The organism is Stenotrophomonas sp. B2 (genome assembly GCF_014947095.1).
Lineage (GTDB): Bacteria > Pseudomonadota > Gammaproteobacteria > Xanthomonadales > Xanthomonadaceae > Stenotrophomonas > Stenotrophomonas maltophilia_P.
Window position 1 is genome coordinate 56245 of sequence record NZ_JADCQA010000007.1, and the last position, 57671, is coordinate 113915.

50 protein-coding genes (2 of these 50 only partly in view) are annotated in these 57671 nt (G+C 65.4%); 33 read left to right on the top strand and 17 right to left on the bottom strand.

The window, feature by feature from the left end; translation table 11 throughout:
* On the bottom strand, window positions 1-274 hold the 5' portion of the coding sequence (locus IMX13_RS09920; RefSeq protein ID WP_193396349.1) for an IclR family transcriptional regulator C-terminal domain-containing protein. Its footprint begins 584 nt before the window's first position; 274 of the gene's 858 nt are visible here — the first part of the coding sequence; it begins with the start codon at window positions 272-274; the stop codon falls past the left edge of the window.
* Window positions 275-375: 101 nt separating this feature from the next.
* Entirely contained in the window at window positions 376-2799 is a 2424-nt protein-coding gene (locus IMX13_RS09925) for a membrane-bound PQQ-dependent dehydrogenase, glucose/quinate/shikimate family (protein ID WP_193396268.1), read from the bottom strand.
* 296 nt (window positions 2800-3095) lie between these two features.
* Here IMX13_RS09925 and IMX13_RS09930 point away from each other — a divergent pair, with 296 nt between their 5' ends.
* Complete coding sequence (locus IMX13_RS09930; RefSeq protein ID WP_193396269.1) at window positions 3096-3635, top strand: adenine phosphoribosyltransferase; 540 nt, start codon at window positions 3096-3098, stop codon at window positions 3633-3635.
* Between the two features lie 80 nt (window positions 3636-3715).
* On the opposite strand, the gene dbpA is transcribed toward IMX13_RS09930, so the two are convergent.
* Window positions 3716-5092, bottom strand: coding sequence for an ATP-dependent RNA helicase DbpA (dbpA, locus tag IMX13_RS09935; protein WP_053517757.1), 1377 nt, complete (start codon window positions 5090-5092; stop codon window positions 3716-3718).
* A 69-nt stretch (window positions 5093-5161) separates the two neighbouring features.
* Window positions 5162-6241, bottom strand: coding sequence for a YeiH family protein (locus IMX13_RS09940; protein ID WP_065175041.1), 1080 nt, complete (start codon window positions 6239-6241; stop codon window positions 5162-5164).
* Between the two features lie 101 nt (window positions 6242-6342).
* Between IMX13_RS09940 and IMX13_RS09945 the strand changes: the two genes are divergently transcribed.
* Window positions 6343-7218 carry a LysR family transcriptional regulator gene (locus IMX13_RS09945; RefSeq protein ID WP_065181327.1) on the top strand — a complete coding sequence of 292 codons (876 nt, stop codon included), beginning with the start codon at window positions 6343-6345 and terminating at the stop codon, window positions 7216-7218.
* Window positions 7219-7269: 51 nt separating this feature from the next.
* The gene (locus IMX13_RS09950) at window positions 7270-9150 is read left to right on the top strand and encodes an ATP-binding cassette domain-containing protein (protein ID WP_065175043.1); all 1881 of its coding nucleotides are present in this window, start codon (window positions 7270-7272) and stop codon (window positions 9148-9150) included.
* Window positions 9151-9279: 129 nt separating this feature from the next.
* Here the strand turns inward: IMX13_RS09950 and IMX13_RS09955 are convergent, their stop codons facing one another.
* Window positions 9280-9741, bottom strand: a complete 462-nt coding sequence (locus tag IMX13_RS09955) for a cytochrome c (RefSeq protein WP_053517751.1) — start codon at window positions 9739-9741, stop codon at window positions 9280-9282.
* A gap of 9 nt (window positions 9742-9750) precedes the next feature.
* On the bottom strand, window positions 9751-10143 hold the full coding sequence (locus IMX13_RS09960; RefSeq protein WP_053517750.1) for a c-type cytochrome: 393 nt from the start codon (window positions 10141-10143) through the stop codon (window positions 9751-9753).
* A 205-nt stretch (window positions 10144-10348) separates the two neighbouring features.
* Here IMX13_RS09960 and IMX13_RS09965 point away from each other — a divergent pair, with 205 nt between their 5' ends.
* The 3 genes from IMX13_RS09965 to IMX13_RS09975 are packed head-to-tail and all read left to right on the top strand — an operon-like array spanning window position 10349 to window position 18086.
* Complete coding sequence (locus tag IMX13_RS09965) at window positions 10349-11494, top strand: efflux RND transporter periplasmic adaptor subunit (protein ID WP_053517749.1); 1146 nt, start codon at window positions 10349-10351, stop codon at window positions 11492-11494.
* Window positions 11491-15012, top strand: coding sequence for an efflux RND transporter permease subunit (locus IMX13_RS09970; protein ID WP_193396270.1), 3522 nt, complete (start codon window positions 11491-11493; stop codon window positions 15010-15012). The genes IMX13_RS09965 and IMX13_RS09970 overlap by 4 nt, the downstream gene beginning before the upstream one ends.
* Window positions 15009-18086, top strand: coding sequence for an efflux RND transporter permease subunit (locus IMX13_RS09975; protein WP_065181330.1), 3078 nt, complete (start codon window positions 15009-15011; stop codon window positions 18084-18086). The genes IMX13_RS09970 and IMX13_RS09975 overlap by 4 nt, the downstream gene beginning before the upstream one ends.
* Before the next feature lie 157 nt (window positions 18087-18243).
* Here the strand turns inward: IMX13_RS09975 and IMX13_RS09980 are convergent, their stop codons facing one another.
* The 6 genes from IMX13_RS09980 to ykgO all read right to left on the bottom strand — a co-directional run bounded on the left by IMX13_RS09980 (window position 18244) and on the right by ykgO (window position 22743).
* The gene (locus tag IMX13_RS09980; protein WP_053517747.1) at window positions 18244-19464 is read right to left on the bottom strand and encodes a TraB/GumN family protein; all 1221 of its coding nucleotides are present in this window, start codon (window positions 19462-19464) and stop codon (window positions 18244-18246) included.
* Window positions 19465-19468: 4 nt separating this feature from the next.
* A complete protein-coding gene (locus tag IMX13_RS09985; RefSeq protein WP_065175046.1) occupies window positions 19469-19999 on the bottom strand; it encodes a GNAT family N-acetyltransferase in 531 nt (176 codons plus the stop codon).
* 13 nt (window positions 20000-20012) lie between these two features.
* A complete protein-coding gene (locus IMX13_RS09990) occupies window positions 20013-20900 on the bottom strand; it encodes a carbon-nitrogen hydrolase (RefSeq protein WP_053517744.1) in 888 nt (295 codons plus the stop codon).
* Window positions 20901-21064: 164 nt separating this feature from the next.
* Entirely contained in the window at window positions 21065-22102 is a 1038-nt protein-coding gene (locus IMX13_RS09995) for an agmatine deiminase family protein (protein WP_193396271.1), read from the bottom strand.
* A gap of 39 nt (window positions 22103-22141) precedes the next feature.
* On the bottom strand, window positions 22142-22471 hold the full coding sequence (locus IMX13_RS10000) for a hypothetical protein (protein WP_053517741.1): 330 nt from the start codon (window positions 22469-22471) through the stop codon (window positions 22142-22144).
* Between the two features lie 146 nt (window positions 22472-22617).
* Window positions 22618-22743, bottom strand: coding sequence for a type B 50S ribosomal protein L36 (ykgO, locus tag IMX13_RS10005; protein WP_005409283.1), 126 nt, complete (start codon window positions 22741-22743; stop codon window positions 22618-22620).
* Window positions 22744-22940: 197 nt separating this feature from the next.
* Between ykgO and cmk the strand changes: the two genes are divergently transcribed.
* The 8 genes from cmk (at window position 22941) to galU (ending at window position 31220) form a co-directional block, all read left to right on the top strand.
* A complete protein-coding gene (gene cmk, locus IMX13_RS10010; RefSeq protein WP_053517740.1) occupies window positions 22941-23618 on the top strand; it encodes a (d)CMP kinase in 678 nt (225 codons plus the stop codon).
* A gap of 199 nt (window positions 23619-23817) precedes the next feature.
* Window positions 23818-25497, top strand: coding sequence for a 30S ribosomal protein S1 (gene rpsA, locus IMX13_RS10015; RefSeq protein WP_053517739.1), 1680 nt, complete (start codon window positions 23818-23820; stop codon window positions 25495-25497).
* An 85-nt stretch (window positions 25498-25582) separates the two neighbouring features.
* Entirely contained in the window at window positions 25583-25888 is a 306-nt protein-coding gene (locus IMX13_RS10020) for an integration host factor subunit beta (protein ID WP_053517737.1), read from the top strand.
* Window positions 25889-25965: 77 nt separating this feature from the next.
* On the top strand, window positions 25966-26250 hold the full coding sequence (locus tag IMX13_RS10025; protein WP_053517736.1) for a lipopolysaccharide assembly protein LapA domain-containing protein: 285 nt from the start codon (window positions 25966-25968) through the stop codon (window positions 26248-26250).
* Between the two features lie 6 nt (window positions 26251-26256).
* On the top strand, window positions 26257-27435 hold the full coding sequence (gene lapB, locus IMX13_RS10030; RefSeq protein ID WP_053517734.1) for a lipopolysaccharide assembly protein LapB: 1179 nt from the start codon (window positions 26257-26259) through the stop codon (window positions 27433-27435).
* A gap of 3 nt (window positions 27436-27438) precedes the next feature.
* Window positions 27439-28428 carry a glycosyltransferase family 4 protein gene (locus IMX13_RS10035; RefSeq protein ID WP_065181335.1) on the top strand — a complete coding sequence of 330 codons (990 nt, stop codon included), beginning with the start codon at window positions 27439-27441 and terminating at the stop codon, window positions 28426-28428.
* Window positions 28429-28431: 3 nt separating this feature from the next.
* The gene (locus IMX13_RS10040) at window positions 28432-30342 is read left to right on the top strand and encodes a nucleoside-diphosphate sugar epimerase/dehydratase (RefSeq protein ID WP_193396272.1); all 1911 of its coding nucleotides are present in this window, start codon (window positions 28432-28434) and stop codon (window positions 30340-30342) included.
* Entirely contained in the window at window positions 30342-31220 is an 879-nt protein-coding gene (gene galU / locus IMX13_RS10045) for a UTP--glucose-1-phosphate uridylyltransferase GalU (protein WP_053517730.1), read from the top strand. Before IMX13_RS10040 ends, galU begins: the two co-directional genes overlap by 1 nt.
* A 464-nt stretch (window positions 31221-31684) precedes the next feature.
* Here the strand turns inward: galU and IMX13_RS10050 are convergent, their stop codons facing one another.
* From IMX13_RS10050 to IMX13_RS10060, 3 genes are all read right to left on the bottom strand, one after another.
* Window positions 31685-32893, bottom strand: coding sequence for an acetyl-CoA C-acyltransferase (locus IMX13_RS10050; protein ID WP_053520191.1), 1209 nt, complete (start codon window positions 32891-32893; stop codon window positions 31685-31687).
* A 92-nt stretch (window positions 32894-32985) separates the two neighbouring features.
* Window positions 32986-35358 carry a 3-hydroxyacyl-CoA dehydrogenase/enoyl-CoA hydratase family protein gene (locus IMX13_RS10055; protein ID WP_180877181.1) on the bottom strand — a complete coding sequence of 791 codons (2373 nt, stop codon included), beginning with the start codon at window positions 35356-35358 and terminating at the stop codon, window positions 32986-32988.
* A 40-nt stretch (window positions 35359-35398) separates the two neighbouring features.
* A complete protein-coding gene (locus IMX13_RS10060) occupies window positions 35399-36055 on the bottom strand; it encodes a TetR family transcriptional regulator (RefSeq protein WP_065175050.1) in 657 nt (218 codons plus the stop codon).
* A gap of 348 nt (window positions 36056-36403) precedes the next feature.
* Between IMX13_RS10060 and ndk the strand changes: the two genes are divergently transcribed.
* From ndk to IMX13_RS10155, 19 genes are all read left to right on the top strand, one after another.
* Window positions 36404-36829 carry a nucleoside-diphosphate kinase gene (ndk, locus tag IMX13_RS10065; RefSeq protein ID WP_005409295.1) on the top strand — a complete coding sequence of 142 codons (426 nt, stop codon included), beginning with the start codon at window positions 36404-36406 and terminating at the stop codon, window positions 36827-36829.
* A gap of 10 nt (window positions 36830-36839) precedes the next feature.
* Window positions 36840-38045 carry a 23S rRNA (adenine(2503)-C(2))-methyltransferase RlmN gene (gene rlmN, locus IMX13_RS10070; protein ID WP_053520188.1) on the top strand — a complete coding sequence of 402 codons (1206 nt, stop codon included), beginning with the start codon at window positions 36840-36842 and terminating at the stop codon, window positions 38043-38045.
* Window positions 38032-38817, top strand: a complete 786-nt coding sequence (pilW, locus tag IMX13_RS10075) for a type IV pilus biogenesis/stability protein PilW (protein WP_193396273.1) — start codon at window positions 38032-38034, stop codon at window positions 38815-38817. Before rlmN ends, pilW begins: the two co-directional genes overlap by 14 nt.
* A gap of 18 nt (window positions 38818-38835) precedes the next feature.
* Window positions 38836-39705: a RodZ domain-containing protein gene (locus IMX13_RS10080; protein WP_065175051.1), complete on the top strand. Its 870-nt coding sequence runs from the start codon at window positions 38836-38838 to the stop codon at window positions 39703-39705.
* Window positions 39706-39769: 64 nt separating this feature from the next.
* The gene (locus IMX13_RS10085; protein ID WP_053520185.1) at window positions 39770-40408 is read left to right on the top strand and encodes a tetratricopeptide repeat protein; all 639 of its coding nucleotides are present in this window, start codon (window positions 39770-39772) and stop codon (window positions 40406-40408) included.
* Window positions 40408-41616, top strand: coding sequence for an outer membrane protein assembly factor BamB (gene bamB / locus IMX13_RS10090; protein ID WP_053520184.1), 1209 nt, complete (start codon window positions 40408-40410; stop codon window positions 41614-41616). Before IMX13_RS10085 ends, bamB begins: the two co-directional genes overlap by 1 nt.
* Before the next feature lie 15 nt (window positions 41617-41631).
* A complete protein-coding gene (gene der, locus IMX13_RS10095; protein ID WP_053520183.1) occupies window positions 41632-43029 on the top strand; it encodes a ribosome biogenesis GTPase Der in 1398 nt (465 codons plus the stop codon).
* 126 nt (window positions 43030-43155) lie between these two features.
* A complete protein-coding gene (moeB, locus tag IMX13_RS10100) occupies window positions 43156-44292 on the top strand; it encodes a molybdopterin-synthase adenylyltransferase MoeB (RefSeq protein ID WP_227255383.1) in 1137 nt (378 codons plus the stop codon).
* A 217-nt stretch (window positions 44293-44509) separates the two neighbouring features.
* Window positions 44510-46342 carry a monovalent cation:proton antiporter-2 (CPA2) family protein gene (locus tag IMX13_RS10105; RefSeq protein ID WP_111186653.1) on the top strand — a complete coding sequence of 611 codons (1833 nt, stop codon included), beginning with the start codon at window positions 44510-44512 and terminating at the stop codon, window positions 46340-46342.
* Window positions 46343-46505: 163 nt separating this feature from the next.
* Window positions 46506-47732, top strand: a complete 1227-nt coding sequence (locus IMX13_RS10110) for a hypothetical protein (protein WP_193396274.1) — start codon at window positions 46506-46508, stop codon at window positions 47730-47732.
* A gap of 63 nt (window positions 47733-47795) precedes the next feature.
* Window positions 47796-48671, top strand: a complete 876-nt coding sequence (gene folD / locus IMX13_RS10115) for a bifunctional methylenetetrahydrofolate dehydrogenase/methenyltetrahydrofolate cyclohydrolase FolD (protein ID WP_053517606.1) — start codon at window positions 47796-47798, stop codon at window positions 48669-48671.
* 327 nt (window positions 48672-48998) lie between these two features.
* Window positions 48999-50456, top strand: a complete 1458-nt coding sequence (gene guaB / locus IMX13_RS10120) for an IMP dehydrogenase (RefSeq protein WP_053517615.1) — start codon at window positions 48999-49001, stop codon at window positions 50454-50456.
* Between the two features lie 107 nt (window positions 50457-50563).
* The gene (locus IMX13_RS10125) at window positions 50564-51043 is read left to right on the top strand and encodes a hypothetical protein (protein WP_049483145.1); all 480 of its coding nucleotides are present in this window, start codon (window positions 50564-50566) and stop codon (window positions 51041-51043) included.
* A complete protein-coding gene (guaA, locus tag IMX13_RS10130; RefSeq protein WP_193396275.1) occupies window positions 51040-52605 on the top strand; it encodes a glutamine-hydrolyzing GMP synthase in 1566 nt (521 codons plus the stop codon). The genes IMX13_RS10125 and guaA overlap by 4 nt, the downstream gene beginning before the upstream one ends.
* 343 nt (window positions 52606-52948) lie before the next feature.
* The gene (locus IMX13_RS10135) at window positions 52949-53410 is read left to right on the top strand and encodes a hypothetical protein (protein ID WP_193396276.1); all 462 of its coding nucleotides are present in this window, start codon (window positions 52949-52951) and stop codon (window positions 53408-53410) included.
* 65 nt (window positions 53411-53475) lie between these two features.
* Window positions 53476-54138, top strand: coding sequence for a DUF6610 family protein (locus IMX13_RS10140; RefSeq protein ID WP_193396277.1), 663 nt, complete (start codon window positions 53476-53478; stop codon window positions 54136-54138).
* Window positions 54135-54737, top strand: a complete 603-nt coding sequence (locus IMX13_RS10145; protein ID WP_193396278.1) for a hypothetical protein — start codon at window positions 54135-54137, stop codon at window positions 54735-54737. Before IMX13_RS10140 ends, IMX13_RS10145 begins: the two co-directional genes overlap by 4 nt.
* 299 nt (window positions 54738-55036) lie before the next feature.
* The gene (locus tag IMX13_RS10150; protein ID WP_193396279.1) at window positions 55037-55540 is read left to right on the top strand and encodes a hypothetical protein; all 504 of its coding nucleotides are present in this window, start codon (window positions 55037-55039) and stop codon (window positions 55538-55540) included.
* A 53-nt stretch (window positions 55541-55593) separates the two neighbouring features.
* A complete protein-coding gene (locus IMX13_RS10155) occupies window positions 55594-55803 on the top strand; it encodes a hypothetical protein (RefSeq protein ID WP_193396280.1) in 210 nt (69 codons plus the stop codon).
* Between the two features lie 608 nt (window positions 55804-56411).
* Here the strand turns inward: IMX13_RS10155 and IMX13_RS10160 are convergent.
* Window positions 56412-57614 carry a ThiF family adenylyltransferase gene (locus tag IMX13_RS10160; RefSeq protein WP_193396281.1) on the bottom strand — a complete coding sequence of 401 codons (1203 nt, stop codon included), beginning with the start codon at window positions 57612-57614 and terminating at the stop codon, window positions 56412-56414.
* Window positions 57589-57671 carry the final stretch of a multiubiquitin domain-containing protein gene (locus IMX13_RS10165; RefSeq protein ID WP_193396282.1) on the bottom strand. Its footprint extends 664 nt past the window's final position, so the window shows 83 of its 747 coding nt (coding positions 665-747); its start codon lies beyond the right edge, outside the window; it ends in the stop codon at window positions 57589-57591. The genes IMX13_RS10160 and IMX13_RS10165 overlap by 26 nt, the downstream gene beginning before the upstream one ends.

Below are 57671 nucleotides of genomic sequence, written 5' to 3' on the forward strand. Positions count from 1 at the left end.
CGCCGACATAGCCCAGCTTTTCCAGCGTATACAGCACGCGCCGCACCGCGGCACGCGAGATGCCGGTATCGGTGCTGATCTGTGACATGGTCACTTCGCGCGGGTGCTGCGAGAACACGCTCAGCACGGCCAGACCGCGACCGAGCGATGTCATGAAGTCCGGGTCGCCCTGGTTGTCCTGGATCTGCTGCATCAGCTCATGGGCCAGGCCACGGTCCTGCGGCGGAGCAGGTGCGCGCTTGGGGCGACGGCTGGGAGGATCGGCGGCAGGCATGGCAGCAGCTTTCATCGGGTTCGACCTTGCATGGTAAGCGCTCGCACCAGCAACCGGTACCCGGGTAGCGCCGCCCGGCAGGCGACGCTACGGGGCGGGGTTCACCTGCGCTCGGGCAGCGCGTAGGCAATCACGTAATCGCCGCGGTCCGGCGACTGGCGGGCGCCACCGGCGGAGATCACCACGTACTGACGGCCCGTCTTCGGCGAGACATAGGTCATCGGTGTGCCCTGGCTGCCCACCGGCATGCGTGCTTTCCACAGCTCATCGCCGGTACGGCTGTCGTAGGCACGCAGGTAGTAATCCTGCGTGCCCGCGAAGAACAGCAGGCCTGACTGGGTGGCCAGCGAACCGCCCAGGGTCGGCATGCCGATCGGGATCGACAGGCCCATCTTGATGCCCATCGGACCGGTGTCCTTCACCGTGCCCACCGGTACCTGCCAGACCAGTTTGCGGGTCGCCAGGTTGATCGCCGACATCGTGCCGAACGGGGGCTTCTGGCAGGGAATGCCAAGCTTGGACAGGAAGCGGTCGCGCAGCGAACCATAGGGCGTGCCGGTCTGCGAGGCCGCGCCCATTTCCACGCCGCCGTCGCCGCTGCTCATCTGCGCGCGCGGAATCAGCTTGGTCCACAGGCCCAGGCGCATGTCATTGACGAACAGATAGCCCGTGGTCGGGTCGACCGAGGCGCTGCCCCAGTTCATGCCGCCCAGCGAACCCGGCCATTGCAGCGCCAGGTCTTCGCCCGGCGGCGTGTACATGCCGTCGTAGCGGAACTGCTTGAACTGGATGCGGCACAGCATCTGGTCGATCGGGGTGGCTCCCCACATGTCCGACTCGGTCAGCGTTTCCGCGCCGATCTGCGGCAGGCCCACCGACAGCGGCTGGGTGGCGGCGTAGCGCTCGCCCTCGGCGTTGCCCTGCGGCGCCGGAATGTCGCGCACTTCGCTGATCGGTACGCCGGTCTGCCGGTTGAGCATGAAGATCTGCCCGGCCTTGGTGACCTGCAGCAGCGCCGGCAATGTGCCGCCCTTGCCGTCGGGTACATCGATCAGGGTCGGCTGCGCGGGCAGATCGTAGTCCCACAGATCGTGGTGTACGGTCTGGTACACCCAGCGTTCCTTGCCGGTGGCGACGTCGAGCGCGACCACGGCAGAGCTGTACTTGTCGTCCTGCGGCGTGCGTTCGCCGGCCCACTGATCCGGCGTGGTGTTGCCGGTGGGCAGGTAGACCAGGCCCAGTTGCGGGTCGTAGGCCATCGACGTCCACACATTCGGCGTCGCACGGGTGTAGTGGATCGACGGATCCAGCGGCACGTCCGGGGTCTCCTTTGAAAGATCCCAGATCCAGACCAGCGCACCGGTGCGCACGTTGTACGCACGCACCACGCCGGACGGTTCACCCACTTCGATGTTGTCGGCCACCCGGCCGCCGACCACGATCAGCTCGCCCGCCACCAGCGGCGCGGCGGTGAGGGTGTAGAAGCCGGGCTTGATCTCGCCCATGCCGACCTTCAGGTCGACCACCCCGTTGCTGCCAAAGTCCGGGCACAGGGCACCGGTGTTCGCATCCAGCGCGAACAGGCGGGCGTCGATGGAGGTCATCAGGATGCGCTTCGCGCACAGCGCCGGGCCGGTGCTCGCCACGTCAGTGGCCGGCACTGGTGCCGGTGCCGGTGCAGCCGTCGTCGCGGCGGCCGGTGCGGTAGTCGCATCGAAATAGCCCAGGCCCCGGCAACGCTGCCAGTTCGGTGCGGTGGCCTTGGGATCGAAGGCCCAGCGCTGCTTGCCCGAATCGGCATCAACGGCGATCACCTGGTTGTGCGGGGTGCACAGGTACAGGGTGTCGCCGATCTGCAGCGGGGTGTTCTGGTCTTCGGCGCCGAAGCCGTTGCTTTCCGGTACATCGCCGGTACGCGCGGTCCAGGCCACCTGCAGCTCTTTCACATTGGCCGGGGTGATCTGGTCCAGTGCGGCAAAGCGGGTACCGGCGGTGGTATTGCCCCAGTGCATCCAGTCGCGCTGTTCAGCGCCCTTGGCCACGGGCACTACGGGGGGTGTGGTGCCCTGCGCCGCCTGCACGGGACGCGGCTGGAACGCTGCGAAAGCAGTACCCAGCAGACCCACCAGCAGCACTGCAGCCACGCCATAGGCGCCGCGACCGGACACCTGGCCGCGGCTGCGGCGCAGCACCGGCCAGGCCAAGGCGACCAGCAGGGCGAGCACGGCGGGCATCACCAGGCGCGAAACCAGCGGCCAGAAATTCCAGCCGGCATCCACCAGCGCCCACAGCAGCGTGGCCACGAACGCCAGGCCGTACAGCAGCGCACCGTTCGGCCGGCGCATCACCAGCAGCACGCCGGCCACGGCAGACGCTACACCCATCAGCAGGAAGTACCAGCTGCCCCCCAGCTGCACCAGGCGTACGCCGCCGACCAGCAGAGCCATGCCGAACAGCGTCACCAGGATGCCGAGCAGGACCACCAGTACACGGCACACGGCCGGAACCTTCGTCGTCTCGTCCACGTTGCATGAACCTCATTGCAGGAACCCGCGCGAAGGCGGGGAAGCCCCGCGCGCGCCAGGCGTGGCGGGGGCCGACGGCATCCAGGGCGGCTGCGGGCCGTGACGGCGTGCAGGCGTCGATCTGCTTATGACGCAAGGCGGGTGAATGACCGATCACGGCGATTATCGCACGCGTGTGCGATTTTTTCGTGATGCTGTGGCGCCATTGATGGAACGCAGCGGCGCGAAGATGCCGGGAACGGGCAGCGTACGGACGAACCGGTTACCCTATGCCGCCATACAAGCTGGTAGCTGCAATGACCGACGCCACCGTGGCCGTCCCCGCGTGGGCCTCGCGCCTGCGCGACATCGCCGACTTCCCCAAGCCCGGCATCCTGTTCAAGGACATCATGCCGCTGCTCGCGCACGGCGAGGACTTCCGTGATGCCATCCACGCGATGGCCGACCGCTGGCGCGACCAGAAGCTGGACGCGGTGGTGGGTATCGAATCGCGTGGTTTCATCCTGGGTGCCGCGATGGCACTGGAACTGGGCGTCGGCTTCGTGCCGGTGCGCAAGCCGGGCAAGCTGCCCGGCCAGGTGCTGCGCGAGGAATACACACTGGAGTACCGCAGCGACTGCATCGAAGTGCATGCCGATGCGCTGGCGGCCGGCGCGCGCGTGGCGATCATCGATGACGTGCTGGCCACCGGCGGCACGCTGGTGGCCGCATTGTCGCTGGTGCGCCGGTTGGGCGTGGACGTGGTCGGTGCTGGCGTCCTGGTCGAGCTGGATGGCCTGGGTGGCCGCGCCCGTTGGCAGGCGGACCTGCCGCTGCACACCGAGCTGGTGTTCTGAGACTGCCGCCGGGCATGGCCAGGCGCTACCCGTTCTGAGACTGTCGCCGGGCATGGCCCGGCGCTACCTGTCGCTGGGCCTTACATCATCCGTACGCGGAAGCGGCGGCCCTTGATCTTGCCGGCCTCCAGTTTCGCCACGGCCTTGCTGGCCTGCTCGCGCGCGATCGCCACGTAGGAGCGGGTCGGGAAGATCGCGATCTTGCCGATGAACTTGCCCGACAGTCCTGCGTCGCCGGTCAAGGCGCCGAGGATGTCGCCCGGGCGCAGCTTGTCCGTCTTGCCACCGTCGATGCGCAGGGTGCGCATCGCTGCCTGCGGCAACTCGGCGGGGCGTGACGTCGCCAGCGGCGTTTTCTGCCAGTCCAGCGCGTGCCCCATCTGTGCTTCGATTGCTTCGGCGCGGGTCTTTTCGCGGCCCGCCACCAGGCTGATGGCCAGGCCGCTGGCGCCGGCACGGCCGGTACGTCCAACGCGGTGCTGGTAGCTTTCGACATCGGTCGGCAGCTCGTAGTTGATCACCGCCGCCAGCTCTTCCACGTCCAGACCGCGCGCGGCGACGTCGCTGGCGACCAGCACGTTGCAACTGCGGTTGGCCAGGAGCAGCAGCACTTCCTCACGGTCACGCTGCTCCATGTCACCGTGCAGGGCCAGCGCCGAGAAGCCGAACTGCTGCAGCGAATGGGCGACCTCATCCACGTCCTTGCGGGTATTGCAGAACACCACTGCCGATTCGGGCGTGTACTTGAGCAGCAGGCCGGCCAGCGCCTTCTGCCGATGGGCCGGCTCGACCTCGCAGAACAGGTGGCGGATGGCCGGCGCCTGGTCAGCGCCTTCCACCGTGACTTCAACGGCATCGCGCAGCAGATCACGTGCAATGGCACGGATGCTGTCGGGGAAGGTGGCCGAGAACAGCAGGCTCTGCCGGTCCTTGTGGGTGCGTCCGGCGATTTCGCGGATGGGCTCTTCAAAGCCCATGTCGAGCATGCGATCGGCTTCGTCCAGCACCAGCGTGCGCACCGCGCCAAGATTCAGCGCGCGCTTGCGTGCCAGCTCCTGCACGCGGCCAGGGGTGCCGACCACCACGTGCGGGTCGTGGCCTTCCAGCGAAGCCAGCTGCGGTCCCAGCGGCACGCCGCCGACCAGCAGCAGCAACTTCAGGTTGGGGATGCCGGTGGCCAGCTTGCGGATCTGCTTGCCGACCTGGTCGGCCAGTTCGCGGGTCGGGCACAGCACCAGCGCCTGCACGCGGATCAGGCTCGGATCGATCGCCTGCAGCAGCCCCAGGCCAAACGCAGCGGTCTTGCCGCTGCCGGTCGGAGCCTGCGCGATCACGTCGCGGCCATCGAGGATGGCGGGCAGGCTCTGGGCCTGCACAGGGGTCAGGGTGGTGTAGCCGAGGGCATCCAGGCCGGGCTGCAGGGCCGGGCTCAGCGGCAGGGTCGAGAAATCAGTCATGGCGCATTGTACCTGCGCGCGCGGCCGTCACCGTCTCCCGGGGCAGCGGCCGTATCGGCAGACCTGCGCTCAGTGCAGCATCGCCAGCACGCCCTGGTGGATCGCCAGGCCACCGAACAGCAGCCAGGCGAACAGGAGCAGCGCCAGCAGCAGCGGCTTCAGGCCCGCCTGGCGCAGCGCGGAGACATGGGTGGTCACGCCCAGCGCCGCCATCGCCATCGCCAGCAGCACCGTGTCCAGCTGCACCAGCGCTGCGTGAAGTCCGGCGGGCAGCAGCTGCAGCGAGTTCATGCCGGCCACGGCGACGAAACCGAACGCGAACCACGGCACAACGATGCGGGCCTTGCTGCCCTCGGACGTTGCCCTGCTGCCGCGTGCCAGCCAGAGCGACAGCACGACCAGGAAGGGCGCAAGCAGCATCACCCGGACCATCTTGGTGATGACGGCGGTATCGGCAGCCGCCTCACCCACGGCACGGCCGGCAGCCACCACCTGCGCCACTTCGTGCACGGTCGCCCCGGTGAACAGGCCGTACTGCCGCGCGTCCATCGCCAGCCAGCCGTGCGACTGCAGCAACGCATACAGCGCCGGATACAGGAACATGGCAAGCGTACCGAACACCACCACGGTCGATACCGCCACCGTTACCTGTGCCGCACGACCACGCACCACCGGCTCGGCCGCCATCACTGCCGCCGCGCCACAGATGGCACTGCCGGCGCCGATCAGCATCGCCGCCTCACGCTCCATCCTGAACACGCGCGTGCCCAGCCAACAGGCCAGGCCAAATGTGCTGGCGACCACCAGCACGTCCATCAGCACGCCGGCGATGCCGACATGGCCGATGTCCTGGAACGTCAGGCGCAGGCCATACAGCACAATGCCGGCACGCAGCAGCCAGTGCTTGGCGAAGCCGATGCCTGCCGCGCTGCGCGGCGCCAGCCGCGGGTACAGGGTATTGCCGACCGCGATACCGGCGACGATCGCCACGGTCAGCGCGCTCAGGCCATGCGCCTGCAGCCATGGCAGGTCCGCCAGATGAAGCGATGCCGCAGCGAGCAGGCCCGCCAGCAGCAGCCCGGGCAGGCGCGGCTGCCAGCGCTGCCGCAGAACGGGCAGGGACCAGGTGGAGGGGGCGGAGGTGCTCATGGCGGGACCGGTGTGGGTAACGATGAAAAGCGTGCGCCTGCGCCAATGACCTGTAAAACGAATAATATAAGTAGAATCTACCTGATTTATAGGTAAATTCCATGCGCCTGACTCTGCGCCAGCTCCAGGTCTTCGTCGCCATTGCCGACCACGGAAGTACCTCCGCGGCCGGCCAGGCCATCGCGCTCTCGCAGTCGGCCAGCAGTGCCGCCCTGCAGGAGCTGGAGGCGCACTTCGGCACGCCCCTGTTCGACCGTGTCGGTCGCCGCCTGGTGCTGAACGGCCATGGCCGCGCGCTGCTGGAACCGGCCCGCGCGCTGCTGGTCAATGCCGTTGATCTCGAGCGCCAGCTCGCTGCCGGCGGGGACCCCGCGCAGGGGGCACCGTTGCGGCTGGTGCTGGCGGCCAGCACCACCATCGGCAACTACCTGCTGCCGGCGCGCATCGCCGACCTGTTGCGGCAGGCGCCGCAGGCGGAAGTCGATCTGCGCATCGACAACAGCGCCGGCGTGGTCGCCGCCGTCCAGCGGCTGGATGTGGATGCCGGCCTGATCGAGGGACCATGCCACGAGCGGGGTTTGCAGGTGACCGCGTGGCAGCAGGATCCGCTGGTGATCGTTGCCGCCGCCGACGCGGCGGCGCGCTGGTCGCTGGAGGATCTGCGCGCGGCGCGCTGGCTGCTGCGCGAACCCGGGTCCGGCACCCGCGAGGCCGTGGAGCAGGCGCTTCTGCCGCATCTGCGCGGCTTCGCGCAGACCCTGCAGCTGGGCAATACCGAGGCGATCAAGCAAGCCGCGATCGCCGGCCTCGGCGTGGCCTGCCTGTCACGTCACGCATTGGAGGAGCCGCTGGCACTGGGTCGCCTGCGTGTGCTGGATACCCCGCTACCCGCGCTGCAGCGCACGCTGTGGCTGGTGCGCCACCCCGGCAAGCAATGGTTGCCGGGTCTGCAGGCGTTGCTGGGGGAGGTGGGCTGATCGATCTCCGGGAGCAGCCCGGCCGGCGCCCCCAACCCGTACAATATGCGGATGCCTCTGATTACTCTGCAGAACGTCGACTTCAGCGTCGGCGGCCCGTTGTTGCTGGAAAAAGCCGAACTGTCGATCGAGCCGGGTGAACGCATCGCCCTGATCGGCCGCAACGGCGCCGGCAAATCCACCCTGCTCAAGCTGCTGTCCGGCGACCACAAGCCCGATGATGGCGAAGTACGCGTCCAGCAGGGCGTCCGTGTGACCCGCCTGGAACAGGAAGTGCCGCACGGCGCGGCCGGCTCGGTGTTCGACGTGGTGGCCGATGGCCTGGGTGAGCTGGGCCAGTGGCTGGCCGAGTTCCACCACCTCAGCCATGCCGACGAGTTCGACGGCGATGCGCTCGGCCGGGTGCAGGCCAAGATCGACGCGGCCAATGGCTGGGGTCTGGACCAGCGCGTGGCCGAGACACTGACCAAGCTCGACCTGGATGGCGATGCGGAGTTCGCGCGCCTGTCCGGTGGCATGAAGCGCCGCGTCCTGTTGGGCCGCGCGCTGGTCTCCAGCCCGGACCTGCTGCTGCTGGACGAGCCGACCAACCACCTGGACATCGAAGCCATCGACTGGCTGGAAGCATTCCTGAAGGGCTGGAGCGGCAGCGTGGTGTTCGTCACCCATGACCGCCGCTTCCTGCGTGCGCTGGCCACCCGCATCGTCGAGATCGATCGCGGCCAGGTCACCAGCTGGCCCGGCGACTGGGCCAACTACGAACGCCGCCGCGAAGAGCGCCTCAACGCGCAGGCGCAGGAGAACGCGCGCTTCGACAAGCTGCTGGCACAGGAAGAAGTGTGGATCCGGCAGGGCATCAAGGCGCGCCGCACCCGCGATGAAGGTCGCGTGCGCCGGCTGAAAGCGATGCGCACCGAACGGTCGCAGCGACGCGAGCTGAGCGGCAATGTCCGGATGGAAGCGGCACAGGGCGTGAGCTCCGGCAAGAAGGTCATCGACGTCAAGGACATTTCGTTCGCGTTCGGCGACCGCACCATGGTCCGCGACTTCACCACCACCATCCTGCGCGGCGACCGGATCGGCCTGATCGGCCCCAACGGCAGCGGCAAGACCACCCTGTTGAAGCTGCTGCTGGGTGAACTGCAGCCGCAGAAGGGCGAGGTCAACGCCGGCACCAACCTGCAGGTGGCCTATTTCGACCAGTATCGTGCCGTGTTGCGCGAAGACTGGAGCGCCATCGAGAACGTGGCAGAAGGCCGTGATTTCCTCGAGTTCAACGGCAAGCGGAAGCACGTGCATGCCTATCTGCAGGACTTCATGTTCACGCCCGAGCGCGCGCGCGCGCCGATCACCCGGCTGTCCGGTGGGGAGCGCAACCGCCTGCTGCTGGCCAAGCTGTTCGCGCAGCCGTCCAACCTGCTGGTGATGGACGAACCCACCAACGACCTGGACGTGGAAACGCTTGAGCTGCTGGAAGAGCTGCTTGGCGAGTACACCGGCACGCTGCTGCTGGTCAGCCACGATCGTGATTTCATCGACAACGTGGTGACGTCCACGCTGGTGATGGAGGGCGACGGCGTGATCGGCGAGTACGTTGGAGGCTATACCGACTGGCAGCGCTACGCGGCCAGTACCGCAGCGGCAGCAGTGCCCGCCGCTGCCAGGCCGGCGGCAGCGGCTGCGCCTGTGGCTGCCGCGGAACCTGCCGCGGCCAAGCGCAAGCTCAGCTACAAGGAAGCGCGCGAACTGGAGCAGCTGCCGAAGACGATCGAGAAGCTGGAAGGTGACGTCGAAGGCCTCACCTCAGCGATGAATGATCCCTCGTTCTACACCCGCAGCAGCGCCGAGGTGACGGCACACACGCAGCAGCTGGCCAAGGTGCAGGCCGAACTGGACGCCGCGTACGCGCGCTGGGAAGAGCTGGAAGGCTGATCGTTGACCGACGCTGGCGGTGCGAGGGTAGCGCGGGGCCATGCCCCGCGGGCGCACAGCGCGGGCTTCTGGCGTTCCGCCGGGCATGGCCCGGCGCCAGGGATGCAAGGGCGCCACGGCGCCCTGATCCTATTTGACCCCGTGCAGATCCCGCAGCTGGCTTGGCCGGCTGCCGAAGTACGCCGCCAGGTCGGCGATGTCCTGATCGCTCAGGTCCGTCGCCTGCGGCGTCATCAACGCGTGCTGGCGGTCGCCGGAACGGTAGGCCTGCAGCGCATGCGCGAGGTAATCACCGTACTGCCCACCCAGTTTCGGGTAGGTCGGATCGATCGGGGCGTTGCCGTCGGCACCATGGCAATCGATGCAGCTCTGGTTGGTGGCCTTGCCCTTCACCTTGGCCCGGGCTTCACCGGCAGCCTCACGGCCGGTGGGCAGGCCTGCCGACGATGAAGAGCCGTGCTCGCCGCTGGCATGGCCCGGATCGGCGGCGGATTTCTCGCTGTTCTCCACCTGTGACTGCGAGCAGGCCGCCAGCAGCAGGGCGACGGACAGGGCGATGGCATGACGCAGTGGATGCGCGGCTTTCGACATGGGCGGGCCTTACTTGACGGTGGACAGGTAAACAGAGAGATCGGCGATCTCCTGTTCGCTGAAACTCATCGACTGGGCCTGCATCGTCGGATGCCGGCGCTTGCCCTGGCGGTACTCGGTCAGGGCCTGGGTCAGGTACTGCTGGGTCTGGCCACCGATCTTCGGTACCCGGTAACTCGGGTAGGCGTTCTTGTAACCGGTGATGCCATGGCACCCCTGGCAGGTGTAGGCCAGCACCCGGCCATTGTCGTAATTGCCGGCAGGTGCGGCGGCGGCAGCAGCGGCGGGTGCCGGGGCTGGGGCGGGTGCTGCGGTCGTGGTAGCTGGAGCGGGCTGTGCGGCGGCCCCGAGGGGCAGGAGGACGGCCAGAGCGAGACAAGCGGCGAGCGGCTGCGGGCGCATGATGTCGTTTCCGGGGATTCGGGTCTGGTCGTTCCGGCGTGGGGTACGGAACGACCCGAGTATAGCCTCAGGTTTCATCTAGCTGAAATGGGGGTGGGCCGACCAGCGGCGTGAAGACACCATGACCTTTGGGATATGGTGTTGCCGTGAAGTGGTGCATTACTTTGCTACCACACCTGCCCACGCATCCTCCAGGGACCTGACGATGTCGCACCCAATCTTCCTGCATGGCCGCCGCAGCGGACTCTGCGCCGCCGCCCTGCTGATCTCCACCACGCTGATGCTGGGCGGTTGCGCCGCGGGCCCCAACAGCGAGGCCAAGGCCGCCGAAACCAAGGATGAGAAAAAAGTCGAGTCCGTGCCGGTCGAGGTCGCGGTGGCCAGCCGCCGCGCTGTGGCGGCCAGCTACACCGGCACCGCCGCGCTGGAGCCGCGCGCCGAGTCGCAGGTGGTTGCCAAGACCTCTGGCGTGGCGCTGGCGGTGCTGGTCGAGGAAGGCCAGCGGGTCAGCGCAGGGCAGCCGCTGGTACGGCTCGATCCGGACCGCGCACGCCTGGCGGTTGCCCAGAGCGAGGCACAGATGCGCAAGCTCGAGAACAACTACCAGCGCGCACAGAAGCTGGTCGGCCAGCAGATGGTCAGTGCTGCCGACGTCGACCAGCTGCGCTTCGATCTGGAAAACGTGCGCGCGCAGTATCGCCTGGCCACGCTGGAGCTGTCGTACACCACGGTGGTCGCACCGATCTCCGGCGTGATCGCCTCGCGCTCGATCAAGACCGGCAACTTCGTGCAGATCAACACGCCGATCTTCCGCATCGTCGACAACTCGCGCCTGGAAGCCACCCTCAACGTTCCCGAACGCGAGCTGGCAACGCTGCGTGCCGGCCAGCCGGTGACCCTATCGGCGGATGCACTGCCGGGCCAGAGCTTCACCGGCATCGTTGATCGCATCGCACCGGTGGTGGATTCGGGCAGCGGCACGTTCCGTGTTGTCAGTGCCTTCGACGGCACTGCCCATTCCCTGCAGCCGGGCATGTTCGGCCGGATCCGCATCGATTACGACCAGCGTGCCGACGCCCTGGTCGTGCCGCGCCTGGCGCTGCTCGACGATGGTGAGCCGGCGGTGTTCCGGGTGCGCGACGGCAAGGTCGCACGCGTTCCGGTCAAGCTGGGTTACGCCGAGGGGCCATGGGTGGAGATCCGTGATGGCCTGGCGGCCGGAGACCAGGTGGTCACCGCAGGCAAGGTCGCGCTGCGCGACGGCACCGCCGTGCAGGTGATCGCTGATCCGAAGGCGAAGACGGCGACGGCCTCGGCCAAGCCGGCAGACAAGGCCGGGAGCCGGCAATGAGCCATCCTGACCACGACCACGGTGCTTCGCCCCACGGCGAAAGCGCCGCCGCCGGCATGCGCGGCGGCCTGGTGGAGTTCGCTACCCGCCGCCGCGTCACCATTGCCATGTGCACGGTCACCCTGCTGCTGTTCGGCCTGATTGCGCTGGGCAGCCTCAAGGTCAACCTGCTGCCGGACCTGAGCTACCCGACGCTGACGGTACGCACCGAATACACCGGTGCGGCACCGACCGAGATCGAAACCCTGATCACCCAGCCGGTGGAAGAAGCCGTGGGCGTGGTCAAGAACCTGCGCAAGCTGAAGTCGGTCTCGCGCACCGGCCAGAGCGATGTGGTGCTGGAGTTCGCCTGGGGCACCAACATGGACCAGGCCAGCCTGGAAGTGCGCGACAAGATGGAAGCGCTGAACCTGCCGCTGGAGGCGAAAGCCCCGGTGCTGCTGCGCTTCAATCCGTCCACCGAGCCGATCATGCGCCTGGTGCTGTCCAGCAAGGCGGCGCCGTCCAGCGATGCCGACGCCATCCGCGAGCTGACCATCCTGCGCCGCTACGCCGACGAGGATCTGAAGAAGAAGCTGGAACCGGTCACCGGCGTGGCGGCGGTCAAGGTCGGCGGCGGCCTGGAGGACGAGATCCAGGTCGACATCGACCAGCAGAAGCTCGCGCAGCTGAATCTGCCGATCGATACCGTCATCAAGCGCCTGAAGGACGAGAACATCAACATCTCCGGCGGTCGGCTGGAAGAGGGCTCGCAGCGCTTCCTGGTGCGTACCGTCAACCAGTTCGCCGACCTGGAGGAGATCCGCAACCTGCTGGTCACCACCCAGGCGTCCAATGGCAGTGCGGCGGACTCCGCGCTGCAGCAGATGTTCAACATTGCCGCCTCCACCGGTTCCGCTGCGGCCATCGCCGCAGCCTCGGCCGCACAGAGCGCATCGTCCGGCGGTGGCTCCAGCGTGGTCGCCAATGGCGTTCCTGTCCGGTTGAAGGACGTGGCCACCGTACGCCAGGGCTACAAGGAGCGTGAAGCGATCATCCGCCTGGGCGGCAAGGAATCGGTCGAGCTGGCGATCTACAAGGAAGGCGACGCCAACACCGTCGCCACCGCCGAAGCGCTGCGCAAGCGTCTGGAGCAGATCAAGGGCACGTTCCCCGGCGATGCCGAACTGACCACCATCGAGGACCAGTCGCGCTTCATCGAGCATGCGATCAGCGACGTCAAGAAGGATGCGGTGATCGGCGGCCTGCTGGCGATCCTGATCATCTTCCTGTTTCTCCGCGATGGCTGGAGCACGTTCGTCATCAGCCTGTCGCTGCCGGTGTCGATCATCGCCACGTTCTTCTTCATGGGCCAACTGGGTCTCAGCCTGAACGTCATGTCGCTGGGCGGCCTGGCGCTGGCGACGGGCCTGGTGGTGGACGATTCGATCGTGGTGCTGGAGAGCATCGCCAAGGCGCGCGAGCGGGGGCTGGGCATCCTGCAGGCCGCGATCGAAGGCACCCGCGAAGTGAGCATGGCGGTGGTCGCCTCCACCCTGACCACCATCGCAGTGTTCCTGCCACTGGTGTTCGTCGACGGTATCGCCGGCCAGCTGTTCCGCGACCAGGCGCTGACCGTGGCGATCGCCATCGCCATTTCGCTGCTGGTATCGATGACACTGATTCCGATGCTCAGCTCGCTGAAGGGGCGGCCGCCGCTGGCGTTCCCCGAAGAGCCCGCCAGCGAGGCGTGGCAGCCGGAGCGTCGCTGGCAGAAGCCCGTTGCAGCCGGCCGTCGTGGCTTCGTCGCTGCGGTGCGCTGGACCTTCTATGCGCTGGCCTGGCTGGTGGTGCGTGCCTGCCGCGGCGTTGCCGCCGTGATCGGTCCGGTCATGCGCAAGGCCAGCGATATCGCGATGAAGCCCTATGCGGGGGCCGAACGTGGCTACCTGCGGCTGTTGCCGAGCGCGCTGGCGCACCCCGGCAAGGTGCTGGGCCTGGCCGCGCTGGCGTTTGCAGCCACCCTGGCGCTGGTGCCGATGCTGGGCGCCGACCTCATCCCGCAGCTGGCCCAGGACCGCTTCGAGATGACCGTCAAGCTGCCGGCCGGCACGCCGTTGAAGCAGACCGATGCACTGGTCCGCGAACTGCAGCTGGCGCACGGCAAGGGCGAGGGCGTGGCCTCGCTGTACGGCGTCAGTGGCAGCGGTACCCGGCTGGACGCAAGCCCGACCGAGAGCGGTGAGAACATCGGCAAGCTGACCGTGGTGATGGAAGGCGGTGGGGATGCGCGCACCGAAGCGGCCATCACCGAGCGCCTGCGTGGCACCATGGCCGGGCACCCCGGCGCGCAGGTCGACTTCGCGCGGCCGGCACTGTTCAGTTTCTCCACGCCGCTGGAAATCGAACTGCGTGGTCAGGACATGGCCACGCTGGAGCAGGCCGGCCAGCGGCTGGCTGCCCTGCTGCGCGGCAATGCGCACTACGCCGACGTGAAGTCGACGGTGGAGGAGGGCTTCCCGGAGATCCAGATCCGCTTCGACCAGGAGCGCGCCGGTGCACTGGGCCTGACCACCCGCCAGATCGCCGACGTCGTGGTGAAGAAGGTGCGCGGCGATGTGGCCACCCGCTACAGCTTCCGCGACCGCAAGATCGACGTGCTGGTACGGGCACAGGAAGGCGACCGGGCCAGCGTGGAGAGCATCCGCCGCTTGATCGTCAACCCGGGCAGTACCCGTCCGGTCACCCTGGACGCCGTGGCCGACGTGGTGGCCACCACCGGTCCGAGCGAGATCCACCGTGCCGATCAGACCCGCGTCGCGGTGGTCTCGGCCAACCTGCGTGACATCGATCTGGGCGCGGCCATGCGCGAAGTGCAGCAGATGGTCGCCGAACAGCCGCTTGGTGCGGGCGTCGGCCTGCATATCGGTGGCCAGGGCGAGGAACTGGCGCAGGCGGCAACGTCGCTGATCTTCGCCTTCGGACTGGCGATCTTCCTGGTCTATCTGGTGATGGCGTCGCAGTTCGAATCGCTGCTGCATCCGTTCGTGATCCTGTTCACCATCCCGCTGGCGCTGGTCGGCGCGATCCTGGCGCTGATGCTGACCGGCAAGCCGATCTCGGTGGTGGTGTTCATCGGCCTGATCCTGCTGGTGGGACTGGTCACCAAGAACGCGATCATCCTGATCGACAAGGTCAATCAGCTGCGCGAGGCCGGCGTGGCCAAGCACGAGGCGCTGGTGGAAGGCGCGCGCTCGCGCCTGCGTCCGATCATCATGACCACCCTGTGCACGCTGTTCGGCTTCCTGCCACTGGCGGTGGCGATGGGCGAGGGCGCTGAAGTACGTGCGCCGATGGCGATCACCGTGATCGGCGGCCTGCTGGTCTCCACCCTGCTGACCCTGCTGGTGATCCCGGTGGTCTACGACCTGATGGATCGCCGCGGCGACGCCTACTACCGCGAACGCGGCCGCAAGCACGCCGGCGACGGACTGCGAATCGCAGAAGGTGGCCGCGTCGGCGGCGAGGAGCCGGCATGAGTGTCGCCGAGTTCTCCATCCGCCGTCCGGTCACCACCATCATGTGCTTCGTATCGCTGGTGGTGATCGGCCTGATCGCTTCATTCCGGCTGCCACTGGAGGCTCTGCCGGACATCTCCGCGCCGTTCCTGTTCGTGCAGATTCCGTACACGGGCTCGACACCGGAAGAAGTGGAGCGGACCATCATCCGGCCGGTGGAAGAGTCATTGGCAACGATGACCGGGATCAAGCGCATGCGCTCCTCGGCCACGTCCGAAGCGGCGCTGATCTTCATCGAGTTCAGCGACTGGGACCGTGACATCGCCATCGCCGCTTCCGACGCGCGCGAACGTATCGATGCGATCCGCAGCGACCTGCCTGACGACCTGCAGCGCTACAACGTGTTCAAGTGGTCCAGCAGCGACCAGCCGGTGCTGAAGGTGCGCCTGGCCAGCACCACCGACCTGACGACCGCCTATGACATGCTCGACCGCGAGTTCAAGCGGCGCATCGAGCGCATTCCTGGCGTTGCGCGCGTGGACATCACCGGTGCACCGCCGAATGAAGTCGAGATCGCGATCGATCCCAACCGGCTCAACGCGCACGGGCTGAGCATCAACGAGCTGAGCGAACGGTTGCGCACGCTGAACTTTTCGATCTCGGCCGGGCAGATCGATGACAACGGCCAGCGTGTGCGCGTGCAACCGGTCGGCGAGATCACCGACCTGCAGGAACTGCGCGACCTGGTGATCAACGCCAAGGGCCTGCGGCTGGGTGACATCGCCGATGTGCGGCTGAAGCCGGCGCGGATGAACTATGGCCGCCGCCTGGATGGCAACCCGGCAGTGGGCCTGGATATCTTCAAGGAGCGCAGCGCCAATCTGGTCGACGTCTCGCGCGCGGCGCTGGCCGAAGTCGAAGCGATCCGCGCACAGGCCTCGATGCGCGATGTGCAGATCAAGGTCATCGACAACCAGGGCAAGGCGGTGACCTCCTCGCTGCTGGAGCTGGCCGAAGCCGGTGCGGTGGGCCTGATCCTGTCGGTGACGGTGCTGTTCTTCTTCCTGCGCCACTGGCCGTCCACGCTGATGGTGACGCTGGCCATCCCGATCTGCTTCACCATCACCCTGGGCTTCATGTACTTCGTCGGGGTGACGCTGAACATCCTGACCATGATGGGCCTGCTGCTGGCGGTGGGCATGCTGGTGGACAACGCCGTGGTGGTGGTGGAGAGCATCTACCAGGAGCGCGAGCGCATGCCGGGACAGCCACGGCTGGCCTCGATCATCGGCACCCGCAACGTCGCCATCGCGCTCAGCGCCGGCACCCTGTGCCATTGCATCGTGTTCGTGCCGAACCTGTTCGGCGAGACCAACAACATCAGCATCTTCATGGCACAGATCGCGATCACCATTTCGGTATCGCTGCTGGCGTCTTGGCTGGTGGCGGTCAGCCTGATTCCGATGCTGTCCGCGCGCATGGCCACGCCCAAGCTCGTGCACTCGCAGACCGGCCTGATCGCGCGCCTGCAGCGGCGCTACGCGCAGGTGCTGGACTGGTCGCTGCACCATCGTGGCTGGAGCCTGCTGGGCATCGTGCTGGTGGTGGCCGTCAGCCTGGTGCCGATGAAACTGACCAAGGTGGACATGTTCGGTGGTGAAGGTGGCAAGGACATCTTCATCGGCTACATGTGGAAGGGTGCCTACACCTACCGGCAGATGTCCGAGGAAGTGGCTCGGGTGGAGAACTGGATCGACGAGAACCGTGAGCGCCTGCACGTCAAGCAGGTGTACTCCTGGTACAGCGAGCAGGAAGGCAGCTCGACGGTCGTCACCCTGGACGAGAAGTACGCCAAGGACATCAAGTCACTGCAGGAGGAGCTGCGCAAGGGCCTGCCGAAGTCCGCGCGTACCGACTACTTCGTCGGCAACCAGGGCGGTGATGGTGGTGGCGGCAACCAGGGCGTGCAGGTGCAGTTGATCGGCGATTCCAGCAGCATGCTGCAGGAAATCGGCCAGGAAGTGCTGCCCCTGCTGGCCCAGCGTGCGGAGCTGCGCGACGTGCGCATCGACAATGGCGAGAAGGGCGGTGAACTCAAGGTGCGCGTCGATCGCGAGCGTGCCGCCGCCTTCGGCTTCAACGCCGAGCAGGTGGCCAGCTTTGTCGGCCTGGCATTGCGCGGCGCACCGATGCGTGAGTTCCGGAGAGGCGACAACGAGGTTCCGGTCTGGGTGCGCTTCGCCGGGGCCGAGCAGAGCAGTCCGGAGGACCTGGCCGGCTTCAGCGTGCGTACCGGCGACGGCCGCAGCGTGCCGCTGCTGAGTCTGGTCAGCGTCGATGTCGGTTCGTCCGCCACCCAGATCGGCCGCACCAACCGGCAGACCACGCTGACGATCAAGGCCAACCTGGCCGAGAAGATCACCGCACCGGACGGACGCAAGGCGATCGAGGCCGTACTCAAGCCGATGAGCTTCCCGGCCGGCTATGGCTACACCTTCGATGGTGGCGACTATGGCAACGATGACGAGGCGATGCAGCAGATGGTGTTCAACCTGCTCATCGCGCTGGTGATGATCTACGTGGTGATGGCGGCGGTGTTCGAATCACTGCTGTTCCCGGCGGCGATCATGAGCGGCGTGCTGTTCTCGATCTTCGGCGTGTTCTGGCTGTTCTGGATCACCGGCACCTCGTTCGGAATCATGTCCTTCATCGGCATCCTGGTGCTGATGGGCGTGGTGGTGAACAACGGCATCGTGATGATCGAGCACATCAACAACCTCCGGCGCAGCGGCATGGGGCGTACCCAGGCCCTGGTGGAGGGCTCACGCGAGCGCCTGCGCCCGATCATGATGACCATGGGAACGGCGATCCTGGCGATGGTGCCGATTTCGCTGACCAACACGCAGATGTTCGGCGACGGCCCGGAGTACGCGCCGATGGCCCGTGCCATCGCCGGTGGACTGGCGTTCTCGACCGTGGTCAGCCTGCTGTTCCTGCCGACGATCTACGCGGTGCTGGACGACCTGCGCAATGCCGTGACGCGGCTGATCCGCCGCGCGCGCGGCCTGGAAAAGGTGGCGGCAACGGCCGCCTAGCGTCGAGCTTGCCCGACTACGGGGAACGACAACGTGTTGTGGTGTGGGGACGCCGGTCGTAGTGGGGCGGCCTCCCCCTTTTTTTTGCCGGGCATGGCCCGGCGCTACCATCACCGCCACACGGTATCGCCGGGCCATGCCCGGCGGGGCGTTGCAATCAACCTGCCACCTTGCCCCACACCTGGAAGCCGGTCAGCCACAGGCCGAGCATGCTGCCGAGATTGGTCAGCATGAACGTCAGTACCACGCGGGTGACTCGATTGCGGTACCAGCCCTTCAACGACTGTGCATCGTCGCGCAGCTGCAGGAAATCCTGGTACGCCGGCTTGCGCAGGCGTGCCTCGACCAGCGCCGAGAACGCGCCGGTGGGAATGCTGAGCCGGAACGGCTTGAACGGGGCGACCACGATCGCCGTGAGAATGCTCAGCGGGTGACTGCCGGCCAGCAGACAGCCGAGGCCGGCCAGGCCGCCGGTGTACATCGCCCAGGTGGCCAGCAGTTCGGTGCCCACGCCCAGGCCTCCGCGGTAGAAGCCGACGGCGATGCCGGTGATGACGATGGCAAGGATGCCCAGCGTGAACCACGGGATGTTGCGCTTCTTCGGCACGGCTTCGAGTTCGGCGCGCAACGGTGCCGGTGCATCGGTATCCGTTTCGAGGTATCGCGCCAGGCCCGCCAGATGGCCGGCGCCGACCACCGCCAGCACTTCGCGCTGCCGCGGGTCGTGTTCTTCGCGCAGGCGCGTGGCCATGTAGCGGTCGCGCTCGCCGATGATGGTTTCGTACAGCGCGGGATTCTCGGTCGCGAACTCGCCGAAGCTCGACTCCAGCATGTCGCCCTGCTTGAGCTTCTCGATTTCGTTCTCGCCCACCTCTTCCGATGAGAACAGGCCGGCGCCCAGGCCCGCAACCAGCTTCAGCTTGCCGAAGAAGCCCAGCCGCTGCGAGGCGCGGCGGAAGGTCAGGCCCACCTCGCGGTCGATCAGGTGGACGGGCAGGCCGCGCTCACGCCCCAGTTCGACGGCGCGCTTCAGTTCCGCACCCGGCTCGATGCCGAGCTGTTCGGCCAGACGACGCTGGTAGGCGGAAAGCGCCAGGTTGGCGGCGAACAGGGCAACGCGACCCTTGCGGATCACCTCGACCAGGTCCAGCTTGGCCAACGTGTCCGGATCGCTCAGGGCCTGCAGGCGCTGGGGGTCCAGTTCGACCGCGACGGCATCGAAGCGGCCGCTGTTGATTGCTTTCTCCACCGCCTCGACGCTGGCGTGGGAAACGTGGGCGGTGCCCAGCAGGGTGTAGCGCACGCCGTCGCGTTCAACGACGCGCACCGGCTGGCCGGCGAACAGATCGTCGCCGGTCTCGGGAAGGATTTCGGTCATGGAGTCATTCATTGGAAGGTGCGGTGTCGGCGCCGTCGCCGAGCGCGCGTTGCATCTGCACGGTGTCCAGCCAGCGGCCGTGCTTGCGGCCGAGGCCGCGGAACACGCCGACCAGCTCGAAGCCGAAACGCTCGTGCAGCCTGATCGAAGCGGTATTGGTCGGTTCGCCGATCACCGCCACCATCTGCCGGAAGCCACGTGCGACGCATGCGTCGATCAGCGCCTGCAACAGGCCGGTGCCGACGCCCTGGCCCTGGAACCGTGCATCGACATAGACCGAGTTCTCCACGGTCCACTGGTAGGCAATGCGCGTGCGGTAGGTGTTGGCGTAGGCGTAGCCGGCGACCTGGCCGTCGATCTCGGCGACCAGATAGGGAAAACCGCGGTCGATGATGTCGCGCATGCGGCGCAGCATCTCGGCCTGGTCCGGGATGTCGTACTCGTACGTGTTGACGAAGTCGGTCACTTCGACCGCGTAGATCGCGGTGATCGCGGCGATGTCGGCAGGGCCGGCATCACGGATGAGGACGGCCATGCGCGGCTCCGGTTCAGTCGATGTAGCGCTTGAGCAGATCGCCGTAGGCATCGATGCGGCGATCGCGCAGGAACGGCCAGATGCGGCGCACGTGCTCGCTGCGCTGCAGGTCGACGTCGCATACCAGCACAGCGGCATCGGTGCCGGCTTCGGCCAGGAACTCGCCCTGCGGGCCGAGCACGTGGCTGTTGCCCCAGAACTGGATGCCCGACGCGCCCAGCGGCGAGGCCTCATGGCCGACGCGGTTGCAGCTCAGCACCGGCAGGCCGTTGGCGACGGCATGGCCACGGTGGCTCAGTACCCAGGCATCGCGCTGGCGGGTCTTCTCGTCCTGCACGTCGTCCGGGTCCCAGCCGATCGCAGTCGGGTACAGCAGCAGTTCGGCGCCGGCCAGCGCCATCAGGCGCGCCGCCTCCGGATACCACTGGTCCCAGCACACCAGCACGCCCAGGCGGCCCACCGAGGTGTCGATCGGGGTGAAGCCGATGTCGCCCGGGGTGAAGTAGAACTTCTCGTAGAAACCCGGATCGTCCGGGATGTGCATCTTGCGGTACTTGCCGAGCAGGGTGCCGTCCTTCTCGAACACCACCGCGGTGTTGTGGTACAGGCCGGCGGCGCGGCGCTCGAACAGCGAACCGACCAGCACCACGCCATGCTTCTTCGCCAGCGCACCCAGGCGCTCGGTGCTCGGGCCCGGGATCGGTTCGGCCAGATCGAACTCGTCAACCGACTCGTGCTGGCAGAAGTAGGGGCCGTTGTGCAGTTCCTGCAGCAGCACCAGCTTGGCGCCCTGCGCTGCCGCTTCGGCCACGCGTGCCTCGATCACCGCCAGATTGGCGGCGGCATCGCCGTGGTTGCGCTCCTGGATCAGGGCGACGGTAAGCGGGCTGCGCGAGTTCATGCGGGTGTTCCTGCGGGGGAAAACCCGCATGTTAGCGCGTATGCGATGCCGCGGCGTGTCGGCCGCTGAACAGGTGCACGCAGCCGGTTTCGCCGGGCCATGCCCGGCGTACGAACCGAATGCCGCTGTGCTCGCCGGGCGTGGCCCGGCGCTACCGCATCGTGCTACGCCTTCAGCAGGCCTTCCGGCAGCTGCATGGTGATGCAGTGCAGGCTGCCGTTCTGCCAGATCAGCGAGCGGCACGGCACCTGCACGATCTCGCGGCCCGGATGGGCCTTGGCCAGCACGTCGCGGGCCAGATCGTCGGCCGGATCACCGTACGCCGGCATCAGCACCGCGCCGTTGACGATCAGGTAGTTGGCGTACGAGGCCGCCAGGCGGCGGCCTTCGTCGATCACCGGCTGTGCCCACGGCAGCGGGAACAGGCGGTATGGCTGACCGTCACGGGTGCGCAGCGCAGCCAGTTCCCTGCCCATCGCCTGCAGCTCGGCGTAGTGCGAGTCGTTCTCGTCGTCGCAGGCCTGGTAGACGATGCTGTCCGCCGAGGCGAAGCGGGCGAGGGTATCGATGTGGGCATCGGTATCGTCGCCTTCCAGGTAGCCGTGGTCGAGCCACAGCACGCGCTCCTGCTGCAGCCAGTCGGCGAGGTCGGCGCTCAGGCTGGCGCGGTCACGATCCGGGTGGCGTTCGTGCAGGCACTTCCAGGTGGTCAGCAGGGTACCTTCACCGTCGGTTTCGATGGCGCCGCCTTCCAGCGCGAACGGGATGCTGCGCACCGGCGCGTCGTTGAAAACGCCGGCCTGGTCGAGCGCGCCCACCAGCTGATCGTCGAGGGTGGCATCGAACTTGCCGCCCCAGCCGGTGAAGCGGAAGTCCAGCAGCTGGAAACCGCCGTCGGCACGTCGCAGGGTGATCGGGCCCGAGTCGCGCAGCCAGGTGTCGTCGTAGGCCGCCGTGGTGAAGTGCACCCTGTCCATGTCGATGCGGTTGGAGCGCAGCCGCATTTCGGCATAGGTCTCCACATCGTCATCGGCCACGCAGATCAGCACCGGCTGGAAGCGGGTGATCGCTGCAACCAGTGCGATATAGGTTTCCTCCACCTGTCCCAGGCGGTCGGCCCAGTCGGTATCGGCGGTGGGCCAGGCAATCAGGATGCCGCTCTGGGCTTCCCACTCGGCAGGAAAACGAAGGGTCTGGTTCATGGTCTCGCTACACAGGCCCGCCCGGGGCGGGTAAAGGGGTCAACGGATCGGCGGTTTCGGGCCGATTTCGTTCGGGTCCGCCTGGTTGGCCACCACGTCGATCACCTTCTGCTTCTCGAAGTAGACAGTGAACTGTGGGTACACCCAGCGGTTGATGGTCGGCCATTGCCGCTTCTGCCCGCCGCGCGGCTGCAGCTGCTCGCTGGGCGCACCGAACTGGCTCTGCACCTGCTGCATGGACTGGCCACGAAGGGGCAGGGCGCCGGCCGGCTTCTCGCGGGCGCGGTCGACAAGCAGAGTGTCGGCCAGGGCCGGCGTGGCGGCTGCCAGAGTGGCCAGCACGGCCAGGGTGGACAGGTAACGCTTCATCTCGATCTACTCCCCAGTGGTCAAGAAAGGCGATTACAGCAAAATCGGCAGGAAAAAGCCGCATAAACAAAAAACCGCCCGAAGGCGGCTTTTTGCATCGGGTCGGTCCCGCGCGGGACCAGCCGCAGCCACGAAGGCTGTTGGGCTCAGCGCTGACGCGCCTTGAAACGCGGGTTCGACTTGCAGATCACGAAGATCTTGCCACGGCGACGGACGACCTTGCAGTCACGGTGACGGGCCTTCGCCGACTTCAGGGAGGACAGGACTTTCATGGCATACCTCGGCGTAAACAGTAGTTGTTCGGGTGGAGCGTGGCCGCGATATGCGAAAGACAATCGGCAGTTGACGCTCGTTCAAGCCCGCCATTCTACCGGGCTTTTCCTCATGGTTTCAAGTGGTTGCACAAAAGATCCGTCGCGGGGTGTCTGGCAGGGGCTAGAATGCCCCCTTCACACGTACTGGGACCCCCATGAATCCACTCGCTCCCGTCCTGACCATCGACGGCCCATCAGGGGCCGGCAAGGGTACCATCAGCCGCATCGTGGCGCGCCGGATGGGCTGGCATTACCTGGATTCAGGCGCCCTGTACCGGGCGGTGGGCGTGGCCGCCAGCTGGGCCGACATCGATACCTCCGACGCCTCGGCACTGGTGCGGTGCACGTTCGATACCCATGTTCAGTTTGTTGAACAGGGTGACGCGATGCGGGTCCTGGTCAATGGCAGCGATGCCACCGACGAACTGCGGCTGGAGACCACCGGCGCGCTGGCGTCGGCCATCGCGGCCATTCCCGAAGTCCGGGCGGCCCTGAAGGAGCGGCAGCGCGCATTCAGGGAGCTGCCGGGCCTGGTCGCGGACGGTCGTGACATGGGTACGGTGATCTTCCCGGATGCCCCCTACAAGGTGTTCCTGACCGCCAGTGCCGAAGAGCGCGCCGAGCGCCGGCATAAGCAGTTGAAAGACAAGGGGGTTTCTGTTAACTTTGATGACCTCCTGCGCGAGATCATGGCCCGCGACGCCCGTGATGCTCAGCGTACCGTGGCGCCCCTGAAGCCGGCAGACGATGCCGTCCTCATCGACACCACAGGCATCGGCATCGCAGATGTCGTTGCCCGAGTGATGGATCTGCTTCCGGTTCCGGCTGCCTGATCCGTTCGCGCGGGAGCACTGCCAGCCGCATCGGTGGTGGTCGCGCAATAGCAGTGCTGTACAAGCTCCGTCGCGCAATGATGCGTGGCGGTTTTCCTACTTCACACACGACCTGCTTTTCCGGGGTCGACCAACAGGCGGGCGGTCGCCCATCCCCGAAGGGACGCCACCGACCCATGTGTCCAACAGAGTAAATCTAATGACCGAATCATTTGCCGAACTGTTTGAAGCCAGCCAGGCCAATCTGGCCAAGCTGAAGCCGGGCGCCATCGTCAGCGGTACCGTTGTTGAAGTCCGCGGCGACGTCGTGGTGATCAACGCTGGCCTGAAGTCCGAAGGCATCGTGCCGATCGAACAGTTCCGTAACGACGCTGGCGAGATCGATGTCGCCGAAGGCGATATCGTCAAGGTCGCCCTCGACTCCATCGAGAACGGCTTCGGCGAAACCGTCCTGTCGCGCGAGAAGGCCAAGCGCGCGATGGTGTGGGACGAGCTGGAAGAAGCGTTGGAAAAGAACGAAACCATCACCGGCCGCATCAGTGGCAAGGTCAAGGGTGGTTTCACCGTGGACATCAAGGATGTCCGCGCCTTCCTGCCGGGTTCCCTGGTCGATGTGCGCCCGGTGCGCGATCCGGCCTACCTGGAAGGCAAGGAGCTGGAATTCAAGCTCATCAAGCTGGACCGCAAGCGTAACAACGTCGTGGTCTCGCGCCGCGCTGTCGTCGAAAGCGAGCACTCGGAAGAGCGCGAGCAGCTGATGGACAAGCTGCAGGAAGGCGCGATCCTGAAGGGTGTCGTCAAGAACCTGACCGACTACGGCGCGTTCGTGGACCTGGGCGGTATCGACGGCCTGCTGCACATCACCGACATGGCATGGAAGCGCGTGCGCCATCCGTCCGAAGTCGTGAACGTCGGCGACGAGCTGGACGTGCGCGTGCTGAAGTTCGACCGCGAGCGCAACCGCGTTTCGCTGGGCCTGAAGCAGCTGGGCGAAGATCCGTGGGACAACATCGCCCGTCGTTACCCGGCCAACAGCCGCGTCTTCGGCAAGGTCTCCAACGTCACCGATTACGGCGCGTTCGTCGAGATCGAGCCGGGCGTCGAAGGCCTGGTGCACGTCTCCGAGATGGATTGGACCAACAAGAACGTCAACCCGTCCAAGGTCGTGCAGGTCGGTGACGAAGTCGAAGTGATGGTGCTGGACGTCGATGAAGAGCGTCGCCGCATCTCGCTGGGCATGAAGCAGGTTGCCGCCAATCCGTGGGAAACCTTCGCTGCCACCCACAAGAAGGGTGACAAGGTGTCCGGCCAGATCAAGTCGATCACCGACTTCGGCATCTTCATCGGCCTGGACGGTGGCATCGATGGTCTGGTCCACCTGTCCGACATCAGCTGGAACACCACCGGCGAAGACGTCGTTCGCAACTTCAAGAAGGGCGATACCCTGGACGCCGTCGTCCTGGCCGTCGACCCGGAGCGCGAGCGCATCTCCCTGGGCGTGAAGCAGCTGGAGCAGGATCCGTTCGGCCAGTACATGGCGGCCAATCCGAAGGGCTCCAAGGTCGAAGGCGTGGTGAAGGAAGTCGACGCCAAGGGCGCCGTGATCGAACTGGCCGACGGCATCGAAGGCTACGTTTCGGCTCGCGACATCGCCAACGAGCGCGTTGACGACGCCACCCAGCACCTGAAGGTCGGCGATAAGGTCGAAGCCAAGTTCGTGGGCATGGACCGCAAGGGCCGTACCCTGCAGCTGTCGATCAAGGCCAAGGACGACGCGGAAATGCGCGAAGTGCTGGAGGAATACCAGTCCGCTTCGGGTGGCACCACCCAGCTCGGCGCGCTGCTGCGTGCCCAGCTGAACGGTAGCAAGTCCGAGTAATCGGGCCCGTTGTTCGTTGTTTCCTGGACGGCCCGGGCACTGCCCGGGCCGTTTCAGGCTGAAATGCCCCTGATGTGAGCCGGTGATGACCAAATCCGAACTGATCGAAATCCTTGCGCGCCGTCAGGCGCACCTGAAGGCCGATGATGTCGATCTGGCGGTGAAGTCGTTGCTGGAAATGATGGGCGGTTCCCTCTCTGTCGGGGATCGCATCGAAATCCGCGGTTTTGGCAGCTTCTCGCTGCACTACCGCCCGCCGCGCCTGGGTCGCAACCCCAAGACCGGCGAATCGGTTGCCCTGCCGGGCAAGCACGTTCCCCATTTCAAGCCGGGCAAGGAACTGCGCGAGCGGGTCAGCAGCGTGCTGCCGCTGGACGCCGATCCCGCCTGAGCGTCCCGTCGCGCCACCGCGTGCGAATCCAGCCGCGAGTCGGATAAGCTACGGTCTCCCGCCCCTGGAGCTGTCGCATGAAGGTCTTTCGTCTGCTGGTCCTGCTGGCGGTGCTGATCCTTGGATTGATCATCGGTGCGGTCAACATGACCGCGATGTCGATCAACCTGCTGTTCACCGAGCTGCATACCTCCGTCGGCGTGGCATTGATCGCCGCCCTGCTGGTGGGCGTGGTGGTCGGCGCCGGCCTGGTGCTGGTGAGCGTGGTCGTTCCGCTCTACAGCCAGCTGCGCCGCGCCAACAAGTCCGCTGCCGCGACGCCGGCACCGGCCGCTTCCCCCCAATCTTTTGACGGACGTTGATCGAAGATGGATTTCGTCACCGAGTGGTTCTGGTTTTTCCTGTTCGTGCCGCTGGCCGCCCTGGCCGGCTGGGTGATCGGACGGCGTGGCGGTCAGCGCCACGGTGACAACCAGGTCAGCCGACTGTCCAGCACCTACTTCCGTGGCCTGAACTACCTGCTCAACGAGCAGCCGGACAAGGCCATCGAGCTGTTCCTGCACATCGCCGAGCTCGACAAGGAAACCTTCGAGACCCAGGTCGCGCTGGGCCATCTGTTCCGTCGCCGCGGCGAAGTGGACCGCGCCATCCGCCTGCACCAAGGCCTGGTCAACCGCAACGATCTGAGCGATGCGCAGCGCGTGCAGGCGCTGCTGGCGCTGGGCGAGGACTACATGAAGTCCGGCCTGCTGGACCGCGCCGAAACCGTGTTCACCGAGCTGGCCCAGCTGGACCAGCGTGCGCCGCAGGCGCTCAAGCACCTGATCGGGATCTACCAGGCCGAGCGCGACTGGGAGAAGGCGATCGACAACGCCACCCGCTTCGAGGATGTCACCGGCGAGCCGATGGGCAAGCTGATCGGGCAGTTCGAGTGCGAGCTGGCCGAACGCTTCCGTGGCGCCGGCAAGCTGGAAGAGGCGAGGGCGGCCATTGCCCGTGCCTACCAGGCCGATGCGATGTCGGTGCGCGCCGGCATCATCGAAGGACGCCTGGAGAGCGATGCCGGCAATCCCGAAGCGGCGGTGCGAGCCTTCGAGCGTGCTGCGCGCAATGACCCGGAGTATCTGCCGGAACTGCTGCCAGCGCTGATGCAGAACTACCGCAAGGTCGGCGACCTGGGCGGCGCCCGCGCCTTCCTTTCGGAAATGACCGAGCACTACCGCGGTATCGCGCCGGTGCTGGCGCTGACCCGGCTGATGGAGGAACAGGAAGGTGTCGCCCCTGCGCGCGCCTATCTGGGCCGCCAGCTCAAGGACCGCCCCTCGGTGCGCGGCGAATCGGCGTTGATCGACCTGACCCTCGCCGAAGGTGCCGATTCCACGGCCACCCTGCACGATCTCAAGCACATCACCGACCAGCTGCTGGTGCGCAATCCGGCCTACCGCTGCACGCGCTGCGGCTTCGGCGCGCGCACCCACCACTGGCAGTGCCCGAGCTGCAAGGAATGGGGTACGGTCAAGCCGCTGCTGAACTACGCGGTGCTCTGAATCATGCCCTGGCTCGTGATGGGCGCGCTGCTGGCGTTGGCCCTGCTGAGCGCCGCCCTGACCTGGGCGGCGCGCGGCTACGCGCTGCGCCGGCAGCTGATGGACCACCCCGGGGAACGCCGCAGCCATAGCGTCGCCACGCCACGCGGCGGCGGCATCGCCATTGTCATCAGCCTGCTGGCCACCGCAGCCGTGGCCATGTGGGCGTGGCCGCAGGCCATGCCGAGCCTGCTGGTCGCCGCTGCCGGCCTGCTGCTGGTCGCGGGCATCGGCTGGTGGGACGACCATCGCCCGCTGCCGGCCATGCGCAGGCTGCTTGTTCATTTCATTGCTGCCGGCCTGCTGGCCGGGCTGGTGAAGATCCACGGCGGCAGCTGGCTGCTGGCCCTGCTGGTGCTGTTCTTCACCGCCTCGTTGATCAACATCTGGAACTTCATGGATGGCATCAACGGCATTGCCAGCAGCCAGGCCATCGTGGTCGCGCTGGGGTTCGCTCCGGTGCTGCCCTGGCCGTGGTCATTGCTGGCCATCGCCCTCGGGCTGGCCTGCGTGGGTTTCCTGCCCTTCAACTTTCCGCGCGCACGCATCTTCCTCGGGGATGTCGGCAGCGGAGCGCTGGGCTACGCGGTGGCGGCCGTCGTGGCCGTGGCCAGCCTGCGCACGGACATCAACTGGATCCTCCTGCTGGTGCCGCTGTCACCGTTCCTCGTGGACGCGGGCTTCACACTGCTGGCGCGCATCATTTCCGGACAACGCTGGATGGAACCCCACACCCAGCACGTCTATCAGCGCGCTGTGCAGGCAGGAGCCAGCCACGCCCTGGTGACAGGGATGTACTTTGTTTTGGGCCTATTCAGCATTACAGTGTTCAATGTCAGTTCGAATCTGCAGCCGAGGTGGGAGGCTGTCGTGGCAATTGCTTGGTTCATCACGCTGAGCATGCTGTGGCTCCTCCTGCGCAATGGAATGCGCCTCCGACAAGGAACTCCTTGAAATATGTCTTCACACTGGCGGGATAGAATCCTCGGCCTGTTGCCGCGTACGGCCATTGTCTGCCACGACCTGTTCATGGTCTGGGCATGCTGGCAGCTGCTCCACGCCGGTCGTTACTCGATCCTGCCGGACGCGCCTGCGCTGCCGTTGTGGAATGTCGATACCACCCTGGTCCTGCTGCTGCAGGGACTGGTGTTCTGGCGCGTCGGCCTGTATCGCGGCCTGTGGCGGTTTGCCAGCGTCAGCGACCTGCTGAACATCTTCAAAGCCAGCTTCATCGGCATGGTCGCCATCGTCCTGGTGCTGATGTGGAAGCGCTTCAACGGCGTGCCGATGTCGGTGCTGGTGATCTATCCCTTCGCGCTGTCGGCCCTGCTGGGCGCGCCGCGCCTGCTGTATCGCGCATGGAAGGACTACCAGGCGCTGCAGTCCGATTCGAGCGCGCGCCGGGTGCTGATCCTGGGTGCCGGACAGGCCGCCGAAACGCTGGTCCGCGATCTGCGTCGTTCCGGCAATTTCGAGCCGGTCGGCCTGCTCGATGACGCCCCGCACTTGCGCGGCGCGAAACTGCAGGGCCTGCCGATCCTGGGCACGCTGGACGATGCGCCGGCCGTGGCCCGCGAAACCGCAGCCAAGCTGCTGGTCATCGCCATTCCGTCGCTGGATGCCGCCGGCATGCAGCGCGTGGTCGCCATCTGCGAGAGCACCGGGGTTCCGTTCCGCACCGTGCCCAAGCTCAGTGACATCCTGCAGGGGCAGTCGCTGCCGGGCCAGCTGAAGGAAGTGGCGATCGAGGATCTGCTCGGCCGCAAGCCGATCATGCCGGACTGGAACCTGATCCGTGGCTGGCTGGGCGGGCGCACCGTGATGGTGACCGGCGCCGGTGGTTCGATCGGTTCAGAACTCTGCCGCCAGTGCGCGCGCCACGGTGCAGGCCGCATCGTCCTGCTGGAGATCAGCGAACTGCTGCTGTTGACCATCGAAGGCGAACTGCGCCGCAGTTTTCCCGACATCGAGATCGAAGCCGTGTTGGGTGACTGCGGTGACCCCGCGGTGATCCGCCATGCGCTGTCGCTGCACCCGGTCGATACGGCCTTCCATGCTGCCGCCTACAAGCATGTGCCGGTACTGGAACGGCAGCTGCGCGAGGCGGTGCGCAACAACATCCTGGCCACGGAGAACGTCGCCCGTGCCTGCCTCGAGGCACACGTCGAGCACTTCGTGTTCATCTCCACCGACAAGGCGGTCGATCCGGTCAATGCGCTGGGTGCCAGCAAGCGCTACGCCGAGATGATCTGCCAGAGCCTGGACCAGAAATCCACGCATACCCGTTTCGTCACCGTGCGCTTCGGCAACGTGCTGGCGTCGGCGGGCAGCGTCGTGCCGTTGTTCCGCGAGCAGATCCTCAAGGGCGGCCCGGTCACGGTCACCGACCCGGAGGTCAGCCGGTATTTCATGACGATCCCCGAGGCCTGCCAGCTCATCCTGCAGGCGGCCGCCTCGGCGTCGCATGGCGCCATCTACACGCTCGACATGGGTGAGCCGGTGCCGATCCGGGTGCTGGCCGAGCAGATGATCCGGCTGGCCGGCAAGCAGCCGTACAAGGATATTCCGATCATCTACACCGGGCTGCGCCCGGGTGAGAAGCTGCACGAGACGCTGTTCTATTCCGACGAGGACTATCGTTCGACCGCGCACCCCAAGATCCTCGAAGCCGGCGTGCGCGCGTTCTCGCGTGACATGGTGCTCGGCAACGTTCCGAAGCTGCGCGAAGCGATCAGCAGCTACGACATCGACACCATCCAGGAGATCCTGTTCGCGACGATGCCGGAGTTTTCTCCAATCGAACAGGATGCTTACATCTCATCCGCTAAAGTCGTGCCGTTTCCGACACGCGAGGCCAACAGGCACTAATGAGCAAGCGAATTCGTAAAGCAGTTTTTCCCGTGGCAGGACTCGGGACGCGCTTCCTGCCGGCGACCAAGACGGTGCCGAAAGAAATGCTGCCGATCATCGATCGTCCGCTTATCCAGTACGCTGTTGATGAGGCCATAGAAGCCGGCTGTGACACGCTGGTGTTCATCACCAACCGCTACAAGCACGCGGTCGCCGACTATTTCGACAAGGCGTATGAGCTGGAACAGAAGCTCGAGCGCGCCGGCAAACAGGAACAGCTGGAGATGATCCGCCACGTGCTGCCCAACGGCGTGCGTGCGGTCTTCGTGACGCAGGCCGAAGCGTTGGGCCTGGGCCACGCGGTGCTGTGTGCCAAGGCCGTGATCGGTGACGAGCCGTTCGCCGTGCTGCTGCCGGACGATCTGATCTGGAACCGCGGCGACGGTGCGTTGAAGCAGATGGCCGATCTCAATGAGGCCAGCGGTGCCAGCGTGATCGCCGTCGAGGACGTGCCGCACGACAAGACCGCCAGTTACGGCATCGTGGCCACCGAGGCCTTCGATGGCCGCAAGGGCCGTATCTCGCAGATCGTGGAGAAGCCGAAGCCGGAGGACGCCCCCAGCGATCTGGCGGTGGTCGGCCGCTATGTGCTGAGCCCGAAGATCTTCGATCTGCTGGAGCAGACCGGCAGTGGTGCCGGTGGCGAGATCCAGCTGACCGATGCGATCGCGCAGCTGCTGAAGACCGAGCAGGTCGATGCCTACCGTTTCGAGGGCACCCGTTTCGACTGCGGCACGCACCTGGGGCTGGTCGAGGCGACGATCCGCTTCGCGCTGGACAACCCGAAGCTGGCGGGCCCGGCGCGCGAGAAGCTGGCGGCGATGCTGGCGGAATAACGGATTTCTTCAAGCGCTCCGTCTTGGCGCCTTGATTGATACGTGGGGGAGGGGGCGGATGGCCCTCTCCAAAACACGCCAAAGCCCTTCCATGGTGCTCGATGGCGCCATCCATGGCGCCAACGGTTTTGGAGAGGGCCATCCGCCCCCTCTCGACAGTTTCCTGCGGGCGCGGACGGGAAGGGCGGAATCAAAGACAAGAGCACAAGAAAAAAGGCAGCCACCGGCTGCCTTTTTGCTTGTTGGGGTCAGATCCCTTTGCGGAGCAAAGGGATCTGACCCCAGCTCCTGCTCATCCCTCCGCCGCGCGGAATGTTGGGTGGCACGGGTGGGTGAGGCTGGCCGGGACTGTCAGCGGCATGGATGCCGCTGCCAAGCCCCCAAGGACGGGTTTACGGCGTGTCCCGGGCAGTCTCACCCACCCGGGCCCCACCATCAGCAATCAGCCGGCAACGCTTTGAACCTTACAGCGCCTCGAAAATACCCGCCGCGCCCATGCCCGTGCCGATGCACATCGTCACCATGCCGTACTTCTGCTGGCGACGACGCAGGCCGTGCAGCAGGGTCGCGGTACGGATCGCACCGGTGGCACCCAGCGGGTGGCCCAGGGCGATCGCACCACCCAGCGGGTTCACCTTGTCCGGGTCCAGGCCGCAGTCACGGATCACCGCCAGCGACTGCGCGGCGAAGGCTTCATTGAGCTCGATCCAGTCCAGCTGATCCTGGTTCAGGCCAGCCTGCTTGAGTGCCTTCGGGATCGCGGCGATCGGGCCGATGCCCATCACTTCCGGGCGCACGCCGGCCACCGAGAAGCTGACGAAGCGCGCCAGCGGGGTCAGGCCGTAGTCCTTGATTGCCTGTTCCGACGCCAGCAGCACGGCACCGGCGCCGTCGCTCATCTGCGACGAGTTGCCGGCAGTGACGGTGCCACCGAACTGGCCATTGCGGAATACCGGGCGCAGCTTGGCCAGGCCTTCGGCCGAGGAATCCGGGCGCGGGCCTTCGTCGGTATCGGCAACCTTGTTGCGGGTGATGATGCGCTGGCCATCGGCCAGGTCCGGCAGGTGCGAGACGATCTCATACGGGCTGATCTCGTCCTTGAACTCGCCCTTCTGGATCGCAGCCATCGCCTTCTGGTGCGAGGCCAGGGCGAACGCGTCCTGCTCTTCGCGCGAGACCTTCCACTCTTCGGCCACCTTCTCGGCGGTGATGCCCATGCCGTAGGCGATGGCCACATGGTCGTTGTCGAACACGCTCGGTGCCATCGCGATCTTGTTGCCCATCATCGGCACCATCGACATCGACTCGGTGCCGCCGGCCAGCATCAGGTCGGCGTTGCCCAGGCGGATCGCATCGGCGGCCTGCGCAACGGCCTGCAGGCCGGAGGAGCAGAAGCGATTGACGGTCTGCGCCGCGATGGTGTTCGGCAGGCCGGCCAGCAGCACGCCGATGCGCGCCACGTTCATGCCCTGCTCGGCTTCCGGCATCGCGCAGCCGATGATCGCATCATCGATGCGGTTGACGTCCACGCCCGGCGCCTGCGCGACAACGCTGCGCAGCACGTGGGCAAGCATGTCGTCGGGGCGGGTATTGCGGAACATGCCCTTGGGCGCCTTGCCCACCGGGGTACGGGTGGCGGCGACGATGTAGGCGTCCTGGATTTGCTTGGTCATTGCAGTGATCTCTCGAATAGGTTTTGTAGAGTCGAGCCATGCTCGACTGCCACAGCAGGTGATGCCGGCCCGGGGCCGGCATCCGCCATCAATCAGTTGCGCAGCGGCTTGCCGGTCTTGAGCATGTGCGCGATGCGGGCCTGGGTCTTTTCCTGCTGGGCCAGTTCGACGAAGTGCTTGCGCTCCAGGGTCAGCAGCCACTCTTCGTCGACCAGGGTGCCGCGATCGACCTTGCCGCCGCACAGCACGGTGGCGATGCGCTCTGCAATCTCGTAGTCGTACGGGCTGATGAAGCGACCTTCCAGCATGTTGACCAGCATCATCTTGAAGGTGGCGATGCCGACGTCGCCGGCCACCTGGATGCGGCGTGCCGGCAGCGGCGGACGGTAGCCGGCTTCGGCCAACGCGCGGGCTTCGGCCTTGGCGATGTACAGCGCCTCATAGCTGTTGAACACCACCTTGTCGGTGTTGCGCAGCAGGCCCAGTTCCTTGGCGTTGACCGCCGAGTTGGACACCTTGGCCATGGCCACGGTTTCGAAGGTCTTCTTCAGTTCGGCGAACACGTCGCCGCCCGGGCCGGCCGCCTGCGAGGCGCGCACGGCCAGTTCCTTCAGGCCGCCACCGGCCGGCAACAGGCCGACGCCGGCTTCCACCAGGCCGATATAGCTTTCCAGGAAGGCCACGGTCTTGGCGCTGTGCATCTGGAACTCGCAGCCACCGCCCAGGGCCAGGCCGCGCACGGCAGCCACCACCGGCACCAGCGAGTACTTGATGCGCTGGCTGGTGCGCTGGAAGTTGGCGACCATCTGCTCGAACTGGTCGACCTTGCCGGCCTGCAGCAGGCCCAGGGCGCCGGCCAGATCGGCACCGGCGGAGAACGGTTCCTTCTGCTGCCAGATCACCAGGCCCTGGAAGTCCTTCTCAGCGCGCGAGACGCATTCCTGCAGGCCATCGAGCACCTGGTCGGAGACGGTGTTCATCTTGGTCTTGAAGCTGACCACGGCGATACCGTCGCCGTCGTGCCACATGCGCAGGCCATCGTTCTCGAACACGGTCTCGCCCGGCGCGAACGTTTCGCCCAGCAGCGGATCCGGGAAGCGCTGGCGCTGGTACACCGGCAGCGACGAGCGCGGCAGCTTGGCGTTGCGCGACGGGCTGTAGCTGCCCTCGGCGGCGTGCACGCCGTCGCGGCCATCGAAGACCCAGTCCGGCAGGGGGGCATTGCTCATGCTCTTGCCGGCGACGATGTCATCGGCGATCCACTGCGCCACCTGCTTCCAGCCCGCGGCCTGCCAGGTCTCGAACGGGCCCAGCGACCAGCCGTAGCCCCAGCGGATCGCGAGATCGACGTCGCGCGCGGTCTCGGCGATGTCGGCCAGGTGGTAGGCGCTGTAGTGGAACAGATCGCGGAAGGTCGCCCACAGGAACTGTGCCTGCGGATGCTGGCTCTCGCGCAGCTTGGCGAACTTCTCGGCCGGGTTCCTGATCTTCAGGATCTCGACCACCTCCGGTGCGGCGCTGCGGTCGGCCGGACGGTAGTCCTGCTTTTCCAGATCGAGCACGACGATGTCCTTGCCGACCTTGCGGAAGATGCCGGCTCCGGTCTTCTGGCCCAGTGCGCCCTTGGAAATCAGCGCGTCCAGCCACTTGGGCGACTTGAAGAATTCATGCCACGGGTCGTTCGGCAGGGTGTCGCCCATGGTCTTGATCACGTGCGCCATGGTGTCCAGGCCGACCACGTCGGAGGTGCGGTAGGTCGCCGACTTCGGGCGCCCGACCAGCGGCCCGGTCAGGCCATCGACTTCATCGAAGCCCAGGCCGAACTGCTGGGTGTGGTGGATGGTCGAGAGGATCGAGAACACGCCGATGCGGTTGCCGATGAAGTTCGGGGTGTCCTTGGCGTAGACCACGCCCTTGCCCAGCGTGGTGACCAGGAACTCTTCCAGGCCTTCCAGCACGGCGGCATCGGTGGTCGAGGCCGGGATCAGCTCGGCCAGGTGCATGTAGCGCGGCGGATTGAAGAAGTGCACGCCGCAGAAGCGGTGGCGCAGCTGTTCCGGCAGCACGTCGGCCAGCTTGTTGATGCCCAGGCCGGACGTGTTGGACGCCAGCACGGCGTGATCGGCCACGAACGGAGCGATCTTCTTGTAGAGGTCCTGCTTCCAGTCCATGCGCTCGGCAATGGCCTCGATGATCAGGTCGCAGTCCTTCAGCTGCTCCAGCCCCGACTCGTAGTTGGCCGGGGTGATCGCTTCGGCCAGCGACTTGCTGGCCAGCGGCGCCGGGCTGAGCTTGCCCAGGTTGGCGATTGCCTTCAGCACGATGCCATCGGCCGGACCTTCCTTGGCGGGCAGGTCGAACAGCACGGTGTCGACGCCGGCGTTGGTGAGGTGGGCGGCGATCTGGGCACCCATGACGCCGGCACCCAGCACGGCGGCGCGGCGGACTAGCAGGGAATTGGACATGGTGTAAGGGCCTTTGTTGGTCAGCAGTTACTGGGTGGAATCAGGCGGAGGCGGGCAGGGCGCTGCCGCTGCGTGCGGCGGCGCGGAACCCGGCTTCGGCGAAATGGATGAGCTCGTGGGCTGCCTGGGCACGATGCGCCGCTTCGGTGACACCGGCGGGACGCTTGATCAGCCCGAAATCGGCCATGGCGTAGGTGAGCGAGCCGGCCAGGAAATCCAGCCGCCAGTACAGCTCTTCCTTGCTCAGGTCAGGCACGCACTCGGCGATGGCCTTGCCGAACGCACGCAGCACGTGGCCGTAATGGTCGGACAGGAACTTGCGCAGGTTGTCGTTTTTTTCGGCGTAGGCGCGGGCGATCACGCGGACGAAGGCGCCGCCGCTCTGGCGGTCCTGGGCCAGCGCCAGCGCCGGCTCCACGAAGGCGGCCAGCACCGGGCGCAGTTCACCAGGGTGTTCGCTGCGGGCGCGTTCGAGCTGGGCCATGCGGGCGCCGGTCATCTCGTCCATGCGACGGCGGAACACCTCGTTGACCAGGTTTTCCTTGGAACCGAAGTGGTAGTTGACGGCGGCGATGTTGACGTCGGCCTGGCTGGTGACCTGGCGCAGCGACGTGCCGGCAAAGCCGTGCAGGGCGAACAGCTCTTCCGCGGCACCGAGGATCCGGTCCTTGGTCGAGAAGTGGGCGGGCTTGGCCATCGGCAGGCGGACCTTAATCAAACGATTGTTTGATACTAGAACCAGACGGCAGCGTATGGCATTTTGCAGTGCAGCAAAACTGCCGGGCCAGTCAGAGGGCATTCACGCCCGGGTGCGGGGCCGGATCCCCGAAGGGGCTCCGACCCCTGTCGGGCTGGGGGATGGGGTCAGGGCCCCTGCGGGGGCCTGACCCCGGCCGGCATGAGGCCTGCCAGCCATGGGCTGGCACTACTTAGTGGGATCTCTTACAATTCGCCTACGTTTATCAGGCTAAGCCCGCGTTCCGACGCGGGTTTTTTTCATGTACCCTTCGGGCCATCAGCGGCCCGATTCCATTGGAGACATCCCATGGCGCTGGAGCGCACCCTTTCGATCATCAAGCCGGACGCCGTTGCCAAGAACGTCATCGGCGAAATCTACGCCCGCTTTGAAAAGGCCGGCCTGAAGGTCGTCGCCGCCAAGTACAAGCAGCTGTCGCGCCGTGAAGCCGAAGGCTTCTACGCCGTGCACCGCGAGCGTCCGTTCTTCAACGCCCTGGTCGAGTTCATGATCTCCGGCCCGGTGATGATCCAGGCCCTGGAAGGCGAGAACGCCGTGCTGGCCCACCGCGACCTGCTGGGCGCCACCAATCCGAAGGAAGCCGCGCCGGGCACCATCCGCGCCGACTTCGCTGAATCCATCGATGCCAATGCCGCCCACGGCTCGGACTCGGTCGAGAATGCCGCGATCGAAATCGCCTACTTCTTCGCCGCGACCGAAGTCGTCTCGCGCTGAGAGTGATGCCGTGAACGAGGTCGTACAGACACCCGCCATCCAGCCGCTGCCGAAGTCGGCACCCACGGCCGGCAAGCAGAACCTGCTCGACCTCGATCGCGCGGGCCTGGAGACGTTTTTCGTCGAGGTTCTCGGCGAGAAGAAGTTCCGTGCCCACCAGGTGATGAAGTGGATCCACCACCGCTACGTCACCGACTTCGATGAGATGACCGATCTCGGCAAGGTCCTGCGCGCCAAGCTGCAGGATCATGCCGAGGTCGTCGTTCCCAACATCGTGTTCGACAAGCCCTCCGCCGACGGCACCCACAAGTGGCTGCTGGCGATGGGCGTGGATGGCAAGAACGCCATCGAGACCGTGTACATCCCGGACAAGACCCGCGGCACGCTGTGCGTGTCCTCGCAGGTCGGCTGCGGGCTGAACTGCACGTTCTGCTCCACTGCCACCCAGGGCTTCAACCGCAACCTGACCACCGCCGAGATCATCGGCCAGGTGTGGGTGGCTGCGCGCCACCTGGGCAACGTGCCGCACCAGATGCGCCGTCTCACCAACGTGGTGATGATGGGCATGGGCGAGCCGCTGATGAATTTCGACAACGTCGTGCGTGCCATGAGCGTGATGCGCGACGATCTGGGCTATGGCCTGGCGAACAAGCGCGTGACGCTGTCCACGTCCGGCCTGGTGCCGCAGATCGACCGCCTGTCCAGCGAGAGTGATGTCTCCCTGGCGGTGTCGCTGCACGCACCGAACGACGAGCTGCGCGAGACGCTGGTGCCGCTCAACAAGAAGTACCCGATCGCCGAGCTGATGGCCTCGTGCGCGCGCTACCTGCGCGCCAACAAGCGTCGCGAGTCGGTGACCTTCGAATACACCCTGATGAAGGGCATCAACGACCAGCCCGAGCATGCCCGGCAGCTGGCCCGGCTGATGCGCCAGTTCGACAACGCGGTGCAGGCCAAGGACTCGGGCAAGGTCAACCTGATCCCGTTCAATCCGTTCCCGGGCACCCGTTACGAGCGTTCCGAGGAAGCCGACATCCGCGCGTTCCAGAAGATCCTGCTCGACAGCAACGTGCTGACGATGGTCCGCCGCACGCGCGGCGACGACATCGACGCCGCCTGTGGCCAGCTCAAGGGCCAGGTGATGGACCGCACCCGCCGCCAGGCGGAGTTCAACAAGACGCTGCAGGCGGGGAAGGGGAGCGATGCGGCCGCCTGACCGCTTCCGGCTGGCGCTGCTTGCGGGCGTGCTGGCCATGGCGGTCGGTGCCTGCTCCTCCACGCCCAAGGGCCGGCTCGGTCCCAGCGAAGCGCCGGTCTATTCGGTGCGTGACCCGGATGGCGTGCGTCGCCAGGTGCGCGTGAACGACCTGCTGGTGCTGGCCTCCCGCGACATGCAGCTGGGCAATCTGGACGGTGCCGAGAGCAAGGCCCGACAGGCGCTGAAGCTGCAGCCCGACGAGCCTGACGCACTGGTCCTGCTGGCCGGCATCGATGACCGCCGCGGCCGCACCCGGCAGGCGGGCGAGGGCTTCCGCAGGGCCGCAGAGCTGGCCCCGCAGCGCGGTGACGTACTCAACAACTATGGCGCCTGGCTGTGCCAGCAGGGGCGGGCCGCCGAGTCGCTGGTGTGGTTCGATCGTGCGCTGCAGGCGCCGGGCTATGCCACGCCCGCCGAGGCGCAGGCCAACGCGGGGGGCTGTGCGCTCGACGCGGGGCAGCCCGAACGGGCCGAGCGCGACCTGCGTGCCGCACTCGCGGTGGCTCCGGCCAACCCGGTCGCCCTGGAGGCGATGGCCCAGCTGAGCTTCCGCCAGGGCCGCTACATGGAGGCCCGGGCCTTCGCCGAGCGCAGGATTTCGGCTGCACCCGCAACACGTTCCGTGTTACAACTTGCGTCTCAAATCGAGGCGCGGCTGGGCGATCACGCAGCATCCGATCGCTATCTGCAGCGGATTCGACAGGAATTTCCGCAGGATGCGGGCTCCTAACTCCAGGGTTGATGCATTGTGATTGATGACCAGACTGTGAGCGCTCTCGAGACTGCGGCCGGCTGTGGCACCCGCCTTCGCCAGGCCCGCGAGGCGGCCGGACTGACCCTTGACGACGTCGGACAGCGGCTGCGCATGCCGGTCCAGGTGGTCAGGTCGCTGGAAGAAGAACAGTGGCAGAAGCTCGGTGCGCCGGTGTTCGTCCGCGGCCAGCTGCGCAGCTATGCGCGCCTGCTGAATGTGGATGTGAGCGAACTGCTGGAGCAGGCCCAGGTGGGCCCGGTGGTCCCGCCGACCCTGGTCAGCCATACCCATACCCCGCGTGCGCGCCGGATCGCCGAGAACCTCGGCCGGCGCGTGCTGTATGTCGGCATTACCGCGGTGCTGGCCGTGCCGGTGTGGTTCGCCACGCGTGGCCATTTCGATGGCGGCACGCCGTCGCCGAACACCGCCTCGCTGGACGTGATCCCGGCGACCGTGCCGGTCACCCCCGCCGCCGACGGCGCCGAGCCGGTGGCATCGACGGAGACCTCGGTGGCGTCCACCGCCAAGCCGGCCGCGACCCCGTACGTCGCCTCGCTGGCGCCGGTCCCGCGTCCGGCCGCCACTGCGGCGGGTGCCGGCACCACGCTGGAGATGCAGTTCAACGGAGACAGCTGGGTCGACATCGGCGGCCCCGATGGCAGCACCGTCGAGAAGGCGCTGATCCGGTCGGGCGAGAGCCGCAGTTTCACCCCGGGCCAGGTGACCCGGGTCACTCTGGGCAACGCCTCGGCGGTCCAGGTTCAGCAGAACGGCGCTATCGTCGATCTGGCGCCCTACCAGCGAGCCAACGTGGCACGCTTTCAGGTATCCTCTGAAGGCTCCGTGGTCCCGGTTTCGCACTGAGGCGCGGTTTCACCACCTTCGATAATCCCAATGGTCCCTCCCGATGGGCGGGGCGAGAGTACGCATGGCGATCGACGATCTGCTCGACGAGCACGAACAAAGTGAACGCGTCCGCAGCTGGCTGCGGAAGAATGGCGCCAGCATCATCGGTGGCGTGGCCATCGCCATCGGCGCCATCGCCGGCTGGCAGTGGTGGCAGACGCAGCAGGGCGGCAAGCTGGCCTCGGCCAATGTCGAGTACCAGAAGGCACTGGTGGGTCTGCAGCAGAACAAGCTCGACGACGCCGCCAAGGCGGTGAAGGCGCTCGAAGCCGGTCCCTCCAGCATCTACGGCGACCTCGCGGCGCTGCAGCTGGCCAAGGCCCAGGTCGACGCCGGCAAGAACGAAGAAGCCCTGGCGACGCTGCGCAGCGTGAAGGTCGAAGGTGACCTGCAGCGCGTGGTCGACCAGCGCGTGGCCCGCCTGCTGGTCGCTACCGGCAAGGCCGACGAGGCCATCTCCCTGCTGGGCAGCGCCACCGACAGCGGCAGCCTGGAGATCCATGGCGATGCGCTGATGGCTCAGGGCAAGCGCGATGCCGCCCGCGAACAGTACGAGAAGGCGTTGAAGACGCTGGACGTGGCGGCGCCGCAGCGGCGCCTGCTGGAAACCAAGGTTATGGACGCCGGCGGCACCGTCGCCGCCCCTGCGGAGTCGGTTTGATGAGTCAGAAGGTCATGATCACCCGCGTCGCCACCGTGCTGCTGCTCGGCGTGGCGCTGTCCGGCTGCAGCACCATGAAGGGCTGGTTCGCCGGCAAGGACGCGGAAGCGAAGAAGGCGCAGGAGCCGGCCGAACTGGTCAAGTTCGAGCCGACCCTGAAGGTCAACAAGGCCTGGTCGGTCAATCTGGGCAAGGGTGAGCGTCGCATCGGCGTGCGCCAGGGCCCGGCGGTGGCCAACGGTCACGTGTTCGCTGCGGCGATCACCGGGGGCGTGCACGCCATCGACCTGCAGACCGGCAAGAAGGTCTGGACCTGGGAGCCGAAGAAGGAAAAGAAGAAGGACAAGCTGCGCCTGTCCGGTGGCCCGGGTGTTGGCGAGAACCTCGTCGTGATCGGCACGCTCGACGGCCAGGTCATCGCGCTGGACATCAATGATGGCAGCGAGAAGTGGCGCGCCCGCGTGCCCGGCGAAGTGATCGCCGCGCCGGCGGTGGCCCAGGGCATGGTGTTCGTGCGCAGCAACGACGGCCGCATCACCGCCTTCGACGTGGGCAACGGCACCCAGCGCTGGTTCAACCCGAGCGAACTGCCGGCGCTGACCGTGCGTGGCAATGCGCCGGTGGTGACCGGTCCGGGCGTGCTGTTCATCGGCAGGGATGACGGCGCCATCGCCGCGCTGGCCATGCAGGATGGCCGCACCCTGTGGGAACAGAACGTGGGCAGCGCTGAAGGGCGCACCGAGCTGGAGCGCATGGCCGACATCGACGGTGCGCCGGTGCTCGATGGCAACACGCTGTTCGTGAGCAGCTTCAAGAACCAGACGATGGCCATCGAAGGCCCGACCGGTCGCCCGCTGTGGGCGCGCGACCACGGCGGTGCCGGTGGCGTGGCGGTCTCGTCGGGCAATGTGTTCGTCACCGACAACAAGGGTGGCGTGTTCGGCCTGGACAAGGCCAGTGGCGCGGCGATGTGGTCGCAGACCGGGCTCGCCCGGCGCCTGCTGACCGGCCCGGCACTGCACGGCGACTACGTGGTGGTCGGCGACTACAAGGGATACGTGCACTGGCTGCAGACGTCCGATGGCGCGATGGCGGCGCGGGCCAAGAGCGGCGGTGAAGCTCTGCTGGCCCAGCCGATCGTCGTCGACGGGGTGCTGCTGGTGCAGAACGTGGATGGCAAGCTGACCGCCTTCCGGTTGGCAAATTAATACGGAGTAATCGCGATGCTGCCTTTGGTCGCCCTGGTTGGACGGCCGAATGTCGGCAAGTCGACCATTTTCAATGCGTTGACCCGCACCCGTGACGCCCTGGTCCATGACCAGCCCGGCGTCACCCGTGATCGCAACTACGGCGTCTGCCGCCTCGACGAGGACAATCATTTCCTCGTCGTGGACACCGGCGGTATCGCCGGGGAAGACGAGGGTCTGGCGGGCGCTACTACGCGTCAGGCCCGGGCCGCTGCCGCCGAAGCCGACCTGATCCTGTTCGTCGTCGATGCCCGTGAGGGCACGTCGGCGCTGGATGACGAGATCCTGTCGTGGCTGCGCAAGCTGTCGCGTCCGACCCTGCTGCTGATCAACAAGATCGACGGCACCGACGAGATGGCCGTGCGCTCGGAATTCGCGCGCTACGGCTTCAGCGAGATGCTGACGGTTTCGGCCGCGCATCGTCAGGGCCTGGACGATCTGCTCGATGAAGTGATCCAGCGCCTGCCGGAAGAGGGCAGTGGCGAAGAGCTGGACAACGATCCGAACCGTGTGCGCATCGCCTTTGTCGGCCGCCCCAACGTGGGCAAGTCGACCCTGGTCAACCGCATCCTCGGCGAGGAGCGCATGATCGCCTCCGACGTGCCCGGCACTACCCGCGATTCGATCGCGGTCGACCTGGAACGCGATGGCCGCGAATACCGCCTGATCGACACCGCCGGCCTGCGTCGCCGCTCGCGGGTGGACGAGGTGGTCGAGAAGTTCTCGGTGGTCAAGACCATGCAGTCCATCGAGCAGTGCCAGGTGGCCGTGCTCATGCTGGACGCCACCGAAGGCGTGACCGACCAGGACGCCACCGTGCTGGGGGCCGTGCTCGACGCCGGCCGCGCCCTGGTGATCGCCATCAACAAGTGGGATGGCCTGACCGAGTACCAGCGCGAGCAGGCCGAAACCATGCTGTCGCTGAAGCTGGGCTTCGTGCCGTGGGCGGAATCGGTACGCATCTCGGCCAAGCATGGCTCGGGCCTGCGTGAGCTGTTCCGTGCGGTGCACCGCGCCCACGAATCGGCGAACAAGACGTTCACCACCAGCGAAGTGAACAAGGCGCTGGAAGTGGCCTACGAGACCAACCCGCCGCCGACCATCCGTGGCCACGTCTCCAAGCTGCGTTACGTGCACCCGGCCGGCGCCAACCCGCCCACCTTCATCGTGCATGGCACGCGCCTGAAGGAGCTGCAGGAGTCGTACAAGCGCTACCTGGAGAACTTCTTCCGCAAGCGCTTCAAGCTGATCGGTACGCCGGTGGTGTTCCTGTTCCGCGAAGGTGCCAACCCGTACGAGGGCAAGAAAAACGTGCTGACCGAGCGGCAGATCAAGGCCAAGCGGCGCTTGATGAAACACGTCAAGGGCAAGTAACCGGAAAGGCGGCCGCAGGGCCGCCTTTTTCGTTTGACGGGGAATGGGGTCAGATCCCTTTCCCGAAGGAAAAGGGATCTGACCCCGGGGACGCTCCGTGGGCAGGGCCTGCGCGATAATGGCGCCATGAGCATCCGAGAGCTTTCCCCCGCGCAGGCGCATGAGCGCCTGGCCCATGGCGCCGTGCTGATAGACGTGCGGGAGGCGCACGAGCGCGCCGGTGGCATGGCCGAAGGCGCCCGCGGTGTGGCGAGGGCGGAACTGCAGGCCGACCCGGCCGCGCACCTGCCACGCCCGGAACAGGAAATCCTGCTGATCTGCCAGACCGGCAAGCGTTCGGCCGACGCCGCGCAGGCCCTGCTCGATGCCGGCTACGCGAACGTGGCGTCGGTCGCAGGGGGCACCGTGGCCTGGCGCGAGCAGGCGCTGCCGCTGGTGCAGCCAGTGGCCAGCGCTGCCGACCGTGATTTCTTCGATCGCTACTCGCGCCACCTGCTGCTGCCGCAGGTCGGTGAGGCGGGCCAGCGTCGCCTGCAGCAGTCGCGTGTGCTGGTGCTGGGTGCGGGCGGGCTGGGCGCACCGGCCGGCTTCTACCTGGCCGCCGCCGGGGTCGGGCACCTGCGCTTTGCCGACCACGACCGCGTCGAACGCAGCAACCTGCACCGCCAGATCGTGCATACCGAAGCCAGTGTCGGCCAGCTCAAGGTCGACTCCGCACGCGAGCGCCTGCTGGCGCTGAATCCCGCGATCGACATTGAAGCCGTGCCGCAGCGGGTCAGCTCCGACAATGTCGACGCCCTGCTGGACGGGGTGGACGTGGTGCTGGATGGCTCGGACAACTTCCCGCTGCGCTACCTCCTCAACGATGCCTGCATCAAGCACCGGCTACCGCTGGTGTACGCCGCGATCGAGCGCTTCGACGGCCAGGTGAGCGTGTTCGACGCCGGCCGCCAGCGCGGCGTCGCGCCCTGCTACCGCTGCCTGTTCCCGGAGCCGCCGCCGCCGGAGTTCGCGCCGAACTGTTCCGAGGCCGGCGTGCTGGGCGTGCTGCCAGGGTTGGCCGGCGTGCTGCAGGCCACCGAGGTGTTGAAGCTGCTGCTGGGCATCGGCGAGCCCCTGGTGGGGCGTCTGCTGCGTTTCGATGCACTGGGCATGCGCTTCCGCGAAACCGGCATCGGCCCGGACCCGCAGTGCCCGGTCTGCGCGCCGGGCGTGCCGTTCCCGGGCTATATCGATTACGCCGCCTTCTGCTGGGGCAGGTGATCGCGGTAGCGCCGGGCCATGCCCGGCGAGCGCAGCGGGGCGCGCAGGCACATCCGCCGGGCATGGCCTGGCACCGTTGATCGTTTCAGAATGATCTAAGGGGTGGCTGCCGGCATCGTTCCACCTCCAAGACAATCCGGCGCAACATGCGTGCTATTGCCGTCATCCACATTGCTCTATCGTGGTGAGCGATTCTGGATTCCGGGGAAAGCACCGCATGGCGGTAGAAGCAGCGACCAGCGAGCTGGTCAAGGTGGTTGCCCTGCTGGGCGCGGCGGTGGTGATGGTGCCCTTGTTCCGGCGGCTGGGCCTGGGGTCGGTACTGGGCTATTTCGCCGCCGGCCTGGCGATCGGACCGTTCGGGCTGGGCTGGTTCTCCGATCCGCAGGCCATCCTGCATACCGCCGAACTCGGCGTGGTGATGTTCCTGTTCGTGATCGGCCTGGAGATGCGGCCCTCGCACCTGTGGAGCCTGCGCAAGGAAATCTTCGGGCTGGGCACGCTGCAGATCGTCACCTGCGCGCTGGTGCTGACCAGTATCGCCAAGCTGTTCGGCTTCCCGTGGCAGGTGGCCTTCATCGGTGCCACCGGCTTCGTGCTGACGTCCACCGCCGTGGTGATGCAGCTGCTGGCCGAGCGCGGTGATATCGCGCTGCCTTCGGGGCAGAAGATCGTCTCCATCCTGCTGTTCGAAGACCTGCTGATCGTGCCGCTGCTGGCCCTGGTGGCGTGGATGGCGCCCAGCGCGGGCAGCGCCGATGGCGAGGGCTCGCGCTGGCTGTCGGTGGCGATCGGTGTCGGTGCCATCGTCGGCCTGGTGCTGGTCGGCCGCTTCCTGCTCAACCCGCTGTTCCGCCTGCTGGCCGAATCGAAGGCACGCGAGGTGATGACCGCCGCCGCGTTGCTGGTGGTGCTGGGCGCGGCACTGCTGATGCAGCTGTCCGGCCTGTCGATGGCGATGGGCGCGTTCCTGGCCGGCGTGCTGCTGAGCGAATCGACCTTCCGCCACCAGATCGAAGCCGATATCGAACCGTTCCGCGGCATCCTGCTCGGCCTGTTCTTCCTCAGCGTCGGCATGGCGCTGGACCTGGGCGTGGTGGCTTCGCACTGGCAGCTGATCGCCGGCCTGGTGCTGGCGCTGATGGCGGCCAAGGCACTGTGCATCTACGTCGTTGCGCGTCTGATGGGCAGCGACCACGCGCAGGCGCTGGACCGTGGCGTGCTGATGGCGCAGGGCGGTGAGTTCGCCTTCGTGCTGTTCTCCGCGGCGGCGGCCGCTGGTGTGATCGATGTGGACATCAATGCCAACTTCACCGCCGTGGTGGTGCTGTCGATGGCGCTGACCCCGCTGGTGGTGCTGGTCTACAAGCGCGTGGCACCAAAGCCGACGGTGAACCTGGAGGGCGTGGACGAGGCCGACGGCCTGTCCGGCAGCGTGCTGCTGATCGGCTTCGGCCGCTTCGGGCAGGTGGCCAGCCAGTCGCTGCTGGCGCGCGACGTGGACGTGACCATCATCGACAACGATGTGGAGATGATCCAGAGCGCGGCGCGGTTCGGCTTCAAGATCTATTACGGCGACGGCACCCGCCTGGACGTGCTGCATGCTTCCGGCGCGGCGACCGCGCGCGCGATCGCGGTGTGCGTGGACAAGGCCGACGCCGCCGACCGCATCGTCGAGCTGGTCGCGCACGAATTCCCGCAGGCCAAGCTGATGGTGCGCTCGTTCGACCGCGAGCATTCGCTGCGGCTGATCCATGCCGGCGTCGATTTCCAGATCCGCGAGACCTTTGAATCGGCCGTGCTGTTCGGTCAGGCCGCACTGGTCGAGCTGGGCGCCGACGAGGACGACGCGATCGAGATCGCCGAGCAGATCCGTCGCCGCGACGCCGAGCGTTTCGAGCTGGAAATCGCCGGTGGCGGCCTGAATGCCGGCGCCAAGATGGTGTTTGGCAACTCCGGCCAGGGCGTACCGACGCCGACCCCGTTCACCGCGCCGAAGCGGGCAAGCAAGACCTTGAACCCGCAGGACGTGCCCGAAGAGGAAGAATAGAGCCGAGCCAATGCCCGGCTGCTCTTCGGCCAGGTTGCGATAGACCGCGCTCTGCGCGCGGCCCCGGCCTCGGGACGGTGGGGATATTTGCAACTATTCCAATGGACTCCGATGAATTGGGCTCAGACACTGATTGCCCCAATTTCCATTCGGAATCCAACCCATGGCAGAAGCTACTGAGGGCAACCTGCTTGGACAGGTCACTCCTTCGACTCGCTATCTGGAATCCATGTCGCGTCATGAGTTCATGGAAGTTCATGAGGACAAGGGTTGTTTGAGAGTACGTCTGGGAAAAATCGGCAGGCCTTGCCTGGTGGTGCACGCGTCTTTCAACGCGGTGGGCAAGGCGCAGGAAGTCCAGCGGCATCTGGCCGAGACATTGCTGACTCGCGGATATGTCGAGTGCGAGGGCGGGGCGGAGATTGTCGAGGGAAGTGTGGTCGATGAACTGTACTGCGATGGGCGGGTGCCACACCCACTGCTTGACGCCTTCTTCGAGGTGATCGGGGCGGACGAGCTGAGGGGACGCCCGCAGCGGCTGGCATGGTTCCGCAATGGGCTGTCCTGGCATGAGGATTTCGAATTCGAACGACTGGCTGATCTCGGCCTTCATGTCGGCGTCATTGTGGAGGGCAACGTCGAAATAGATGGTGTCCTTAGCCAGCTTACGTTTGACTATCCGGAATTCATTCTGGTCAGCGGAGACGTCAGCGCCAAGAGCTTCGGGCACCGTGACAGCTCCATGCGGGTTCTTGGCGATGTCCGCGTCGAGAACATCGTCTACGGTGAATACAATGGTGGCTCTCTCTGCATCGAAGGCTCCGTGTATGGCCGTGCCTTCATCAGCGACGACCACTACATGTACGCGGCAGGCGGCTACCACCTGCTGGTGATCAGGGACGGAGAAAACTGGGAGTACCTGGTACCCGAGCTGTTCGAAGATGATGAAGATGAATACCCTTCGCTGTCGGAAGAGGCGATCCGGCAATTCATGCGGGAAGGAAAGGATCCGCTTGTTCCAGGGGCAATCCCGACGTATCGGGAGCTTTCATCGGCGGTTTCCCTGGCGCATGTAGTTGTAGCGCCTCCTGTCTCTGAGTTCGAGATGCAGCTCCGCCAGTTCTGGAACGACGCTGACGCTGAAGGAGTATCCGCGTTCATTGAGAACTGGCCGGTAAGGAATGGTGAATGGCTGGCTGGGCTGGCGGGAAGACTCTACGCACCCAGTACCACCTTGGAGCAACGAGAGCGGCTCTTGGCCGTGGCCCGCTCGCTGGATCCGTCGTCGGACCTGCGGGAGCAGTGGACGGCGTTGATGCAGGAAGTGAACGCCGGGCTCGCATTCCCCCAGAAAAGCCCGGTAGCGCCGGGCCATGCCCGGCGAGCGTAGCGGTGGGCGAGGGGGCCTGAATCGGGGACAATAGCCTCCCCACCGCCGCCGCCCCCGCATTCGATGAACGATTCCGCCGCCCCGCATCCTGCCCGCATTCTCGATGGCCGCCGCATCGCCGAAGACCTGCTCGACAGCCTGAAGGTGCGTGTCGATGCCCGCATCGCGGCCGGTGGCAGCCGTCCGGGGCTGGCCGTGGTGCTGGTGGGCGGCGACCCGGCCTCGACCGTGTACGTGCGCAACAAGCGCCGTGCCGCCGAGAAGGTCGGCATCGAAGCGCACGATTACGACCTGCCGGCCGGCACCACCGAGGCCGAGCTGCTGGACCTGATCGACCAGCTCAATGCCGATCCGAAGATCAACGGCATCCTGATCCAGCTGCCGCTGCCGGGCATCCCCGATGCACGCCGGCTGATCCAGCGCATCGACCCGCGCAAGGACGTCGATGGCTTCCACCCGGAAAACGTCGGCCATCTGGCCCTGCGCGAGTTCGGCCTGCGCCCGTGCACCCCGCGCGGCATCACCACGCTGCTGGGCCACACCGATCAGCCGGTGCGCGGCCGCAACGCCACCATCGTCGGTGTCAGCAACCACGTTGGCCGCCCGATGGGCCTGGAACTGCTGATTGCCGGCTGCACCGTCACCAGCTGCCACAAGTTCACCCCGAAGGACGTGCTGGAACAGGCCGTGCGCAACGCCGACATCCTGGTGGTGGCGGTGGGCCGCCCGGGCATCGTGCCGGGCGAGTGGGTGAAGCCGGGCGCTGTGGTGATCGACGTTGGCATCAACCGTCTGGACGATGGTCGGCTGGTGGGCGACGTCGGCTTCGACGCGGCGGCGCAGCGGGCGAGCTGGATCACCCCGGTGCCGGGCGGTGTCGGCCCGATGACCGTGGCCACGTTGATGCAGAACACCCTGGAAGCGGCGGAAGCCTCCTGAGGGTAGCGCCGGGCCATGCCCGGCGGATGTTTGCGGCGCCGCTGCGCTCGCCGGGCATGGCCCGGCGCTACCGGGGTTGCATTGATGCCCCGCGATTCCCGCCGACCCGCTCCTGGCAGGTGCCAACCTTGGTTGGCACACATCCATCAGGGCCATCGGCCCATCTGGGGTACCGGTGCCGGACGGGTTGTGCCAACCAAGGTTGGCACCCACCCAAGCCCTCCTGAACCGACCGCCGCCCGCGCGACACTGCGTCGCATCCACCCCCTGCCACGCGGCGCGAAAACAAGGTAAAATGTCGCGCTTCCCCACATCTCGGGTATGCCGATGCTGCGCATCCAGGCTGAAGCACTCACTTACGACGACGTCTCGCTCGTCCCCGCCCACTCGACCATCCTGCCCAAGGACGTCAACCTCGAAACGCGGTTGACCCGAGACCTGAAGCTGAAGCTTCCGATCCTGTCCGCCGCGATGGACACCGTCACCGAAGCCCGCCTGGCCATCGCCATGGCCCAGCTCGGCGGCATGGGCATCATCCACAAGAATCTCAGCCTGGAACAGCAGGCCGCGGAAGTGGCCAAGGTGAAGAAGTTCGAGGCCGGTGTCATCCGCGACCCGATCACCGTCGGCCCGGAAACCACCATCCGTGACGTGCTGGCCCTGACCCAGGCACACAACATCTCCGGCGTGCCGGTGGTGGGCAGCGACGGCCTGCTGGCCGGCATCGTGACCCACCGCGACATGCGCTTCGAGACCGAGCTGGACGATCCGGTCCGCCACATCATGACCAAGAAGGATCGCCTGATCACGGTCAAGGAAGGCGCCGCGTCCGACGAAGTGCTGCAGCTGCTGCACCGCAACCGCATCGAAAAGGTGCTGGTGGTCAATGATTCGTTCGAACTGCGTGGCCTGATCACCGTCAAGGACATCCAGAAGAACACCGACTTCCCGAACGCGGCCAAGGATCTGTCGACCCGCTTGCTGGTCGGCGCTGCCGTCGGTGTGGGTGGCGATACCGATCGCCGCGTGGAAGCGCTGGTCGCCGCCGGCGTGGACGTGATCGTGGTCGATACCGCGCACGGCCACTCGCAGGGCGTGCTGGACCGCGTCAGCTGGGTCAAGAAGAACTTCCCGCAGGTGCAGGTCATCGGCGGCAACATCTGCACCGGCGAAGCCGCACTGGCGTTGCTGGACAGCGGCGCGGACGCGGTCAAGGTCGGCATCGGCCCAGGCTCGATCTGCACCACCCGCGTGGTTGCCGGCGTCGGCGTGCCGCAGGTCACCGCCATCGATCTGGTGGCCGAAGCGCTGCAGGACCGCATCCCGCTGATCGCCGACGGTGGCATCCGCTACTCGGGCGACATCGGCAAGGCGCTGGCCGCCGGTGCTTCGACCATCATGGTCGGCGGCCTGCTGGCCGGTACCGAGGAATCGCCGGGCGAGACCGAGCTGTACCAGGGCCGTTCGTACAAGAGCTACCGCGGCATGGGCTCGCTGGCTGCGATGGAGAAGGGGTCCAAGGACCGCTACTTCCAGGACGCCGCCACCGCCGACAAGCTGGTGCCGGAAGGCATCGAAGGCCGCGTGCCGTACCGCGGCCCGGTGGGCGGCATCATCCACCAGCTGATGGGCGGCCTGCGCGCCACCATGGGCTACGTGGGCTGCGCCACCATCGACGAGATGCGCAGCAAGCCCAAGTTCGTGAAGATCAGCGGCGCCGGCCAGCGTGAGAGCCACGTCCACGACGTGACCATCACCAAAGAGCCGCCGAACTACCGCGCCTGATGCGCTTGCGAACTGCTCTTGCGATTACGGGCAGCCTGCTGATGGCAGGCTGTTCGTTGTCCGAACCGCCGCCGCGCTCCGGGTCTCCGGGCGCGGCGGTTTCGCAATTGCAGCACGTGCAGGCGTGCCAGAACGCGTTCTCGCTGCCGAAGGGCTGGCAGGTGCAGGCCGCCGGCGAACAGCGCTGGCTGCTGAAAGGCACCGGCGAGCGCCCGTTGCAGGTCATCCTGCGGTGCGTTACCGATCTGGGTGACAGGCTTGAAGATCCTGTGGTCACCGCCGAGCTGGGGCCGCTGGAGCCGAAACGGATGAGCGTGCAGTCCGCATTCTGGGGCAACGCCGTGGATTCCGGTTACCCGATGCACGCCTTTCAACGGCGCATCGTGCCCGGCACCGAAGTGCAGGAAATCGCCGAACTGCCGCGCGCCGACCGCGCCAACCCCAACGCACCGCACGGCCTGCTGATGCTGCGCTGGGACGAGGAAGACCCCTCACATATTCAACAACGCGAGGCGTTCATCGCCACGCTGACACAGAGCCTTGAAGCGCCGGGCGCTGCGAAAAACACCACTGGAACGGCACCATGACCAACATCCATAACGACAAGATCCTCATCCTCGATTTCGGCGCGCAGTACACGCAGCTGATTGCCCGCCGCATCCGCGAGCTGGGCGTCTACTGCGAAATCTGGGCGTGGGACCACAACCCGGCCGAGATCGCCGGCTTCGGCGCCAAGGGCATCATCCTGTCCGGTGGCCCGGAATCGACCACGCTGCCGGGCGCCCCGGCCGCGCCGCAGGAAGTGTTCGACAGCGGCCTGCCGATCTTCGGCATCTGCTACGGCATGCAGACCCTGGCCGCACAGCTGGGCGGTGCCACCGAAGCGGCTGACCAGCGCGAGTTCGGCCACGCCGAAGTGAACGTGATCAACCCGGATGCACTGTTCAAGGGCCTGAGCGACCACGGCGGCGAGCCGAAGCTGAATGTCTGGATGAGCCACGGGGACCACGTCTCCGTGGCACCGCCGGGCTTCACCATCACCGCCACCACCGACCGCATTCCGGTGGCCGCCATGGCCAACGAAGAAAAGCGCTGGTACGGCGTGCAGTTCCACCCGGAAGTGACCCACACCCTGCAGGGCCAGACGCTGCTGCGCCGCTTCGTGGTGGACGTGTGCGGCTGCCAGACCCTGTGGACCGCCGCCAACATCATCGACGACCAGATCGCCCGCGTGCGCGAACAGGTGGGCGATGATGAAGTGATCCTGGGCCTGTCCGGCGGCGTCGATTCGTCCGTGGTGGCCGCGCTGCTGCACAAGGCCATCGGCGAGAAGCTGACCTGCGTGTTCGTGGATACCGGCCTGCTGCGCTGGCAGGAAGGCGACCAGGTGATGGCGATGTTCGCCGAGCACATGGGCGTGAAAGTCGTGCGCGTGAATGCCGCCGACCGTTACTTCAAGGCGCTGGAAGGCGTGAGCGACCCGGAAGCCAAGCGCAAGATCATCGGCAACCTGTTCGTTGAGATCTTCGATGAAGAGTCGAACAAGCTGAAGAACGCGAAGTGGCTGGCGCAGGGCACCATCTACCCGGACGTGATCGAGTCGGCCGGCAGCAAGACCGGCAAGGCGCATGTGATCAAGAGCCACCACAACGTGGGCGGCCTGCCGGAGCACATGAAGCTGGGCCTGGTGGAGCCGCTGCGCGAGCTGTTCAAGGACGAAGTGCGCCGCCTGGGCGTCGAGCTGGGCCTGCCGCGCACCATGGTCTATCGCCATCCGTTCCCGGGCCCGGGCCTGGGCGTGCGCATTCTGGGTGAAGTGAAGCCGGAATACGCCGAACTGCTGGCCAAGGCCGATGCCATTTTCATCGACGAGCTGCGCAAGGCCGACCTGTACGACAAGACCAGCCAGGCGTTTGCCGTGTTCCTGCCGGTGAAGTCAGTGGGCGTGGTGGGCGACGCGCGGGCTTATGAGTGGGTGATTGCGCTGCGGGCGGTGGAGACGATTGACTTCATGACGGCGCATTGGGCGCATCTGCCGTATGAGTTCCTGGGGACGGTGAGCAACCGGATCATCAATGAGTTGCGGCGGGTGTCGCGGGTGGTTTATGACATCTCGGGGAAGCCGCCGGCGACTATTGAGTGGGAATGAGTTGAAAGAACGAGGGCGCCGACAGGCGCCCTTGTTGTTTGTCGTGTCCACTATCCATTAGGTAAATTGCAGATAGTGGAGCAGTTGATCTCCCAAAGGCCGCATCGCTCGCTAGATAGACTCGGTGTTAGTGTTCCCTTTTGATCCAAAGCAGAAATTCACCTAAGCGCATATCTTGCGCACTAGTGGGGCCGGCTGTTCCGCGGGTTGTAAGCCGGATCCACCCGCCCTAAGATCGAATAGTATCAAGTGGATAGTCCACCCATAGTGCGCTGCGGGTGATTCGTTTAGCCGGCTCCGGAAATCCGGCTATTAGGTTTTTGGGGCATGCAGGAGATATGGCGTGGCCGAAGTAAAGAGCTTAAAGTTCTCCCACCCTTTGCTTGGCGTGGTCGCGCTCATCTTCGTAGTTGGATATGAGAGCCATAGCGGACACCTGCAAGGGGAGTTTCATTTGATATTTGCGGGGGAACCTGCGAGATCCAGATCAGAACTGATCAAGTTCGAGAATTCACCACATGATGGTGGTGCGCTGCAAATCACAGAAGATGTGATGGCAAACTTGGCGGTAGACGAAGCTAAGGCGCATCTAGAAGACTACGTCAATAATGTGCCGGAGCTGCGCAAGCATATGCTCGCGTTAGCTTCACTATCTGCGGCCGAACCACGGGATCTTCTCCAAGCCTGGGTCAGGCAAAAGTTCCCTAAAATGCATCAATTGTCCTTGCAGACGGAGTCAGAGGAATTGCGCATTTTCATCCAGTCTTTTACAAGTTACCCGCCAATCAAGGTGAGTGCACTCTAGCAACTCATTCAAGCCAACGCTGCTTCGCGGCGCGTTCAATTCAGGCATTGGACTACATATCAAATATGGTTGCAAGATTCGTAGCGCATGGGCGTAAAGTTCAACTTCACGCTCAAAAACATGGGTGGCTGCCGGGCGCGCGCTATACGAACTTGCGAGATGTGCGAGAAGTTTCCTTTGATCGCCGAGGGTTTCTAGATATCGACTGGAAGCGCTACAACTATGGTCTTCATCTTGACGCCGCGAAAAAGATGAAGCCCGCCCTTACGATTGCTCAGGACGTTTTTTGCGTTACAAGACTAAAGCATATTCTGAAGGAGGCTGACGAGTTGCAGGAGTACTCGGAATTCGTTGCGATCGTTCCCAAAGATCCACGGCTGACGTCCAAGCTTGATTTGCTGATACCAAGTCACTTTATTATCGGCTATAGCGTGCCAACGAAATACGGATCAACCGAAATTCCAGCTTCTGCAGTCAACAGGCCCGTTCACCTGCTAGGAGGTAGGCCCGATGTTCAACGCAGGATCGCGCGTGATTGCCCGGTTGTGTCCATAGACTGTAATAGATTTACGCTGGATGCATCATTCGGCGACTATTTTGATGGCGAGACGTTCAGGCCTCACCCGGTTGGTGGGTACGAAAACTGCCTAAACGACTCTATGGCGAATATCAACAAGATATGGGCCAATTACACGCCCATTTCACACCCACTTGGAGGCATCAGGTGAGAGAAGAATTTCTCATAGAGGTCTATCGACAAATGATGAATGACATTAATCGTCACATCATGGTTGTATGGCAATCTGTCGGTGTTCTGGTAGGTGCATTTGCACTGTTCGCGTTAGTGGAAAAACAGGTGGTGTCGGCAGACATAGCTTGTTCGATTATTGTGCTGTTGTCCGGCTGGCTTTGGGCTCATCTGGTAGACGCGGGGTACTGGTACAACCGGAATCTTGCGATAATTTCGAACATCGAGAGGCAATTTCTGGTTAAAGAAGACCTGAAGAATATTCACTACTATTTCGGTGCGCATCGCAAAAGCAATAAGATGATTACTCACCTTAGAATTCAGCTGGCGCTGGGCCTTGGTTTGGGTTCGCTTGTTGTCGTCTATCACTTTACTAGTCGCATAATTCCGGGAATGACCAGTGGGGCCACTCCTGACCTGCAGCGGGCGCTTCCATATGCGATGGCGATTGCAGTCTTGATCTATTGCTTCCGCTTGAGCCGCGCTAGAAGCTCTGCTTACATAGAGTTCATCGAAAATTCTCCGGGCGTGGAAGTGTCCACGGAGGGCGTCCGTTACGGCGTCGGTCACGGCCATTAGTGGCGCCTATCGACTCATTCGAGGAGGCGTCGTGTGGCGCGCAGCTCGCAGCTGAGGAGGATGTTTTCGATTATTGTGCGCGCAAGGCATCTCAAGAATTCTGGAATGTGGTCGACGACTATCGCGCGCAGCCTGATCCACGACCTGCACCGCCGCCATAGGCTCTTGCCGTAACTAAAGTTTCAAGAAGTGGACAAAAATGTAGTTGTATACATCGCTGACACGCCTATTGCGGCCGCCTACGATGGAATCCGCCGTCGACGCTTGGATAATCGCTGCATCCCAGCTGACGATAAACTATGAACCCGATGCTTGATCGTTTTCGCTCAGCTATCCTCGATGCCCTGCCGTCTGACAGGCTTTCCGGGGATCTGCTGATCTCGCGCTCTGGGCAGTTGGCCACTTACTACGCACCGTTCGAGCACGTGAAAACCGCGGCCCGCGTGGTGTTCGTAGGCATCACACCCGGCGTATTCCAGGCGCAGAGGGCCCTCGAGAAATTGCGCGCTGCCCTGCGTTCTGGGCTCGGCGATGGTGATGCCTTGAGCCAAGCCAAGGATGTCGCCAGCTTCGCGGGGCCGATGCGTACCGTACTTGTCGAGATGCTCGACTACGTGGGTTTGCAAACTGCTCTCGGCTTGTGTGGCTGTTCCGAGCTGTTTACTAGTGCTAGCAATTTGGTGCACCACACGTCCGCATTGCGAAATCCGGTGCTGGCTGGCGGCCAGAACCACACCGGAAGCCCAGCGATTCTGCGCACGCCCTATCTGCGGTCCATGGTGGAGGATTGGCTTGCCGACTAGGTTCGCCAGCTGCCCAGCGCGCTATGGTACCGCTGGGCGGGGAGCCCAAGGCGGTGCTGCGCAGCTTCGCAGCGCAAGGGCTGATCAAAGGCGAATGCCTGCTCGAAGGTCTGCCACATCCGTCTGGTGCAAATGCCGAGCGGATCGCCTACTTCTTAAGGCGCAAGTTACGCGAGAACCTGTCGTCCAACACCAATGCTGACACCATCGATACCGCGCGTAATCATTTGGTGCTCAAGGTAAAGGGCCAAGGCAATCGTTGATCTTGTACGGACCTACCGGGATTGCTTCTTGGCCGGAAGCGGACATGCTGTAGTGGCGACGGTGAACATTGCTCGTCTGCCGGGTCTCTCCCGGAAGCGACATGTTCTGAATTCCTCGGTGCGCGATTCGCCTGGAGGTGCGTGGGCAGACTGATGCGCTCAATCAAGCCAGCGTTTCCACCAGGGACGTAGAGCTCCGGCCTTGGCTTGCCGGAAAGGCTGTGTGCCCGTTGGCTGAGATGTAGGCGCAGGCTGGCCTGAGCCTCTCCCGCCATCCCCATAGAATGCAGCACGTTGGCGCCTATCCCGGGCTCGGACAGCTTCCACTTCCTGGTGCGACATCTCATATGACCATCTTACTCGGCCGCTTTCGAGCCAATAGTGGGACTTACATGGAAAGGCGTGATTGCCGATCGAAGGGGAGAGACTCACGGATCGGCCATCGAAGATGAGCTTCCAGTGGATGGGTGCCAACGGAGTCACAACTTTTCGACCGCAGCCGCAAGCGCAACGGTGCACGGCGACCGCGTGTTCGATCGAGATGTATAGAACCCGCTCATCCGGTTCTTTGGGGATGACGTCCACAAATTGATGTGGGAATGCGAGATTCATGGCAGTCCCGGCTTGTTGCCGACCCGGTTGAGGGCTGTGTTGTAAGTGCCTTCCGTTTCCGAACAATCGTCAGAGAACATGCCAATCAGGCGCTTCCAGCGGAGAACGGCCATTGCGGCATTGAGCGCATTCAGTTCGATAATTTGAACGTTAGATCTATAGAGGTCGTCCTCACGATCAACCAGAGGCATCAAGCGAGTGGCCTCGTCGCGGTTGGCCGGGGTGCTAACGGTGGTTCGAATAGTGCCCCACAGCTTCTGCTCTTCCCCAGAAACATTCATGCCCATGCCGCAATCAATTACGACAGTGCTAGTGCTTTTGAGATGGTCAAGGATCAACGCCCGGGCCTGCCCACGATCAATACACAAAAAAATGTAGTCAAACTGAGATAGCACGTGGACGTTTGCTTCGTGGATCATTTCGGCGTGAGGCACCACTCCACGGCGGAGGTTACTGTAGTGTTCAGCATACCAATCCACTTTATGGAGACGCCGACCCAACGCTTCAGCCGGAACTGCGCCTGGGGCGCGGAAAGCGTTGTGTTGATGCAGTTGGTCACCGTCAAAAAGGTGAATTTCGGGAAGATGGGTAGGGGCAAGTAGGTCAAGGACATACCCACCCGTTCCGCCGAGGCCGACGATGGCGACACTCGTCTGAGAAGCGCGCTCATTGATGGCTAAAATCCCTGCTCGAGTCGAAGCCGTGTCGGAGTAGACGAACGGAGTCGTATCATCTCCCCAGGTGATGACCTTCCATGTCCGAGCATCTACTGAAGGATCAATGATCTTTGCTTGACCCGAGATCACATCCACATACGTCTTCACCTTGACGTAGTAGTCCTCATAATCGATCCAGTTGCGGTTCTTGTCCTTGCGCTTATGAGAGAAGTGGTGTTGCGCTGACACACCGTTACCCAAGGCAAAATCGCCAGAGCTGTGCTGGACGGGCGTAAATATGCGCCCGTCCGCAAAGCATGGGTGATCACCGATGAAGTGCATCTGGTGGGAGCCGGGCCTCCCGAGGATGTCTGGACTCTCCATTGAGAGCTCAGACACGAGCGTGCCGGAGCGGATCTGTCCGTCCACATTGACATATGGCACGGCGTGGACGAGCAAGAGTCCGGGACGGAGCTCAAGCTCGTAGCCTTCCTGGACGAGTCTGCCCAAGGCCGGATTACGACTTATCAGATGGTGTGACATAGAATTTCATCCCCTCCTTGATCCGAACGGATTGGCCAGCTGACATAGTGCCCTCGG

Coding starts and splice junctions, on each gene's coding strand:
- IMX13_RS09930 (WP_193396269.1), top strand. CDS start 3,096: ATGACCGACGCCACCGTGGCCGTCCCCGCGTGGGCCTCGCGCCTGCGC.
- dbpA (WP_053517757.1), bottom strand. CDS start 5,092: ATGACTGATTTCTCGACCCTGCCGCTGAGCCCGGCCCTGCAGCCCGGC.
- IMX13_RS09940 (WP_065175041.1), bottom strand. CDS start 6,241: ATGAGCACCTCCGCCCCCTCCACCTGGTCCCTGCCCGTTCTGCGGCAG.
- IMX13_RS09945 (WP_065181327.1), top strand. CDS start 6,343: ATGCGCCTGACTCTGCGCCAGCTCCAGGTCTTCGTCGCCATTGCCGAC.
- IMX13_RS09950 (WP_065175043.1), top strand. CDS start 7,270: ATGCCTCTGATTACTCTGCAGAACGTCGACTTCAGCGTCGGCGGCCCG.
- IMX13_RS09955 (WP_053517751.1), bottom strand. CDS start 9,741: ATGTCGAAAGCCGCGCATCCACTGCGTCATGCCATCGCCCTGTCCGTC.
- IMX13_RS09960 (WP_053517750.1), bottom strand. CDS start 10,143: ATGCGCCCGCAGCCGCTCGCCGCTTGTCTCGCTCTGGCCGTCCTCCTG.
- IMX13_RS09965 (WP_053517749.1), top strand. CDS start 10,349: ATGTCGCACCCAATCTTCCTGCATGGCCGCCGCAGCGGACTCTGCGCC.
- IMX13_RS09970 (WP_193396270.1), top strand. CDS start 11,491: ATGAGCCATCCTGACCACGACCACGGTGCTTCGCCCCACGGCGAAAGC.
- IMX13_RS09975 (WP_065181330.1), top strand. CDS start 15,009: ATGAGTGTCGCCGAGTTCTCCATCCGCCGTCCGGTCACCACCATCATG.
- IMX13_RS09980 (WP_053517747.1), bottom strand. CDS start 19,464: ATGACCGAAATCCTTCCCGAGACCGGCGACGATCTGTTCGCCGGCCAG.
- IMX13_RS09985 (WP_065175046.1), bottom strand. CDS start 19,999: ATGGCCGTCCTCATCCGTGATGCCGGCCCTGCCGACATCGCCGCGATC.
- IMX13_RS09990 (WP_053517744.1), bottom strand. CDS start 20,900: ATGAACTCGCGCAGCCCGCTTACCGTCGCCCTGATCCAGGAGCGCAAC.
- IMX13_RS09995 (WP_193396271.1), bottom strand. CDS start 22,102: ATGAACCAGACCCTTCGTTTTCCTGCCGAGTGGGAAGCCCAGAGCGGC.
- IMX13_RS10000 (WP_053517741.1), bottom strand. CDS start 22,471: ATGAAGCGTTACCTGTCCACCCTGGCCGTGCTGGCCACTCTGGCAGCC.
- ykgO (WP_005409283.1), bottom strand. CDS start 22,743: ATGAAAGTCCTGTCCTCCCTGAAGTCGGCGAAGGCCCGTCACCGTGAC.
- cmk (WP_053517740.1), top strand. CDS start 22,941: ATGAATCCACTCGCTCCCGTCCTGACCATCGACGGCCCATCAGGGGCC.
- rpsA (WP_053517739.1), top strand. CDS start 23,818: ATGACCGAATCATTTGCCGAACTGTTTGAAGCCAGCCAGGCCAATCTG.
- IMX13_RS10020 (WP_053517737.1), top strand. CDS start 25,583: ATGACCAAATCCGAACTGATCGAAATCCTTGCGCGCCGTCAGGCGCAC.
- IMX13_RS10025 (WP_053517736.1), top strand. CDS start 25,966: ATGAAGGTCTTTCGTCTGCTGGTCCTGCTGGCGGTGCTGATCCTTGGA.
- lapB (WP_053517734.1), top strand. CDS start 26,257: ATGGATTTCGTCACCGAGTGGTTCTGGTTTTTCCTGTTCGTGCCGCTG.
- IMX13_RS10035 (WP_065181335.1), top strand. CDS start 27,439: ATGCCCTGGCTCGTGATGGGCGCGCTGCTGGCGTTGGCCCTGCTGAGC.
- IMX13_RS10040 (WP_193396272.1), top strand. CDS start 28,432: ATGTCTTCACACTGGCGGGATAGAATCCTCGGCCTGTTGCCGCGTACG.
- galU (WP_053517730.1), top strand. CDS start 30,342: ATGAGCAAGCGAATTCGTAAAGCAGTTTTTCCCGTGGCAGGACTCGGG.
- IMX13_RS10050 (WP_053520191.1), bottom strand. CDS start 32,893: ATGACCAAGCAAATCCAGGACGCCTACATCGTCGCCGCCACCCGTACC.
- IMX13_RS10055 (WP_180877181.1), bottom strand. CDS start 35,358: ATGTCCAATTCCCTGCTAGTCCGCCGCGCCGCCGTGCTGGGTGCCGGC.
- IMX13_RS10060 (WP_065175050.1), bottom strand. CDS start 36,055: ATGGCCAAGCCCGCCCACTTCTCGACCAAGGACCGGATCCTCGGTGCC.
- ndk (WP_005409295.1), top strand. CDS start 36,404: ATGGCGCTGGAGCGCACCCTTTCGATCATCAAGCCGGACGCCGTTGCC.
- pilW (WP_193396273.1), top strand. CDS start 38,032: ATGCGGCCGCCTGACCGCTTCCGGCTGGCGCTGCTTGCGGGCGTGCTG.
- IMX13_RS10085 (WP_053520185.1), top strand. CDS start 39,770: ATGGCGATCGACGATCTGCTCGACGAGCACGAACAAAGTGAACGCGTC.
- bamB (WP_053520184.1), top strand. CDS start 40,408: ATGAGTCAGAAGGTCATGATCACCCGCGTCGCCACCGTGCTGCTGCTC.
- der (WP_053520183.1), top strand. CDS start 41,632: ATGCTGCCTTTGGTCGCCCTGGTTGGACGGCCGAATGTCGGCAAGTCG.
- moeB (WP_227255383.1), top strand. CDS start 43,156: ATGAGCATCCGAGAGCTTTCCCCCGCGCAGGCGCATGAGCGCCTGGCC.
- IMX13_RS10105 (WP_111186653.1), top strand. CDS start 44,510: ATGGCGGTAGAAGCAGCGACCAGCGAGCTGGTCAAGGTGGTTGCCCTG.
- IMX13_RS10110 (WP_193396274.1), top strand. CDS start 46,506: ATGGCAGAAGCTACTGAGGGCAACCTGCTTGGACAGGTCACTCCTTCG.
- folD (WP_053517606.1), top strand. CDS start 47,796: ATGAACGATTCCGCCGCCCCGCATCCTGCCCGCATTCTCGATGGCCGC.
- guaB (WP_053517615.1), top strand. CDS start 48,999: ATGCTGCGCATCCAGGCTGAAGCACTCACTTACGACGACGTCTCGCTC.
- guaA (WP_193396275.1), top strand. CDS start 51,040: ATGACCAACATCCATAACGACAAGATCCTCATCCTCGATTTCGGCGCG.
- IMX13_RS10140 (WP_193396277.1), top strand. CDS start 53,476: ATGGTTGCAAGATTCGTAGCGCATGGGCGTAAAGTTCAACTTCACGCT.
- IMX13_RS10150 (WP_193396279.1), top strand. CDS start 55,037: ATGAACCCGATGCTTGATCGTTTTCGCTCAGCTATCCTCGATGCCCTG.
- IMX13_RS10160 (WP_193396281.1), bottom strand. CDS start 57,614: ATGTCACACCATCTGATAAGTCGTAATCCGGCCTTGGGCAGACTCGTC.